Source organism: Pirellulales bacterium (genome assembly GCA_036499395.1).
In the GTDB taxonomy this organism is placed as follows: Bacteria; Planctomycetota; Planctomycetia; order Pirellulales; family JACPPG01; genus JACPPG01.
Genome location: DASYDW010000021.1, coordinates 1 through 57,032, shown reverse-complemented (window position 1 = coordinate 57,032; position 57,032 = coordinate 1). Strand labels below are relative to the sequence as shown.

Here is a 57,032-nt window from a genome sequence, read left to right as displayed (position 1 = left end):
GGCTTGATTTTCTCCCACTGCTCATCGCTGACTTCGACATCGTGTCGCTTGGCCATCGAAAGTCTCCTTTCGATCACCGTCTTAACCGAAGTCCCTACAGGGCGCAAGTTTACTTCAACACAGTTTTGAAACCGGCTCTAGCACGCGGCATCCCGTGTTAGCCCAATACTGGCAACCACTTCGTGGCGAACAAAGCCCGAAGATGGCCATGCGGGATACCCATTGATGCGATGCGGCAGAGACGGTAGTCGCGTAGCAAATTGGTCCGAGTGCCTGTCCAATAAAAAACCCACTCAATGCGAGCGGGTTTTTTAGCTCGGTCAGCATGGACCCCCAGACCGATTACTCTCGAAACGGGGGGGGTGGGTGTCAGACCCACGCTGTGGTGTTTCTGATGATTCATTTTGGGTATCTACCAGATGACGCCGCCGCTCAGTCTTTGCCCATCGCGGACTAAACTGAGATTTCTTTGAACTTTTCTGGGTGCGCGGTACGGCCCGGCGGCGTCTATACCTGTGTGGCCGAGAATGCTCAGGCACAGCAAGGAGAGGTTTTGGACGACGGCCCGGAACGAGCGCGTGAGTTGCTTGCGAGCAGCGGGGTGAGGCTCCATACCTTGCTCGCCAGGATCACGTTGCGTGCCGACGCTGCTGACGACTTGCTGCAGGAATTGTTTCTCAAGCTGAGTCGGTCACCGGGATTCATGAGCGCAACGCAGCCCGAAGCTTATGCACATCGGGTAGCGGTGCGGCTGGCATTCGACTGGCGACGAGCTCAGCGGCGCGAACGAGTCGTAACGTTGGACGGGTCCGACGTTGCCGCCGGAGGCAGGGCACCGCTGGCCTCGCTTGCCGCGCGGGAAGAATTGGACTCCGTACTTGCTGGCATGGAAGCCCTACCGACCCAAGCTCAACAGGTGCTCTCCATGCGTTTTCTGGAGGGCCAAAGTTACCAGGCGATCGCCGACGAGCTGGGTTGCACCGCACATCGAGCCCGTTCGATTTGTCATAAGGCACTAACTCGGCTGCGGCAGGTCGTGGCACGAACGACTGCCGACGCGCCGGACGGGGAACCTCACGATGCCTGACCCGCTTGATTACCAGATCGTCGGAGCTTTGCGTCGTGCGGGGCATTTCACCCCGGACGCCGACGGCGCGCAGCGCGCGATCGAGCGTGTCCGCCAGCAACTAGAAGAGCAAATGAGCACCGCGACGCGCGGCTGGGACTTGTCGCGATCACCCGCCGTGCCGGGCAGGCTGTGGACGCGGCGGTTGCGCTGGCCGGCGCTGTCGGCCCTGACGGTGGCGTCCTCGCTTCTTCTCGTTTGGCTTGTTGCCGATTTCAGCCGAACCTCGATCGCGTTGGCCGATGTGACGCGCGTACTGCAAAGCTTGCGCTCCGTCCGCTATACGACTTCCATTGATAAGGGGCAGGGGTTGGCAATATTGTCGCGGACGGTGATCAGTGGTCGGAACCTGCGTCGCAGTGAGTATGTCGACGGACACGTGTTCGCCCTCGATCGGGTGAGTGGCCATTCGTTGCAATTGTTCCCTGACAAAAAGCGGGCAATCGTACGATTTGATGGCGTGCCACATGAAGACCTATTCGACGTGGTCGATTCGCTGGAACGTGAGCGGCAGGTCTCGCGCACTCTGCCCGAGCAACTCGTCAACGGCAAGCCGGCCATCGGCTTGGTCTTAGAGCACGAGAATGTGGAGCACGTCATATGGGTTGAGCCGCGCTCGCGCTTGCTGGTCCGCTGGGAATCGACGATCCGCGGGCAGGATAGAAAAGTTACGCGGTACGTCCATGCCGACTTTTCTTACAACGAACCGGTCACCGCAGCACTATTCGATCTGACGCCGCCGAGTGATTATCGCGTCGAGCAAGAGGGAGCGCTGGAGCTTGCGCCGCTGACCAACGAGGCACTGCAATCCCCAACGTTGTTCGTGACCAAAGGCATCGGGCCGGCCACCTTCGGCATGCCACGCGAGGAAGTGCTGCGCGTGTTCGGCCCCCCCGATGAAATCGACGAGCGTCTGCAAGTGTATCACTATCCGTCGCGCGGCATCGACCTCATGATCGCGCCCGGGCGCGGGTTATGGGGCATTATCTGCCGAACACAAGACGTACCGGCCGTGAAAACGCGCGATTACTCAGGCCGCACCGATGCCGGCATCGGCATGTGCGCGACCGCCGAGGAAATCATCGCGGCCTACGGCGCGCCCGATGAGCGCGTAGGTTCGGCTACGGGTGAAACGTTGTCGTACAAGGGGCAGCATCTGCATTTCTCGTTGCACAAGGGCGCGCTCGTATTCATTCAGCACGAATGGTTTATCAAAAGCGCCGCAAAACGTGAGTGACCGCGCATCGCGCGTTTAGGGTTCGAGGTTTGCCGCAGAAGCACTGATGCTCCTGCGCGCCGATCATCGTGTGGTAGCGACCATTTTCGGAAAAGAAAGGAGACGCACGTATGTTTCGCAATGTCTTAGTGTCGATCGTATTGGCTCTTCCGCCCGCTAGTGCCTGGGGCGGAATCATCAACGGCGATTTTGCCAGCGGTGATTTCACGGGTTGGACCACGCTGGCGCAGACAAATCTGGGCGCAAACGCCGCGATCGCGTCGATCGGTGGCAGCTATCGCGCCGTCTTGACGTCCAACCCGACGGGAACCAAACCTGCCACGGCTGCCATTCAACAAGGCTTTTCTATTCCTGCTGCGGAACAGCTGACCGTCAATTTCGGAGCGGAACTATCTCTGGCTGGGCTTTCAACCGGCATGGCCGGCCTCGCCAACATCTCGATCGTCCTGTCAGAGATAGGTGGACCGTTCGAACAGGACTGGACCTACAATCTGTACAACGATCCGGTTCATAGTTCCGGCAGTCTATCGGTCCCCTTCCAGTCAGTCGTCTCCAATCTGCCGCATGCCGGCACCTATTTGTGGTACGCGCAGGTGCAGGCCTTCGACGGCCCATCGGGCAACGACGCCTTCGCGCAACTGACCATGGGGGGCATGCAATTGGCCTCCGTGCCCGAGCCCGCCACGGCCGCACTTTCTGTCATGGGACTGGGCTGCGCGGTCACCTGCTGGGCCGCGCGACGGCGCGGGAAGCGCTGCGAGCGCCGCAAATCGAGGGCGAGCGGGTGAGAGATCAGCACATTTCGACTCGGGTCCACCCGACATTTCGCCGCCTTTCTCCACGACCAAGCTGATCGAAGGGGCGTTCTTCGAGATATAGATAACTCACGGCACATCACCTCTAAGCGTACCAAGCGCGGCCATTGTCTCGGTGCGGAGTTCGCGCCCTTGTCGTTCGCTATGGCCTTCGTTCGCGATGAAGTGGGTCACCGCTGGCGATGACTGTACCCTTTCACGCGCGCATTTTTTCTCGTCCGCGCCGCTGAACTTCGCGAATGACCTCCGCCAGCGGCAGGTCGGGGGCGATGTCCGGTGGTCGTCTCCCGACACCGTCAAGGATGTTGCGCACGTTCCATTTCGAATACAAGTGCGGCGGCAGCGTCGGGTCTTGTTTCGTGTACAGCCTGGGCGGAATCTCCGACCATTCGGCGGTGCGCTGGTCCCCTCGCTGTGCGAAGTAAGCCTGCAACGTGCGGCGCTGCGTGCTGTGGGCCTTGAGCCGGGCATTGTGGATGGCCCGAGCGTGAAAGATGACGGCGGTTCCGGCTGGTCCGATCACATCAACGCCCGCATCGGCTGCCACGTCGACCGGATCGAGATCCAACAGCCGGTCGTGGCTTTCGGGAACGATCGTGAAGCAGTGGTCCGTGGATTTGACGTCGGTGAGAAACATGAGGATCGATACAGCCTCGATTTCGTGACGCCGATGGTACTCCCGGATCAGATCGCGATGCCACCCTTTTACCTCCTGCAAGTTCTCTGTGGGATTGCGGATCATGATCGCGAATTCTTCGAACGTAATACCCTCTCCGAGGATCGCGCGGAGGACGTCGAGCGTTTTAGGATTCTCGATTGCTTCGTCAAAATCTGCCGTGCGCGGAAGAATGTTCGTTCCTTCACAAAAGGAATCGCTAAGCTCGATCCAATCCTCGGGATACTCTCGGCGGTGGCGCGCCACGGCCTCTTCAAATCGGGCGACCTGCTCAGCGCTTAGCGCCTCCTCGATACGTAGATAGCCTTGGACCTGGAACTCTTCGGCCATGGCGCGAAGCTGTGCCTCGGTGAAGTAATGGCTCATCGGCGAGTGGTCCTTTCATGGGCACGGGAGCGTTAAGAGCCGCAAAATCGCCGGCTGTCGGCGACGTGACCGACTTTAACGAATAATATAATGTCGGTAGCCAGCCGCGATTGGCGTAAGCGACGCTAATACAATTTGGTCGACCGCCCGTCGCACCGACCAACCTTCCCTGTTACGATAACGTTTTTCTTATAAATAACGTCATCGATCTGTATCGCATGGCGCCATCGGGCAGGCTCCTGGACGTGGCGGCGCGTGCATTCGATACGATGCGATTTCAGGCGCGGTCCAGTGCGATGGGGCGACAATGAGGCGACGTAACTGGTGGGTCGTGTATCTGGCCATCGTTTTGGCGATTAGCGCGGCAGGCGGGCAACTGTCAAACGCGGCAGAAGACGTCGCACCAGCAGCATCGACGTCTGGCTCGAATCGGCAGGCGCTCGTTGACAAGGAAAAGGAGCTGATGGCTTCGCTATCGGCCCTGATCGCTCAAAAAAAGCCCGAAGAAGCGCTGCCAATCGCCCAAGAGGCCGTCAAAGTCTGCCGCGAATTGTTCGGTAATGACGATGCGGAGACGGCGCTGGCGATCCATCAACTGGCGTATTGCTACAGCTGCCTGAGGAAATACGAGCAGGCCTGCCAGTTCAACCGCGAGGCGCTTGCGATTCGCCGGAAGGTGCTCGGCGATAAACACGCCTATACGGCGCTGTCGCTGCAGAATTTGGGAAATACTCTGGGCAGGCAGCAAAAATTCCCCGAGGCCCTGGAATGCCATAAAGAATCGCTAGCCATCTACGAAGAAGTCGCCGGGCAGAAATCGATCGAAGTGGCGAACGAAGCGCAGTACATCGGGAACTTGCTGGCGAAGTCAGAAAACTACGCGGAGGCTCGGCGATATCTGGAGCGTGCCGTCGCGATTCGCACGGAAGTGCAGGGAGAGAATCACTCCGATACGATCGCGGCGATAAAGCGTCTGGATTATACGCGGATTCACTTGGATGATTCCCAGGCTGCCGTCGATCGACTGAAAACCGCGAACCCCAAGGTCACTGTCGGAGAGGATGCAAGGAATCCGGTCGAAGTCGCGTCTTTGATCGAGCGCGGCGATTTGATGTTTCAGTCGCGCTCCTACGCGGCCGCGCGGGAGAAATACGAAGCGGCGCTCGCCCTCTGCAACGTGAAACACCCGAAGCCCGTCACAACGGCTCTGCTGCAATCGAATCTATCGATTGTACTGAGTTTGCTCGGAGATTATGGCAAGGCCCGGGCTTACGTCGAGCAGGGCTTGGCAAGCACCATCAAGGCATACGGTGCGACCAGCGCTGAAGCAGCAAAAGCATGGTCGGATCAGGGAACCCTCCAACTCAATCTTCGCGAATTTGCGGCCGCCCGCTTGAGTTTTGAACGCGGCCTGGCGGCGACCATATCTCTTTACGGACCGCGAAATGCGAAGACGATCTATTTACGTACATCGTTGGCATCGGTTTATAGTGCGATTGGCGATCAGAAATCGGCAGGTCGCGAGTTTGAAGAGGCCCTGCAAATTCAAAAAGAGATGGGCAACCCTGAAGATTCCGACGCGGCGTTTTTGCACTATGAATATGGCGGCTTCCTTCTCGATGAGCGAGAGTTCGAACGCGCGAGAGAACAATTGGAATTATCCCTGGCATTGCGTCGTAAACTGCTGGGTAATCGGCACCGTAAAACTGCAAATGCGCTCGATTCCTTAGGCCGCGCCCATTCTTTGATGCATGATTATGCCAAAGCCCAAGCGTGTTTCGAAGAAGAATTGGCAATTCGTCGCGAGACCGCCTCGAAGGATCATCCAGAATTGATCAACGGCTTGAAAAACCTGGGGTACGCACTGGGCTGTCAGTCGAAGTATGCCGAGGCGATCGATAGCTTTCAGCAAGCGCTCTCCTTGGGAAAGAAGCAGTTTGGCGAGAACGATCCGGATGCAGTGACAACCTATTTGTCTTTGGCGAGATTCAGCGCAGCTAATGAGGATTGGCGTGGCGCAGTGCAGTATGCGGAACGCGGCCGTCGCGCTGCCCGGCGACGTACCAGCGCGACCCTCGCGACGCTATCAGAGCGTGACCAGCTTTTCTACCTCAAGCAGCATGAATTCCCTGCGTACTACACGTCTCTCGCGTTGGCCCTGCAGTTGCGACAAAACCCCTCGATCGCCGCACTATCCGCCAATTGGGTGCTTAATGGCAAAGCGCTCGGGCAGGAAGTTCTGGCCGAGCGGACCGTGCGTGCGCGCGAGGGCAGCGATCCGACGCTTAAAGAAATCACAAAATCACTCGTGCAGTTGCGCGGCGAGCGAGCCCGGCTGACGTTCACGGGTGGGGCCGACAAGGCACGTGAAGAAAAACTGGCAAAGGCTGAAGAGGATCTCTCGCGGCGACTGGCCCGCGCAGGGAGCCAGTCGCTACAGGCATCGCAATGGGTCGATGTCAACCGAGTGCGCGGCGCTTTGGCTGCTGATGAGATTCTGGTCGATATTGCGTGGATTCGATCGGAAAACTTCAAGGATCCTGCCGATGGTGTTCGCGCCGTCCGCTATGCCGCGTGGATTATCCCTGCATCCGGTAAGGGAGAAGTCAAGCTACTCGACCTGGGAGATGCCGACGCGATCGACAAGGCCGTCGTCGCATGGCGAGTTGCGATCAAGTCCGTGTTCGTGGTCGACGAGCAAACGGGCAAGCTGAAACCGATCGACAAACGCGCGATTGCACTTTCTGATCTCGCGCTGCGCCGCTTGTCTCAGCTCGTTCTGCAACCCATTGAACGAGAACTGGGCGTGGCGAAACATCTGCTAATCAGCCCGGATCGGGGCTTATGGCTTGTCCCGTGGGCCTCGTTGCTGGCGTCGGACGGAGGTTTTCTAGTCGAGAATTACGATATCACGTACCTGGTGAGTGGTCGCGATTTGATTGTGCCAAAGGCGAAGCGACCGTCAAACCAGCCTTTGATCGTGGCAAACCCGAATTTTGATTTGCCGCCGGAAGATGCTCGCAAAATCGAGCAACTTGTACGTGCCGGTTCGAAGGTTCCCGGGCCCGCCAAAACGGAGAATGTGCGACTCAAGCCTCCTACGGCGCGTTTGGGGCAACCTCTTGAAGAATTCGCGAAGCAGGTTCAAGCGGTCTCTCCTAAGCTGGCCGCTTATACGGGAAAAAAAGTCGCAGTCCTGGAACGCGACCGCGCACTCGAACCGCTAGTGAAGTCGGTTCACGGACCGCAGGTCTTACTATTGGCGACACATGGTTTCTTCGAGGCACCGATCCGTCCCGAGTCCATTGCCACTACGACGGCGCTCGGCGGCCTGGACCAGGCGTCGCAGGCGCCACCGGACAACCCGCTCCTGCGTTGCGGTGTCCTATTGGCCGGTTGTAATTGGCGCAATTCCATCAAAGGGGACGACGGCATTCTGACCGGCATGGAGATCTTGGGCCTTGACCTTCGTGGTACGGAACTGGTCGTGCTTAGTGCCTGTGACACAGGGGTAGGCGATGTGCGCACTGGCGAAGGCGTGGCTGGCACCAGGCAGGCGTTTCAATTAGCGGGGGCCCAAGCAGTCGTCGCAACGTTATGGCCCGTGCTAGTGGATGAAGCAAATTTGCAGATGAGTGACTTCTTCGCGCAATTAGCTGCCGGGCGAACGAAGCCTGCGGCATTGCGTAACGCGCAATTGGCCGCAATCAAACGGCTGCGGGAGAAGTACCAGGCAGCGCCCCCGCTGATTTGGGCTGCCTTCACAATCACTGGCAAATGCGGCTAGAGATCCGCGCAATTGCTGGACCAAGTGCTGCGGCGTTGTCTCTGGGCGACAACTCCACGTCCTTCCCTCACGCCCGCGAGCCAGGTCAAACCCGACTCGTTGGGACAGCGCTTTCTTAATCGAACGAGACATTCTGCTTCTCCTCTTTGAATTGCAGTGGCATATTCGCGCCAGGTTCAGAACATCTCTGTAGCCAGCGATTCCGATTCCCCCGCTGATCTCCTTGGCGGCGGCCATCAGCGCGTCTTGCTCCGGCCTTGAGACCGCGACTCTCGCTCCAGCCTGGCGCAATAACTTGGCCGTTGCCGAGCCAATACCTCAATTGCCGTCGGCCACAACAGCGATTGTTCCTTCTCACTTCTTCATTGGCGGGCTCATCTTTCGTGGATTTGAGCGGTGCCTTACTTTTCGGCGGCGAAGGCGGCATCGACGGGCGTCGGGGCGATATGGTCCAGGTAATTGCTGATGGTCTTCAACGCCACTCCAAGCAACACCTCGATCACCTGCTCCTGACGGTAACCAGCCCCGAGAAATTTCCCGATGGTCTCTTGGCTTACATGACCACGCTCGCGCACGACCTCACGCGTCAGAGCGATCAGGGCATCGTGCTTGAGATTACCGGTGGATCGCCCGGCCCGGATGGCGGCAACCACATCGGCCGGAACCTTCAGTACGCCCTTAAGGATTGTGGAGTGCGCGGCGGTGCAGTAGCCACATGAGTTCTCCACGCTAGCCGTCAGAAGGATCGCCTGGCGCTCGACGGGCGTGAAGGTCTTCTGGTACTCAGCCTCTAGCGCCAGATAGCCCTTCAGTACAGCAGGTGAATTCGCGAACGTCGCCATTAAGTTCGGAATGAAGCCAAATCTCTTCTGGATATCTTCCAGTACTGGCTTAGAGGCCTCGGGAGCCGTCTGCAAGGTCAGCGGCTGAAGTTGTAGTGATTCGGTAGCGGGTGTCATATCGTCTCTCTTCTTCGTTTCGGTTTGATTGTGGTCAGTTGACGCTTAGTTTCCCTGGCCATCTTTGCTTCAATCTTCATGTCCACTTCTTTGCCGTTGCCAGGCCGATGCCGCTTCTTCTGCCAGTGATGACCGCGACCTTTCCAGTAAGTTTTGCCACGAGATCCTCCATGTAAATCGTTGAGTGCTGCAAAATCGAAACGCCGACTGTTGATCAGCGACACTCCTATTGATGAACCGTCAGCATTCCCGGTTCGCTGCAGACCAGAGGTTCTAAGAGCGCACGCAGCGCTTGGCGGGCGCGATGAAGTCGTACTTTCACAGCCCCGGGGGAAATATCAAGGATCTCCGCAGTGTGTTCCGTATCGATCTCCTCGATATCGCGGAGCCAGAGGACGCTGCGATGCGAGTCCGGCAGCCCCTCGATGATCGCTCGCACCTGCGAGCACAATTCGGAACGAGCAAGCAACTCGTCGGGCGAGGCAGTCCATTTCGAAACGCGCCGCACATGATGGCCCGTCGCGTCGAACGCCGGCAATAGATCCTCGATCGAGACATAAGACCGGCCGTTGCGCGACCGTAGTTTCATCAGACAAGCGTTGACAACGATTCGGTGCAACCAGGTTCCAATCGACGAATCACCGGTGAAGGTCTTAATGCTCTTGAAGGCGGACAAGAAGGCGTCTTGAACGGCGTCGTGGGCGTCTGATTCACACATCAGCATCCGGCGAGCAACCGCCAACATGCGACCGCTCTGCTGCCGTACCAGGATTTCGTAGGCAGCGGCGTTGCCCTCACGAAGCTGACCGAGCAGTCTTTTTTCCTCGTTCCACGGTTCAGCCACCGTATCAGCCGCTGCAGCGGAAGTGCGAGCGTCCGCCTTTTTTGACTCACCGTTCATGACGCCTCCTTCACGGGCGCCTTGAGCAGCTCGATGACGAAGGAAGAGCAATTCGTAATCTGCACGCCTTGCCCCACCAGGCTTCGAAGGTACTTGGCGCCGGCCTCGTCGACAAACCTCATGCCTGAAAGGTCAAGGCTCAGGATCGAAAGTAAGTCGGGATTTGTGCCGCATGCCTGGCGCAGCTCTTCGAGCCAGGGGCCGACGAGTTTTCCCTCAAGCCTGAAGGCACGGGCCGGAGCGGAGACAGGGAGCTGCGTAATTCGTAGCATGGCAAATCTCGCTAGTGTTTGCCGGGCCCATAACGCACAGGTCGTGCCGCTCCCAAAGCGAAAATGAAACTCAATTCCCAAACCAAACGAAGGCCGACACTTAGCGAGGTGCCGAGCGATAGAACGGCACACTGCCGCCAAAGGCCTTCGCGAACGGCCGCCACGAAATATCGTGGCGCTCACGATAGAGCGTGAGTTGCACGCCGTGAGAACTGGCCGAGGTTACGGGCAGTAACCAGCAGCCCAAGGGGGCGCGTGGAACCATCTCGTTGCAGGGAGGACCGCCTAATCACCTCGGCTGATTCCCATTTTCTTCATGCGGCTGCGGAGCGTATTGGGATGGAGATTGAGAATTAGCGCGGCGCCGCGAGGCCCATCAATGACCCAGTCAGAGCGCTTGAGCACCGAGAGGATATGTTGCCGCTCGAAATCTTCGAGGCTGAGCAGTTGACCATCGGCGACCGGACCGGATGTCGGCGGCGCCAGCATATCCGCAGTGATGTCCAACATGGAGCCAGGGGCGACGATCACAGCCCGTTCGATAATGTTTTCTAATTCGCGAATATTGCCCGGCCAATCGTAAGACTGAAGTCGCTCGATCGCCTGGCGACTAACGGTTTCGATCTTTCTGCCGATGCGCGTCGAAAACTTGCCCACAAGAAAATGGACCAACAGCGGAATATCGTCCTTGCGCTCTCGCAATGGTGGCAATACGAGCGGAAAGACGTTGAGCCGGTAATAAAGATCCTCGCGAAAGGTCTTTTCGCGAACGCTCTTGAGCAAGTCGCGATTTGTTGCGGCGATGATCCGCACGTCAACTTTGAGCGACGTGTTCCCACCTACCCGTTCGAACTCCCGTTCCTGGAGCACACGCAGCAATTTGGACTGAGCGTCGGGCGGCAACTCGCCGATCTCGTCGAGAAAGATCGTTCCGCCGTCGGCGAGCTCAAATCGTCCGACGCGCCTGGCGATCGCGCCCGTAAACGCTCCCTTTTCGTGACCGAAGAGCTCACTTTCGACCAGGCCGGTTGGCAACGCCGCGCAATTGACTTTGATCAACGGCTTGTCACTACGCCGGCTCACGGAGTGAATCGCTCGGGCAATGAGTTCCTTGCCAGTGCCGGTCTCTCCACAGATCAGCACGGACGCGTCCGTTGGCGCTACCAAGCGCACATTATCGAGCACGGCAGCAACGCTGGGACTTTGGCCGACGATTTCGTCGAAGTTGTGTACTGACTTGATTTCTTCCTGCAGGTAATCATTCTCAGCAGTCAGCCGAGCCTTTTCCTGCTCCATCAAAACGCGCTCAGTGATGTCCACAAACATCGTGCGAGTATAGGTTCCGCTGGGGTCAGGTTTGGACCACCACTGGATCCAGATCGGCTGGCCGTTATCCCTGCGGCGAAGTTCCAGCACTACTCCGCTGGTGTCTGTTCCCTTGCCTACAGAGGCAAACGCTTCCTGGAACCGGCGTAGCGCGTGAGGCGTGTCCGGAATAAACGACCGACCGACGGCGCCCGCCACCTCATCCGGTTGGATACCCAAGATACGCATGGCTGCCCGGTTGGCGCTGATAAAGCGAGATTCAAGATCCTCGTTGACGTACGCGATAGGAGCTTCTTCAAAAAGATCGCGGAAACGCTCTTCGTTGTCGCGCAGCATTTGCTCGATGCGCAATCGCGCGAGTTCCGCCGCGGCTCGCGCGGCGAAAATCTGAAAGATCGAGAAACGTCTCGGCTCGTTGTCCATTGGGCGTGGGTCAAACACCGCTAAATGGCCGAGCACAGCGCCATCGGAGTCGAGCAGTGGCACGCCCAGGTAGCTTTCAATCCCCAGTTCCTTCAGTGGCAGATCGCGCGGGAACTGGTCCTTTACGCCTATCTGGTGGTGACAAAGGCCCCCGCGCACCACTTCCTCGCACGGCGTCCCATCCAAGTCGTATTCGACGTTGGCGCAGATCCGGCCATCGAACCAATAGGCCAATGTGCGGACGCGGGTGTTGACGGCGGCAAATTCCGCGACAAAGGCGTATTTGACATTGAGCGCAACGGCCAGATTCCGAACCAGCGACTGAAAGAACGCCTCGCCCGTCGACTGAACAGTCCCTTCGACAATCGCGCGCAAAACCGCAACGTCCGATGGATCGACCGCGAGGTCCTGCAGCGCAGCAGAGACGCCGGGTTTGGAATCTTCTGCGGATGCTCGCAAATCGTTAGACATTCTAGGGAAGCCCGGTTGATGCCCGTCCGGCAAATGTCTTGCCAGCCTTTCCTCCGCTCTGCGTTCACTACTCCCCGATTCTAGCAGAAGCCGGAGTAGAGAGCGCCAGCCCGAGGCGCTGTCGCGAGCAAACACCCAAGCACCGATGGCATCACTTCTTAGCTTCAAGCGCTTGCAGGATGTCTTCCGGCTTTGAGCGATCACCGTGCGACTTGCTGACCTTGGCAAACTGCACGATCCCCTTCTGATCGATCACAAATGTCGATGGAAAGGCCGTTTCGCGCGCAGCGTCCCATCGCAGACCGTAGGCCTCGGTGAATTTGTAATCGGGGTCGGTTACGAAAATAAAGTTCTCAGGCAGCGCCTTGCCCTTAACAAATTCTTTGGCGCGTTCGGTCAATTGGTCCGCCGGGCCTGGGTAGACGAGGATGACTTTGGCGTTGGCCTTTTGAAACTCTTTCGCGCGAGCAATCAGGCCCCCCACCTGAATCGTGCAAAGTGGACATTGATAGCCCGGAAAACCGCGCAGCACTACCAGCACCGTCGGCGAATCGGCCGTCAGTTTCGACAAGGTTTGTGGATGGCCCGCCAAATCCTGAAGCGTGAAATCCGGAACCTTGTCCCCCACCGCAGGCATCTTGGCTGTTGCCTTCTCGTCAGCTCGTCCTGCGCTCGCGGAGCCGAAGGCCATCAGTATGAGGGCAACAATGCACAAGTTGAAGCTTCGAGCGGTAACTGCGTACATAACATTCATGATTCAGAATCCTTTGTGAAAGTGGCTCTGATCGATTCGCTGGACAAGGTCGTTGATTTCCAAATCAGCAAAGTGGGCAGTTCCCTGGCGGGCGACTAGCAGAACGTTCGAGAGATCCTGCCGCAATTCTGAATGAATACTTGCTACCTGCACGCCATTAACTTGGACGATCCAACCATCCTGGTGACGTTCTAGTTGGACGTCCTGATAGACAGGAAGGTCGTCCGATTGAGGGTGCGCTGGCAAAGGCCGCGACCCAATGAGCGGCACAAAAGGCGCGTCAACGCCGGATCGCTGTCCAACATGCAAGAGGCCCTTGGCTAGTCGAATCACAAACCGTAGCTCCGCTCCTTTTCGATCGGCGGCGCGCCCGAAGTGCAATTCCGCCTCTGCGTCTTGCAACGCGTTGATTCCGAGCCGCAATCGAAAGTTCTTCGGCGGCCCTGCGGAGGATCGCGACGGCAATGCCAGGTCGAGCCAGCCATTGGCCCCGGCTAGCACTCGTCCTCCATCTTTTGCCTTAGTCGCTTGCCAACTACCGCGCTGGGACCCGATGGGCACACTCTGACCGTTAAATAACGCTTGCCGCGCCCCGGAAGGGACGAGCATGGTCCGCTGCATTGCTGGCGGTTTGGTCGCTAGCGGTCGGGCGACAAGGAGCGGCGTGACAACCACAATCATTGTGCCCAAGAAAAATAACGCGGTCCAAGCGGCCTTCGATCTGAAATGCGGAGGCGTCCGTTTGGCCGTCGGCGGGCGACGATCGGCCGCGCCGACGCTCGGTAAATCAAGCGTTTTCGAAAGCAACGACTGGCGAACGCCTCGCAGGCGTGGCTCGTTAGCAACACAAGGGAGTGGCGCAATTGCCGATTGCAGTATGGCGTCAATGCGTTGAATCAACTGACGATAGTCCGTCGGACGATCTGCAGTATTGTGAGCGGTCATGTCGCGTAGCAATTCAATGGTCGTCGCTGACAATTCGGGAAGCTGGTCTCGCCACGCCTCGCCGCCGGTTTGCTTGCTGACAATCAAACTCGAAAAGCTGGTAGCCGTTGAATAGGGACGCTCCCCAGTCAGCATATGAAACAGCGAGGCCCCGAGCGCGTATATGTCCGCGCGATGATCTACATCGGACTTATCCAGTTGCTCTGGAGCGGCGTAGGCCAGCGTGCCAAGCAGAGTTCCGCTGAGAGTGATTCGCGTCAGTTCAAGGCCATCGACCTGCAGCGCGAGGCCAAAGTCGGTGATCTTTGCCAACGGAACGTCGGGAAGCGATTCCATTCCTGCTTGCGATCTTACGAGAACAATGTTCGCAGGCTTGATATCGCGATGGACAATTCCATGTTCGGCCGCGTGCGCAAGGCCGGCTGCGACTTGGCGAACGATTCCCCAGGCCAGTCGCTCCTGCAGCGGGCCATCGCGATCGATGCGATCTTCGAGCGTCTCTCCTTCGAGCAGTTCCATCGCCAGATAAACGCGGCCATCGTGCAGGCCGTAATCGTACGCCGTCACAATGTTGGGGTGGCTTAACTTGCCGACAACCTTTGCTTCGAATTGGCTTCGACCGGCGCATGTGCGGTCAAAGCGGCACAGGTTGACGGTTTTCAGGGCGACGACGCGGTCGAGGCGTAATTGCCGGGCGCGGTAGACGACGCCAACCGCGCCGGCGCCTAGGAAGTCGAGGATCTCGTAGCCGGGTATGAATCGATCGGGACGAGCGAGCGCCTGCAGCAGTTCGATCTGGGTTGGATGCAGCAGACACTCTTCGAGGGCTATGTCCGTACTATCGACGTGGCGTCGTTCCGCTTCGCGGGCGATCCGCTCGCAGTCAGAGACATTCAGTATCCCTCGCTTGACTGCCAGCGCTAGAATCGGATCGGGCGCTCCCAGCGTGCTGCTTGTCATGGTAACCAGCCGAGTCACTTGGCATGCTCGTGATTGCGATGACGCCCCGGTGTTGGGCATGAGCCGGCCCACAGCGTCCCGTCGCACGACGGCATTATTTGTTGACGGCGTCGATCTGCGTGAAAATGGCTTTGATCGATGGACGATCCGCTGACATATCCTTGCCGACGTATGCCAACCCGATGTTTCCCTTCTTGTCGATGATGTACGTCGACGGATGCGCGAGGTTTGAGCGAATTTTGAAGAAATCAACAGCGATCATGTCTTCGTCAAGCACGATCGGGAAAGGCACCTCATCGACTTGCTGCTTCTCGGTCCGTTTTGCCGCATCGATGAACTCATCGACGTGCTCCCGAGCGCCGGGATAGACGACCAGGACCTCGGTATCCATTGCCTGAAGTTTGTCGTAGTTCTCAATCAGCCGCGAGGTCTGCGTTTTGCAGAAGGGACACAGGGCGCCAGAAAAGCCTTCGGTAAAGACCAGGACAACATTCTTCTTGCCAAAGTAGCTTTTCAAAGCAACTCGGCGACCATTGGTGTCCAGGAAGACCAGGCCGTCCAACCCGGGTGGAACCTCGGCATTGGTTTGCACAACATCCTTGAACGAAATCGCTTTAGCGGCGGCGGCCGGCGGATTACCGTTCTTCACTGCCACTGGATTGGCTGGGTCGGTGGCCAATCCGGCCGGGATCGCAGCCGATACGGCATCGCCTGGTTGTTTCGTACAGCCATTTGCAAAAAGCGCCAATCCTAGCAAGCACATTGACGAGCTCAACTTGCGAATCCAGTGGGCGATCATGATTCACTTCTCCTTACACAGCTTTGATTCATTCTCGTCGATAGCGGCCAACGCGGGCACGCGAACGCACCGAGGTTACTTCTCTGCCAATAAAGCTGCGATTCTCTTACGCATGAACTCCTCGCCCCGGGCGCCATCCCAATTCAATTCTCCATACCACCAATTGCGCACCCGCCCTTGTTTGTCGATGAGATACACGCTGGGCCACATGTGATTTCCCCATGCCTTCCAGTTCTCGGCTGCGGCATCGAAGACCACTGGGTACTCAATACCCCGCTCGCTAACATTCTGGCGAAGGTTGTCCACATTCTTTTCGCGATCGGTCTCGGGCGTATGAATCCCGACAATGACGAGCTCAGATTTGGGAAACGTTTGATACCAACTTTGATAATGCGGTAAATTGCGGACGCAATTGATGCAGCCAAACGCCCAGAAATGCACCACCACGACTTTGCCGCGCAGGCCGGCAATGGTTTGCGGCTGACTATTGATCCAAGTGTTGGCCCCCTGCAATTCAGGGGCGACAGCGCCGATTCGAGCAACGCGACTCAGATCAAAGGACTTGCCGATCAACGCAGACAGTTCGGCTTGTTGTTCCGATGAAAGAATGGCATGAACCGCCTCGGCATCTACGGTTTCAGCCCCTTTCGCTCGCGCTACCACGCTCCGGATCTCACCGACCTGCTGATTGGATAGCTTCAGTCGCTGAGCGATTTCGGACGAGGTCAGCGCCTTATACCCGCGGGCCTGCAATATGATTTGATTCAGTCGATCCAATTGAGTCGACGTCAGAACCGCGCGCAATCGGCGCTCGAACTTCGACTGCAACTCGTCGAGTTGCTTCGCGCTCTTGGCAACCGGCACGTCTCGCAACAGCCAAAACGGCTGGTCGACTTCCGCCACTGCGGCGGCAACGTCGTCTATCTGCTTCTGTTGCAGTCGCAATTCTGACTGAACGGCTGGATCTCGCGCAATCATCAGCATTATGAACGCTGGCGCGGGAATCTCGGCGATTTGCTCTCCCTCGTCTGCCGTCGGCGACGAAGCACGAGCGGGCTTTGGCGAACGCGGGTAAGCAAATAACGTGGTGACCACTAGCAGACAAACTCCACTGCAGCAGACGAGCGTTGTCATTAGGCGAATTCGCATGGTCGGTTCCAATCTTGCAAGCCTTGTGATTTCGAGGGCGTCCATAGCCGCCGAGCTTTTTGCAGGCGCATTAACCAGCGCCGATCGAACCGTCGCCGGCAGTGCGCTCTCGCGCAAGCGTGGCGAGGATTGCCTCGATCAACTCCGGGGGTGGAATAACCGTGTGCTCTTGGTTATGCGGCGGATCGATCCGAAACGATTGCGCTAGCCGCACCGTCTTCGAATAGGAGTCGAGGTATCGCCGGCAGTCTCGACAAAGCGATAAGTGCCAGAAAAACACCACTCGCTGCCGCATGGAGAGCAAGTGGTCGAAATAGTCGTCGAGAAACCCAGTTAATTCCTCGCATGTCATGGTCACGCCTATGGATTGCTTCAGCCCCTTGGCAGGTGATTCCGGGGCCCGCCTGTCGAACCGCCCGATTTCTGCCGCGTTGAAAAGACCCTTTCGAGTGGCACCGCACCATCGCCGCTTCTTGGATGCGACGGGCCTTGTCTCGGTTACGCCCCTGTAACTTATTTTTCAGGAGAAATAACTGGCCCTTGCCGGCAAAAACCGTGTGGATCGTCCGGCATTCGTCACCCCGGCAGGCTTGAGGGGCGATCCTTGGCTGCCAACCGCGGCATTTCGCCCTGGTTGGCCAACGCGTCGTTTACTTTCCTTTCGTAACCATTCTCAACGGCACGCATCGAATGAAGTGTGCGGCATGCTTGAACGCGACTTGATCGTTTTGAGTCGCGTCGTCTTCAACCCAGCAGCGAAAACAAACCGATGCTGGGCGAAGCGGCCGCGTTGGTTGCTTAAAAACCGCGATTGAGGAGTTCTCGTCATGAAGTCGATTTTCTCGGTGGTTGCGTTGGGGTCCGTCATCGCTCTCGGGGCCTGCGCCATGACTGGTTGTGGGAAGGGCAGCGCCAACCAGGACAAAATGACCGGCAGCAAAATGGGCATGGAGGACAAAATGAGGAACGACAAAATGGGTGACAAGATGGGCACCGACAAGATGGGCACCGACAAGATGGATGGCGGCAAAATGGACGAAGGCAAGATGAAGTAGCCTTCGTTCCGTTTCGAAACGATAGGCAAGGTAGTCGCTCGGAGGTCCGTATCGTGGTTCGCTTGGAACACAAACATCCACGGGCGATACGTTGGATGCATTGGCTCAATGTCCCGCTGTTGTTCGGGATGATCTGGAGCGGTTTGCTCATCTATTGGGCGAATGACATCTATCGCCTCGGAATTGGCGATTGGACGTTATTGCATTTGTTTCCGGAATGGCTTTATTCCACCCTCCGACTGGATCACCGGCTGGCCCAAGGTATGTCATGGCACTTTGCCATCATGTGGCTATTGGCGATCAACGGCCTGTGCTATGTCGCCTATACGTTTATCTCCGGCGAGTGGCGCCACCTGCTGCCGAATCGGAACAGCTCGCGCGAGGCGTGGATGGTCGTGCTACACGATCTGCGCCTCAGCAAGCTGGAACCGCCAAAGCGCAAGTTCAACGGCGCTCAGCAATTTGCGTACACCAGTGTGATCATGATGGGCGCTGGATCCCTTCTTACTGGACTCGCGATCTACAAACCTACTCAATTGGCATGGCTGACCAGCCTGCTGGGCGGCTATGAGTGGGCGCGTTGGGAGCACTTCTGGCTCACCGTCGGCTATGTGGCGTTTTTTGTCATCCACATTTCGCAAGTGGTGCGCGCGGGCTGGAACAACTTCCGGGCAATGGTCACAGGCTACGAAGTGACGACTGCGGACGCGGAGGAATCACATGTCTGACAACTTGTCACAACGGAATGCGCTGTTGTCGCCCGAGGCGGTCGAGCAGGAGATCCGTCGTCTCTCGCGCCGTAGTTTCACGACCGCCGCGGTCGCGGCTCTGGCCGGCGCGTCGGGCGTCGGATGGTTGGCAACGCGCCCGGTCGACGACGGGGTCCCATGGCCCCTACGACGGATCCTAGAATTCAATGAACAGGTCGCTCAAGCGGCGTTCGACGCGCGACGACTTGCGCCCGAGTTCGCAGCCTCCGAGGCAGTTGAACCGCGCGTGAACGGCCGCGTCGGCCTGATGAGCCCGGCCGCCGTCAACGATTGGACGGTGACCGTAACCGGGAAGGTGGATCGAAAGATCCCGCTAGCCGCTATCAAGCAACTTCCGTCCTACGAAATGACAACCGAGTTCAAATGCGTCGAAGGCTGGAGTCGGATTGTGAGCTGGAAAGGGGTGCGAGTGGCAGACTTTCTGGCTAAATACGGCGCCCCCAGCACTTACGTAGGGCTTTCCACACCGCCTGACGCCGTCGCGCCGGACGGCCAGCCTGATCGCTACGTCGTTGGGCTCGATCGGCCAAGCGCGATGCATCCCCAAACGCTGCTCTGCTACGAAATGAACGGCGCTCCGCTAACCCACGGTCACGGCGCCCCGTTGCGACTAGTGAGCAGCGTCAAGTACGGCTACAAGTCCATCAAGCGAATCAGCGTCATCGAAATCGCCGAGCAGCGACCCGCCGACTACTGGGCTCAGCGGGGTTACGACTGGTACGCCGGACATTAATCATCTTTTCTCCGTGCGCGACTGCAGCTTCTTACTGCGACTCGCGCTCATCCGGCAGATTACAGACGATCGAACAGGAATCGAATTCCGTCAGCTCACTGGGCTACAGGCCCCCTGCATCCGACGCGACTCGGCCGCGGTCTTCCGCTTCCGCTGCGCTCCAACTCCAGACCACGGCCGAAGAACAAAAGCACCAAACTCTAACTTAAACATCGGTATCTTTGGTGGGGGCAGGTCACCATCACTATATCGGCTAGTCTCAAGGTTTTCGTCCAGAGCGACGCGCCCCGACGGTTCCGTGAGTCTCCCAAGTGACCCGGGACGGTTCGTCATTGGGCACCCGCGGCCCTTCTCGCCGGTTGGTCAACAATGATGTCCATGCGTGGATGGGTCCCCAGTTGGACCGTTGCGGTTGTTCTCCGATTCTCCTATCTTGAGCGCTAGCCCCGCGTCGCGCGACTTGTCGCGGCATGGATGCCGCATCGCGACGTCATGGACACGTCCGATTGCTATGAGGTAGCGATATGGCATGTCGCAATTCAATTATCTCGCTCGTCCATGTCTTGCTCACAATCGTATTCGCTGGGCGCGTTGCTATCGCCTCGACCATCTCGTACGAACCTTTCAATCTCGGTGCTGGCGCGTATGCGCTGGGTGGGATCGGTGGTCAGCAGCCGCCGGTCACAGGCTACACCGGCGCATGGAGTTTCGCTAACACCCAAGGCAGCGCAACCGGAGCGATCGATACCGGTCAGTTGTCGTATGCCGACGGATTCGGCAATGATCTTCCCGTCGCGGGCGGAATGGTTAAGATTTCCACACTGAAGACGTCGGTGGGACACGACGGCGTCGGTATCGCCACCCGAGGACTCGATGTGCCCGCATTTGGACCAACCTTTACCAGCACCGGCACACAGATCGATCAGGGCGTGTTGTATATGAGCTTTTTGTCGTCTGCGGGTTCGCCGGTGAGTTTAGGTAACAACTCTGCGATCGTGAACCTGCTTAACGGCGGCGCTCCCGTGCTGCAGGTCGTCAATCAGGTTAACGCCAACTGCACCATCAACGGTGTGCCCATTGCGCCGCCCAGCAATTCATCGCAAGCACAACTATTTGTGCTCAAGCTGGAGATGGGGCCCGGCAATGACACCGCCACGGTATGGGTCGATCCCCAGCTCGGGCTGTCGACCGAGCCGACATTTCTCGCCGGCGTCAACGGCGGAACGCTATCGGGCCTCAATATCGCGTTCAACACTCTCAGCCTGGTAGGGGACCGATTTGTGCCGTTTGATCTGATCACGAAAACCGGCGGCGGCTTGTTCGATGAAATCCGATTCGGCTCCGACTGGGCGAGCGTTACGCCCGTCCCCGAACCGTCCGGCATCCTCCTTGCCGCGCTCGGCGCATTGCTGGCGTGGCAACGCCAACGTCCTTAACGCTACGGGCTCGCGGGGGCGACGCCGGCGGCTCGTCGGTAAGCGACGTGTCGCGCCTGCACTCTGACTCACCCCGACATGACAAATCGCGTGGGAGTCAGTGGTTTAGTCTCCTTTACTCACGTGTGCGTGACATCTTCAGAAATTGACCGCTTTTCCGGACGGCGCCCAACGCAGACTTCTGCGGCGTTGAGCGCGTCGGCCGAATCACGGAAACGGCCGCATCCAGGCCCGCTCAGGTGGGCGTGACCTGATCGCGTGCGCGCTTGGTTAAACGCTGCTCCGATCCGAATCTACGGCGCTGTAGGGAACAGACTCCAGCATGGCGATTTCGTTCCACCAAGCGGCTCGCGACCGCTTGACACTGATTCAACCACCCAGGGTTTTTGGCCGTCAGCCGCGTCGAGAAAACGCGTTCAACATTAACCTCTAAGTCGTCAAACGCGAAGGGCTTCGGACTTGCTGAAAGTCGCGACGCGACATGCACGCCCTCGCGCGATGCAGAGCCCCTTAAGAAGAAATCACCGGCAAAAATGAGAAGTTAGTGCAACTACCAACCTAGGGCAATCGTCGTAAGTCTAGTCGGGGCGACAGGATTTGAACCTGAGCTTGATTTTTCGGCAAGTGAAGTCGCGTCTTGCAGTTACGTCGATTGCAACATGTGCCGCGCTGCAAATGCGCTGCATGCTGGGATCCTCAATTGGCTCGAAACGGCATCGAATGACATTGGTTTGCAGCGAGTGATTGCTAGCTGGGATGGGCTGCCGGCGGCAATTCGTAAAGCGATTGTCGCGCTGATTGACTCAAGGGAACCGTGATCTCGAACATACGCTATGGTCGCGCGTCACCATTGGCCCTGCGTTCGATACGGACGGCGCAGGCTTTATAGGCCGGTTGGAACGAATAGGGATCAAACACCGCGTCCGTTAACAGGTTGGTCGTCGCGTAATGCATTGGCACGAAGACTTGCCGCGGCGGCATAGTATGCACGATCACGGCCTTGGCCTGTAGGCTCCCCCGCTGTGACGCAACGCTGATCCAATCGCCAGGCTTTATCTTTAGCTCACTGGCGTCGCGCGGATTCACTTCGACATAGATCTCGGCCGGGTAGAGCTTTCTGAGCACCGCCGACTTGGAGGTGCGCGTTTGCGTGTGCCACTGCGCGGCGGAGCCACGGCCGGTGAGCAGCAGAAACGGATACGCCGAGTCCGGCGTCTCGGGCATCGGTCGAGGCTCGCTCCAGACAAACCTCGCTTTGCCATCCGAGTGGAAGAATTGTCCATTCTCAAAAAGTCGGCGTTCCAGATCGGCGCTAGCAGTATCGACGGGATAAGGCCACTGAATGCCGCGGCCTTCGTCGAGCATTGCGTAATCGTGAATGCCAGAGAAGTCGCAGGGCTGCCCGGCCGATAGCCGTTTAAGAATCTGGAAGACCGCTTCGGGGGATTTCCACTCTTCAAACATTTTGCCGCAACCCCAGTACTCGGCGATCAGTTTGAATATTGAAAAGTCAGTTAGCGCTTCCCCCGGCGCGCGAGCCACTTTCTTGACGATGCCAATGCGACGTTCCGAGTTGATGAACGTGCCGTCTTTCTCACCCCAGGCTGCGGCGGGCAACACCAGGTCCGCCAGTTGCGCGGTCTCGGTCGAGGCATACATATCCTGCACGACAAGGAAATCGAGGCGATCGAGGATGTCGTGGAGTTGGCCTTGATTGATCCAAGAGTGGGCCGGGTTCGTGCCAATTACCCACAACCCGCGGATCTTGCCGTTGAGGATTCCATCCAGAATCTTGTGGTATGGCAACCCCTTTTCCTGTGGAATTGCCGTTTCATTGATCTGCAACGTCTTGGCGATCTTGCGGCGATGCGCCGGATTGGCGAAATCGTACCCGCCGAGCAAGTTCGTCGTATTGCTGAAGAGGCGCGAGCCCATCGCGTTGCATTGGCCGGTGATGGAATTAGCGCCGGTTCCGGGTCGACCGATGTTGCCAGTCAATAGCGCGAGATTGATGATCGCTTGGGCCGTGCGCACGCCCTGGTGACTTTGGTTGACGCCCATGGTCCACCAAAACGAGACGCGGGCGCCGTCGTGGATCGTCTGCGCAAGTTTCTCGATCGCCGCGGCCGACTCGCCTGTCTCCGCGCAGACTCGCTCCAGGGTGAACGGTTGCAGGAAATCCGCCAGGCCGTCAAAGCCAGACGTGTGCGCGTCAATAAATTCGCGATCGATCCAGTCGCGCTCAATCAACAATCTTGCCAACCCGTAGAAGAGCGTTAGGTCCGATTTCGGCAGCACGCTGAGATGTTGCGTGGCTTGCATGGCGGTTTCGGTCGCCCGTGGATCAATGACAAGGATTTCCGGCGAGTGCGGATTGTTGACGATCCGCTGCCACATGATCGGATGAGCGATCGAGAGATTGCTCCCCACCAGCACGATCACGTCTGACTGTTCGAAGTCAGCATAGGTATAAGGAGGCGCGTCGAAGCCAAACGCCTCTTGATACGCCACCACGGCTGTCGCCATGCATTGCCGCGTGTTGCCGTCGCCATGGACCATGCCCATGCCGAATTTGGCCAGTGCGCCTAGCAGCGCCATCTCTTCGGTGACAATCTGGCCCGTGCTCAAGAAGGCGATTGACTCCGGACCGTAGGCTTTTTGAATCGCCTTCATGCGCTCGGTGAAGGTGCGCAATCCTTGGTCCCAACTGACGGGAGCCAATCGGCCGTGAGCGTCGCGGAGCAACGGCGTGGTGGCGCGGTTGGGCGAATCGAGCACCGCCAGCGCTTCCCAACCTTTCGGGCAGGCCATGCCCTGGTTGACGGGATACCGTAAGTTCGGCGTCAGACCAACGGCCACGCCTTGTTGTAAGTGGATGTCCAGCCCACAGCCGGTCGAACAGAAGCCGCAAACCATGGTAGTTGTTGCATCGGGGCGCAAGCGCTCCGGCACAAACCCCAACTCGCCTCCGCCTAGGGCGAGCTGGAGTTCGCACGTCAGCGGTCCTGCGCGATCGACGAGCAAGGGCAGTCCGCGATTAGTAGATGGTGGAGGAGAAGTCATCAGCGAATTCCTCCCGGCATCCGCGGCGCGGCGACGGCGGCAAAGAATAGGTACCGCTCGAGCAACTCACCGGCGAGTGAAGCGCCGAACAACAGCAGGGTAGCGACTCCGAGCTGAAGCTGCGCATTATCGAGTGTCAGAGTAGAGAATTGACTCAGTAGCAAAGCCGGCGCGACAAGGCCTCCCAAGGCGCCCACTGCAAATCTCGCCAGGGCTGGATTCGCCAGATCGCGAATCATCAATAGCGCCGATCGCTTCAGGGGAGTCATTACTCGCGACAACAAATGCCGCAGCAGCATCGCTTCCCAGCCAAGCTTGACTGTAGTAACGATCATTAGGCTGTAACAGATCGTCGGTCCAACAGAGGCGACGAGCGCGAGGTGCGATTCGGTAGGCTGAATCAAAGCCAACGCCGCTAGACTTAGCCACAGCGTCGCTAAGCCAAGGAGCGCCGAGGTCAGCGCAAAGCGAGTGATCGTGCGTGAAAAGTCCCAGAAATCGCGTCGCACCGACGCGTAGATCATCACTGAGCAAAACACCGCCAGGGCGCCAACGCTAACGACGCTCCCGGCCAGGTAGCTGATCCATTGCTGCGGCAACGGCCAATCGGCCTGCCGATTGACTGGCACGACAACTGCGGCCGAATAGACGCAGGCGAGCGCCGCGAAGAGTCCGAACACCACGATCTCGCGACTGAGCCAAGAGTGGCGAAGCCCCAGCACGGCTCGAAACGCGTATTGCGGTCGACCCAAATGGAACACGCTCGAGCCAAGCGCGAGCAGCCCGAAGATTAGGGCCATCACCGCCTGCACGGGCCGAATCATCGCGATCGATTGGCTGCTGACAAACCACTGCAAACCAATCCCGCAAGCAAAAGCGCCTACAGAAAGTTGGGTTAACACCAACATCACTACAAGCGGCCAATGGGGATGTTGCCGACTGACTTGAAAATAGTCGACTGGCAGCATGTTGCGCGGCAGCACGCGACGACTTTTGTACGTCGTCGTGGGATACGCAATCTGAGAATCAGGCGCCGCCGGTAAGAAAAGCGATGCTTCGGCGTCCTCAATCACCTGGTGGACATTGACCACGCGGATGGCGATCGCCTGACTAGGGCAGGCCTGCACGCAGGCCGGCGCTTCGCCAGCCGCCAGTCGCGTCGAACACATATCGCATTTGCGAACGATGCCTTTGCCTGGGTGATATTTCGGCACGTCGTAAGGACAAGCCAGTGTGCAGTATTGGCAACCAAAGCATTGGTCGTCCAAATGCTTGACGATGCCGGTAAGCGGGTCCTTTTCGTACGCATTCACCGGACAAGCTGTCAGACAGGCCGGCTCAAGGCAATGATGACAGGCCGTGGTGACGTGTTGAATAACGGGAAGTGAGCTTGTCCCGCCGACCAGCAAACCGACGTCGCGCCAGGCCTCCTGCGTATCGAGACCGTTGAGGTTGTGGCACGCCGTGACACAGGCCTTGCAACCAGAGCAGCGGTCGAGGTCCACTTCGAACGCGTACTGCTGACCCGGCCCTGGCGGTGACGCGGGCAGAAGCTGCTGATAGCGCTTGGTCCTGTGCGATGTATCGACAGCGTCGTGCGACTTCGCAAACCGCTCGACGGCCGTCAGGTCTTGCTGTTCGCTCAGAAGCCGTTCGAGCAATGCCACTGGATTGTTGTCGACCTTCTGCCGAGGCGCGATCGTCTCTGCAGTCGCGAGCACGTCAAGCATCAGACCTCCTCCGCTGGTCCCACCAGTGAAAGAACCGGTTCGGCGGTCGCGGCCGACTGGTTATTTGCGGCGTGCGATTCGCAGGAGGTCGCTAGTCGGCAGCCAATTTCGGTCGCAAGTTCCTTATCGAGCACATCGGTCGGCGGCAGATCTAGGTATACGTCGCCCCCGTCGATACGGACCGGGAACGTGTGGATGCGATATTCTTCTTTCTGGAGCGATTCACCCGAGACCAAGGAAAACGTCTTCTTGTGGAGTGGACAGGCAACCTTCGGCACGCCGCTGGCGTCTCCCACAATGCCCCGTGAAAGGACGAAGGCCTTTTTGTGCGGACACATGTTCTGACTGGCGTACCACTCGCCGCGGCTCGTAAAATTGAAGACAGCGATTTGCACGCGACCGTACTTGATCGCAGCGCCACCATCCTTGGGAAAATCCGAGATAGCGCCAACGCGAACCCACGAGGTTGCTTGCTCGATCGGCGGGAGATTGCTGAGCGAGCGGAATTGTTCCAGCGAGACAAAGTCGGCAGGCCACGAACCAGGGCGTTGCTGGCCGCGCTCTGAAACCATCTCGATGCACGATTCCGTTTCTTCGATGTTGGCGAACTGCTGAAACCGCTTACGCTTTTCCGGATCGCGCACGACGGCGGACCATTCGCATTGATAGGTGTCCATTAGCCGTGCGATCATCGCTTCCAACTCGGCTGCCAGTCCCAGCTTGTCGTGGACGACAACGTCGCGAATGTGCTCGATGCCCCCTTCGAGCTTTTCTCGCCACACGCTGGTGCGAGTTAACTTGTCGGCCGTGCTGATGTAGTACATCAGAAAGCGATCGACGTAACGGATGGCGGTCTCTTCGTCGAGATCGGTAGCCAGCAGCTCAGCGTGACGCGGTTTCGAACCGCCATTGCCACAAACGTAGAGGTTATAGCCGTTCTCGGTGGCAATCAGTCCGACGTCTTTGGACTGCGCTTCGGCACATTCGCGGACGCAGCCTGACACTGCCATTTTGATTTTGTGAGGCGAACGAATTCCCTTGTAACGATTCTCAACGCGGATCGCGAACCCGACTGAATCTTGCACGCCGTAGCGGCACCAGGACGTGCCAACACAGCTCTTGACGGTCCGCAGCGATTTGCCGTAAGCGTGCCCGCTCTCGAACCCGGCATCGACGAGCCGCTCCCAGATATCGGGCAGATCCTGGACCTGTGCGCCGAAAAGATCGACCCGCTGGCCGCCGGTGATCTTTGTGTAGAGCGCATACTCCTTCGCCACTTCGCCCAGCACGATCAACTTGTCCGGCGTGATCTCTCCGCCGGGCACGCGGGGCACAACACTGTACGATCCGCCACGCTGCAGATTCGCCAGAAAACGATCGTTCGTGTCCTGCAGCGTCTGGTGGGGAGTGTCGAGAATGTCTTCGTTCCAAAGACTAGCCAGAATCGAAGCCACGACAGGCTTGCAAGTTTCGCAGCCGTGACCTTGACCACAATCCGCCAGCACGGCGTCAAACGTTTTGAGTTGCTTGATCTTAATCGTGCCAAAGAGCTCCGTGCGAGAGAGCGAAAAATGTTCGCAAAGTCGAGTCGAGATTGCTTTGCCGGCTTTCTTGAGCTCAGCGTGAAACAAATCGGTCACCATCGGCAGGCAGCCGCCGCAGCCTGTACCGGCGCGGGTGCATTGCTTCACGTCGCTAACCGTTTCAAGATTCTGCTCGCGAATCGCCGAGCAAATCTGCCCCTTGCTGACATTATTGCATGAGCAGATTTGAGCCTCGTCCGGCATCGCGTCGGGCGAACCCAGCGCCGAGGCGCCACTGGAAGTACCGACTAGCAGTTCGTGCGGTTGGCAAGGCAGTGGGCCCGCTGCTTTGGCCAAGACAGAGCAGACGCCGTACGACGACGCGTCACCCACTAAAATACCGCCCAGCAGTCGCGTGCCATCCAGACTGAACAGCAGCTTCTTATAGACGCCGGCAAAGGGATCTTCGAAGACCAGTGGCGTCGCCCGCTCCGGCGGTGCTTCGTAATCGCCAAAGGAGGCGACATCGCAGCCCATCAGCTTCAGCTTGGTCGAGAGATCGGTCCCGGCGAAGTGTCGCTCGGCGCCTGTGAGGTTTGCCGCCACAACTTCGGCCATCTCATAACCGGGGGCGACTAACCCGTAGACCATGCCCCGGTGCGAGGCGCATTCGCCGATCGCAAAGATGTTGGGATCCGACGTCTGCAGATGATCGTTGACGAGGATGCCGCCGCGCTCGCCGAGCGCCAGTCCGCAACCTTTCGCGAGGTCATCCCGCGGCCGAATTCCGGCCGAGACGATAATCATCTCCAGATCGAGCGATTTGCCGTCGGTAAACTCCAAACGCTCGACGGATCCATTTCCATGCACAGCCTTTGACGACATCCCGAGGTGCACGCGCACGCCCATCGCCTCGATCCGCTTGATCAGCGTCTTCGATCCGGCTTCGTCGATTTGCCGTGGCATCAACCGTGGGCTGAACTCGATGACGTGCGTTTCGAGTCCCAACTCATGCGCAGCGCGGGCGGCCTCAAGTCCCAGCAGTCCCCCGCCCAGCACGGCGCAGCGGCGTGCCCCTTCAGCGAATTCGATAATCCGCTGGAGATCTTCAATCGTGCGATAGACGAAAACGCCTCGTTTGTCGATTCCCGGAATCGGCGGCACGAAAGGAAACGAGCCGGTCGCCAGCACCACGATGTCGTAGTGGATCTCGACGCCCTTTTCCGATCGCACAAGTTGACGCTTGCGGTCGATCGCATTGGCTCGGTCCCCCAAGTGCAGTTCAATGCCTTGCTCGTGGTACCACTCCCGCCGCGCGAGCATCAGCTTTTCAGCATCGCGATGCGCGAAGAACGTAGTCAATCCGACGCGGTCGTAGGCGGCCCGCGGCTCCTCGCAGAACGTCACGATCCGAAATTCGCCAGCGGTATCGAACTCGACCAGTTTCTCGCAGAAGCGGAGCCCGACCATACCGTTGCCAATCACGACGACGGTTTTACGCGGGCGTTCTGCCTCGGACTGCAGGGCGTCGCCGTCACGGTCGCTGACAGGGTTATTCTTCACGGCGTCAATCATGTAATTCATCCAGAGATGATTGCGTTGGCCAACTCGGTGTCGCGCCGGCGTGCACCGGTGGCGCCGGCGTGGCTTTGTTCTGAAGCGTATTCGCGGGCTCGGTCCGTAATCAGCAAGCTGGAAAACGACCCGAGGGTCACCACGGTTCCCACCAGAAAGAAAGCCGACGGCCAACTCAGGGCGTCGCTCTTGAACAGCAATCCAGACAACACGGCGCCCGCGTTGCCACCGGCGCCCACGATGCCTGCGATGGATCCCAGCGCGGTTCGATTCACAAATGGCACGACGGCGAACGTCGCCCCGGCGGCCATGTGGACGAAGAGACCACACAACATCAAGGCCGGTATGGCCGTATAGAGTCCGCGCATCTGCGAGAAGAGCATTAGCAACAGCCCTTCGCAAAAGAGCACGAAAAACAGCCATTTGACGCGGGCAGAAAAGCCCCACTTATTCCCGCAACGGTCAGCGGCGTAGCCCCCCAGCGTGCGGGCGAAGACGCTCATGCCTCCAAAAACGCTCGCGCAGAGCCCGGCGATCGAAAGCGCCCGCACCGGAACCATATTGTCACTGCCGAGTTCGGGAAAATGATCCACAAAGTACATCGCCGCAACATTGTCGATAGTGAGTTCGACGCCGAAGCAGAGGCCATAGGCCGCGAAGAGTCCCCAAGCGCGAGGGTCGCGACACGCGCGCCAGAAGGCGCCACGAATTGACCGTTTGGCGGCTGCGTCAGCGCGAAGGTCACGAAAGTTTCCGGCGGGAGTGTCTTGTGTAAAGAAGCAATAGGCCACGCCCATCGCCAGACAGGTTGCGCCCGCTACAAGCATCGAGGCCCGCCAACCCGTCGCGGGCGAAAACCCCAGCGTCGAGACAAAGCAGGCAAATACCAGCGGCATGACCACATGAGTGACACCGCCTCCAAAGTTTCCCCAACCGGCCGTTGTGGCATTGGCCGTGCCGACGCAGCGATCTGAGAACATTTGCGACGTGTGGTACTGAGTAATGACAAACGCAGCGCCGATCACGCCGATCAGAACGCGGAAGCACAAGAACGTGGCGAAATCGTGCGCCAGGCCAATTCCCATCACCGGGAGAGATCCAAACAACAGCAGTCCGGTGTACGTTAGCCGTGGCCCGAATCGGTCACAAAGCCAGCCCACGAATAGTCGGGCAACGGTCGTCAGCGCTACGGACCCGATTATGCACCATCCCACCTGATCTTTCGTGAAACCGAACTCTGCTCGGACCACGGGCATCAACGGCGCGATACCAAACCAGGAGAAAAAGCAAAGAAAGAAAGCCATCCACGTCATGTGAAAGGCCCGCATCGCCGGCGAAGAGAACGTGAGTAACTCGATCCGATCCGCTTTGACTTGAACTTGCATCGAAACTCCACAACTTCACAGCAGTTTTCGCAATTCGCGACGGCCGCATGAGCACGACTTCGTGCTCGCAATCGCGGGGCTGCTAATGCAACGAAGGCGCCCGAAACTTGATTGCGAGACGCTTCTTCGGAAATCCGAAGCAATCCGACGACTCTTGCCGGGCGGGTATACAACGGTTGCCTTGCGAACGGGCAAATCCTGCCGGAAGGCTGCGCAGTGCAAGGAAATTAAACTTTTCTCTAGACGGCGCAACCCATTGCCTCGGTTGCACCTCGGTCGGGCAACTCAATGCGGTCTTGAGCGAATGCAACAGCTTGGAACGCGGTTTTCATGTAGGCGAAGGAGGAATCGGTGCGCGCATGCGTCAATCCCTCGGACAACGACCAAAAAGCTGTTCGATGCCCAAGACAACGAAACCAAATCCAACTGACTTTCATGCCTGAGCCCCCGCTAAATCCGACGACTGATTCGAAGGCCTGGGCAACGTCGCTGGTTCGTCCTTTGTCGCGACGCTACCTGCTGGTGCTCGCCTCGGTTGCGGGGCTATTGCTGGTTGATCAAGCGATTTTGCAGCCGCTACTCGTGCAGCTCAATTTCTACGCGCCGGTCATTAACATGGCCGGGCGCCAGCGGATGCTCAGTCAGAAAGTGACGAAAGACGTCTTGTCGATCGTCGCAATTGGCGAAGTTGAATCGAGCAATGCCCGCCGTGACGACTTAGTCCGCACGCTGGCACAATGGACGGAAGCACATCAGACCCTGCTGGAGGGAAATCCGGCCGCTGGCTTGCATCCCGTGACCCCGTCGATTCGGACGGCAATCAGCCGCGTCGACCCTGCACTCGCAGCAATGCACCAAGCGGCGAGCGTAATTGCCAACAGGGGTTCGCAAATTAAATCCGCCGAGATTCAGCGAGCCGTATCGGTGATCCTTGAGCAAGAACCGATTTACTTAAGCGGCATGGAGCAAGCGGTCGCGCAGCTAGAACAGTCGGCCCAGGCGCGCGTGGCCTGGCTTCGTGCATGCGGGCTGGCCGCCATGCTGACGGTCTTGGTGCTACTCGTGGCGGTCTACTTTCTGGTCCTGCAGCCGGCCGCGACGTTGATCCGCCGGCAAGTCGAGCAACTAGTGATCAGCGACAGCCGGCATCGGCAATTGGCCCAGATGCTGGGCGAAGCTCGCGACGAGCTGGAAGTGCGCGTGGCCGAGCGGACATATGACCTAAGCCAGGCGAACCTGGCGCTGGAGCGAGAAATGGCCGAACGCCAGGCCGCGGAACTCCGTATGCGCGAACTCTCCAATGAATTGGCCCACGTGTCGCGGGTCACCGCGCTCGGGCAACTTGCCACGGGGCTGGCCCACGAAATCAACCAGCCGTTGGCGACCGTCGCCAACTATGCGGGCACATTAGAGCTAACCTTGGAAAAGGCGTCGCCACGCGATCCGGGGACTGCGGAATTGATCTCGCAGATCAAGCTCGCGGCTTTACGCGCGGGGGCGATCGTCCGCCGCATGCGCAACTTCGTGCGCGGCGACGCCGTGCAAAAGGCGGAGGTCGATCTTAACGACCTGGTGCGCGAAGTTACTGAATTGTGCCGACCCCAGTTGCGAGATGCGCAAGTTGAGCTGACCCTCGACTTGGCGCCGCAGCCGGCTCTGGCGTTGGCGGACGCCCTGCAGATTCAGCAGGTGTTGGTGAATCTGATTCAAAACGCAACTCAGGCCATGGTGGCACCTTCGGCTGCCGAGCGGACTCTCTGCATTCGCACCGAGGCCGGGCCCATCGAAATTGCGATTACAGTTGCCGACTCAGGTCCTGGTTTCGCCCCAGGAGACAGCGAAAAATGTTTTGATTCGTTCTATTCCACCAAGCCAGATGGTTTGGGTATGGGCCTGGCAATCAGCCATTCGATTATTCAACAGCATCAAGGGGAGATCTGGAGCAAAAACCTCGCTGGTGGCGGCGCGGTTGTCGGTTTCAGCCTACCCGTTCTTCATGTGAATGACAGTAGCACAGAGCAACACGCCGACCGTGTATGTGGTTGACGACGATCAACCGCTACGCAACTCACTCGTCGGGCTGATCAAAGCCATGGACTTCTGCGCGCAGGGGTTCGCCTCGGCCGCAGGCTTTCATCGCTTTTATCGGCGCAATCTGCCAGGCTGCCTTGTGCTCGATGTGCGAATGCCGGGACAGGGCGGCTTGGAACTGTACGAACAGTTACTCCATGAGGGCAAGCGGCTCCCCGTCATCTTTATCACCGCCCATGCCGACGTGCCGACCGCCGTAGCCGCGATGAAGACGGGGGCCGTCGAGTTTCTGGAAAAACCATTCGAGCGCGATACGCTACGGGCCCATCTTCAAAAAGGGCTAGCGCTCGACGCCGAGTGGCGGCGGCACGAAGCCGAGTTCAACGCAATCGACGAACGCATCGCGCGGTTAAATGAGCGTGACCTGGAAACGCTGCAACTAATCATCGCAGGAACCTCGAACAAAGTGATGGCCGCGCGGCTTTTTATCTCAGAACGCGCTGTCGAAATGCGTCGAGCAGCCATCATGCGTAAAGTAGAAGTCCGCTCCTTGGCCGAGTTGCTTGAACTCGCCATCACTCATCGACTAGCGGTCGAAGTCGCCGCGGCACGGTCCCATTCACACTTGGAATGATGTTCCAAGTGTCAGCTTTTCGGAGTTGATCTAGTACGCGCGCCGATCGAATCCTTCAGGTCGAGCAGGGCATGTTGCCTGATTCCAATTGCGCTTCCGCATGGTGATTAAGATCGGTATGTCGGCGCTGCAAATGCGCTGCATTTTCTGCGGAGAAAAGCGACTCAGAACGGCGCCCGACGAGCCTACTTCGACGACAATCTCCAAGTGCGGATTGCAATGCCACTTAATACAGGCGCGTCGTGAGTGTAACAGCCAATGCAAAGCGAGAGCGACAGGAAACCGACCTGCCGCTCGCTCGCATCTAAGTCATTTTCATTCAATGATTTACGAAGTGATAAATCGGGGCGACAGGATTTGAATCCGACGCCGATTCTGCGTCAAGCAATTGCGACTCTGGCAGTTGCGTCGATTGCGAAATGTGCCGCGCTGCATATGCGCTGCGTTCTAGGCGCATTGATTGGCTTCGAATGGCGTTGAATGGCAACGAGCGTCAGCTTGGCCAGTTGCCTCCCGTGGTGGCCCGCATCGCAGAATCATGGGCTGCATTGCCACCGCACATTCGGGAAGCTGTCGTTACGCTAGTGGATGCCGGGCTGGCGTTGTCAGATTCTCGGCACCGGACGATTACATCGGCCGAGGTTAGTTCGGACGACGCGTTGGCTTGGCAGCTTGCCCGCCAATGCCGGGAAATCGTGCAATCGTGTCTGCGGGAGGAGGAATGGACTGATGCTGACCGGGAGTTTTTCGCCGTCATTTCCGCGGGGAAGGCCGTACTGAACGGTGATGAATAACGGCATCGCTTTCTGGGATCGACGCACCTTGAAAGTAGCCAATTGTGACGCAGCAGACGCCCTGCTTACGCGTTCGGGGGCCCCGGCCGTGGCTACTTGAGTTGCACAGCGACTCGATCGGTTTCCAAAAATGAAGGGCAAGTCATAGGCGAACCGACGATGCGGGCATCGGGGGGATCGCACAGTGCTGCGATCGTATGTTGACTCCTCGGTATTGGCCTATCTGTCTTGGCTGGATTTCGAATTGGAGCCGGATGGCCAGCAACCCTACCCAATGCGTGGCGAAAAAAGTGACGTCGCGGTGATTAATTCGCCTCCCCCACTAGCTAGTCGACCGAACCGGCATGCAAACCGTTTTATCCGAGTTGCAGGGCTCGCCGTAATGTGCAGCAGGTGGTTGTCGAATTCTATAGGCCACCCAATAGCTTTGCGTGCGGCGCGGAGAATGGTTGAATGCATGAGCCGCTTCACAACGTTATCTCGTTTTCCGAGCAACCGAACGCGAGAAATGCCGGAGCAGCCTGTTGGAACGTGATTTGCTTCATCACTTTCCGATTCGCTTGAACTGGACAAGCCTCTGGAATCGTGCCTCGACAGAAAGAGTTTGATGTCGATCTCTGCAGTGCTACTGTTACTTTGGGCAAACATTCGGGCGAACCCTTTGCGCTTTATGGCGGCATCCACCGCGATTTCGCTAGCTGCCGCGGTCTTGTTGGCAGCGCTGGTCGGACAACAATTCATTCGAACGCAAGCTCCCAGGGCGGCGGAAATGCTGATCGCGCCCTTGGAGTTGCACCTAGCCGCGACCGATAGAAACTACCCCTACATCGCTGAAGATCTGCTAGAAGCGATGCGCGACGATCCGCGCGTCACTAGCCTGGCGACGGCCGTCTCGGTTCGCGCCGTTGACATGCCGGGGCTTGCATCAGGCGCACTGGATCGAGAGACCTTCTATTCACACAAGCCTGGCGGCATGGGTGGATGGATCACGGGGCGTCGTGACAGCTTTCTTGCCTGGGACGATGAGAATCCCCGCGGCACACTCGTCGAGGGACGATGGCCATCGTTAGCGTCCGAAGGGCCGATCGAGATCGTCGTACCGCAAGTGGTGAGGGACCAACCGCTCGAATCCTGGCGGCATTTGGAAAGTGACACCGGCGTGTATCCGGCGCAGGTCGTGGGGGTCACGCGGGCCAATAACGGACAAGTCGCAACGCAGCAGGGAATCCAACTCGTGTCGCGACAGGTCAGTCGCGCGGCCGCGGAGAAGCTGGCCGGTCATCCTTTGCGCCCGTCGCATGCTCGGTTCGAATTAAATCGCGAAGCGGCCAAGGGGGCATTTATTGACGACTGGCGCGGCCGTTTGACCTCGCTGCCCGGTCGGTTGGAATTGTGGGACAGTGAATCGCTCAACAAGGCCGGGCTCAATAGTCCCGCAGTCGAGTCCGCAAGATTGGCGGTTCAAACCGCTGTGTTACTCGCATCGGCATGCGTGATGTGTATCGCGCTGAGTGCACAGGGAAATGCGGTGCGCGAGCGAATTAGACATATCGGCCTGCTCCGCTCCCTCGGCGCCGACCGTTCCACGCCCGTCGTCGTGCTGTTGTGCGAAGCGATCGTGATGGCCATTGTCGGATCGGCGGGCGCGGTCGCGATTGTATGGGTAGCGATGAGCAGCGCCGCTCGATTCGTTCCAGCTTTCGTGCCACCAGCGGCGCCCGATAGCGGAAGTGTGTTCATTATGGGAACCATTATTCTCGTCGGCAGTGTCGCCGGATGCATATGGCCCGCGATTGTTGTGGCGCGGGTGCTTCCGGGCGAAACCGCCGCCCAGGTCGACTCGGCCCGTGCTACGCGGATCGCCCGACGGGCGGCGGTCGCGGGGGGACTGATTTTGATGGTCACTACCGTAATCGTTTTCATCACTCCCGCGGGATCTATGTTGAGAGCGCAAACCTTGAGCTGGTGCGGAACCGTCGGATTGTCGCTCGCGGCCGTGTGTATAACTCCGGCAGCGATGGGCTTGGTGTGCCGCGCCTGTACGCGGCCAGTAGCTTGGTTGACGCGTACCAATTCGCTGATATTGCGCGACCAGATCACGGCCGACGGCGCCCGCAGCGCCGGTTCAGTGATTGCGGTCGCGGTAGGGCTAGGTGGCTTTATATGGATGCTTTGTTGGGGAGCATCCATGCTTAACGCGTTTGTCATCGACTCCGAGATCCCAAGGTGGCTAGTCTCCATACATCCGTATGGACTCGACCAAGAGGAAACGGAACGCTTGTTGGCGACGCCAACTTTTTCCGGCTTTTTCCCTCTTACACTGGTCGATACCCGGCTCGCAGTCGGCAACGATTCTGCTGAGGTGGTGCCGACGCTGGTGATGGGATTGGACGTCGACCGTGCCGTAAATGATGGGCCATCTGCGCTACCATTTCGATTTGTCGCGGGGCAACGTGGCCAAGCCGCGAAGGAATTGGTCAACGGTGACGCGTGCTTAATAAGCGCGTGGTACGCGGCGAGCCATCGCACAAAACTCGGTGATCGTATCTCCGTCGCAGTTCCCCGTTCCGAGGGACTTACCGAACGCGTCTACAAAGTGGTGGGTATCGTCGAACTGACGGGCTGGCGCATGGCCACGAAACAGAACAAGGTTCGACTAAATGGCGACAAGCATGAAGTGATGGTGGTGCTCGATGCGAATTCCGTGCGGCGCGACTTTCACGTAGGCTGCTACGCCAATTTCTTGCTTGGTAACCCTCTTCTGGATGGCAACGGAAACATTCCAGGGTACCGCCAAGATCTGCCCGAAGTCGAAGCTGATGCGGCATCGGAAGTCGAACGCGAATCGCTGGAAGCGAAACTCGCCGCAACAATTGATCTTACAATTCCTGTCGATTATGAACTTGAGCCGAACGTGAAAGTTCAAGCGAACTCGCGCGTGGTACAGGTCGACGATCTCGATCGAACGCGCGCGGCGCTCTGGGGCGAATGGGGAGGAAAAGCTGTAAAGCGCTTGGGGCAGTTGCCGCTTATCATTCTCACGCTCAGCCTGTTTTCCGTGAGCGGCACTCTCATGATCTCGATGAGATCGCGTGCGCACGAACTCGGAGTGCTGCGTAGCTGCGGATTGACACGAGTTGCGATGGTTAGGCTTTGCATTGCTGAAGGTGTTCTGCTTGGGCTCTCGGCGATCCCAGTCGCAGCGCTGCTGGGCGGTGGCAGCGCTTGGATTGCGCTTGAGATTGCCAGCATCATCGGCTACCGCCTCGACTTTTCCGGCATCGACCCCACATTCGTCGTTCCCTGGTCATGGTTGTGGCCCGGTGCAGTGATCACGGCCGCGGTTTGCTGCCTAGCCGCCGTGTGGGCCGGCTGGCGAATCAGCCGCGTCGCACCGGCGGCACTGATTACTGGCTGACTCGGCTAGACATTAACTTCCTGTAGAGATGACGTATGTCGGACGATACTCGATACCCAGTTTTGTGTGCCGCAGGACTACAAAAATCGTACGGTCGCGGCATAACTGTCGTTAAGGCGGTTGATGGGATCGATCTCGACATTGCCGCCGGCGAGTTGGTAGCAATCATGGGCGCCTCGGGCTCAGGCAAGACCACCCTGCTGCACCTACTCGCGGGTCTTATCCGCGCCGATGGTGGAATCGTCCGTGTCGGCGATCAGGAGCTCACGGCGCTCTCCGATCGGCGACTCACGGCATTTCGGGCCAAGCATCTCGGCGTTGTGTTTCAGGCTTATAACCTGATGCCGACATTGAATGCATTGGATAATGTGGCGCTGCCACTGATGCTATCCGGGATCGGCCGTCGGCAGGCCAGGGCCATTGCGCGCGATCGCCTGGAAGTCGTTGGAATGGGAAATCGCGAGAGCTATCGTCCGCCTCAGTTGTCCGGAGGGGAACAGCAGCGCGTCGCCATTGCCCGCGCCCTGGTCAATGATCCGCAAGTTGTGATGGCGGATGAACCGACCGGCAATCTCGATCGCACCAATGTTCGTGCCGTGTGCGCGTTGATGCGAGAGGTGGTTGCATCGAATAGCCGCGCCGTCGTGATCGTCACCCACGATCCATTGGTGGCCGCCTACGCAGATCGAGTGGTCATTCTGGCAGACGGACGGGTTGCCGACGCCTTCTTGCGTGAAGATGTGGGTTCTGCAGAGGACCTCGCGTTGCGAAGTCTTCGGGCGGAAGAGGCCTTTTGGCAATCTCCCGATAGCTGCCACGATAGAGTCCGATAGCTCATTTCCACGCGCGCGGCCGGAAGAAGCCACTCGGCATGTAGCGGATTCGACTACCAGGCGCTTGATGCCTGGCCGTCGTCGTACGAGAAAAGACAGCCCAATATGAACACGTCGATATTTTCTTGGATAAAACGGACGCTCCCATCGGCGACCATTACCTGTGCGCCGCCGGGATGAAAGCTATAGGGCGGACCATCGTACTGGTTGAGGCAATTGATCGAACAAGGGCCGGGCAAACCCAAAGTAGCCCCCGTGCTTGTGGGCGATAATACACCTGCCAAGGATCGACCGGCCCAGCTGCCATCGCTGTGCCACCATATCTGGCCCCGCTCGCTGTATTTGGGGCCGTAGAGATTCACTCCGCCGACAGATTCAACCAGAGTGACGGTTTGGGACATCCCGTCGGTGACCTGTCGCAAGTAAACCCACGAACGCCCGATGACTCCTGGGATCCAAACTTTGCGGTTCCAAGAGGCAAACAATGGATCATCTCCGCTGACACCTTCTACCCCTTTATAGTCCGTCGTGCCGTAGGTCAGTAGCGAACCATTGTATGTGTATTCGTAGGTGGGTTCGCTGGGGGATGTCGGGCATTTCAGAATGGGAATTGGCTTTGCCACTACGTTCAGGTTGCTACCCGCGAATAGATCGACCGTAGGATTCAGCTGCTGCTCCAAAGTGCCTTGTTCCAAGTAGGGAAGCAGACTGCGCGCCCAAATGACTTCGTAGTCGCCATTGGGCCAACTACAAGGAAAGCATCCGTAGGCATCGAAGTAGAGTTGGACCGCCACGCCAAGTTGATGCAAGTTGTTGGCGCAAGCGCTGCGGCGACCTGCCTCGCGCGCCATTTGAACCGCCGGGAGCAACAGCGCAATCAAGATGCCGATGACGACAATCACGACCAACAATTCGACCAACGTAAAAGCACGCCGAAGTTGTTTCGGCGTGCTTTTACTGGCAAGTGACCGCTTCTGAGGGACGGCATTCATCCGGATCGTTTCCGAGTGCGAAGTCGACGCAGGCCTACCAGGGCAATCCCGGCCAGCCCTGCCATAGTAAAGGTTCCCGGCTCAGGCACCACCGTCGTCAGGGTGCCAGCAAAGTCATAGGTGCTTGAGCCACCGAAAACAGTAGGGCCTGAGAAATTTCCATCAAAACGGTTTCCGGTGATGCTGAACGTTCCAGGAATGGAATAATTGGCAAGGCCCGACACGGTGAAACTGTAGGTATCAGTCGTCGTGAGACTGACATTCGTGACCGCGCCATTCAGTAGCGTGACTGTTCCACTGAAGGAGTTGACGGTGGTTGTGCCGAGCCAGCGAGAGTAGTTGTAGTAGGTGGGATCAAGCGGGTCTGCCTCGATTCCCAACGCCACTCCCGTAATGGGAGCGGTCCCCGTCCCTCCGATCAATCCCGAATCGTCGTAGGTCAAGCTTCCTAACTGCCAATTGGCGTCGTGTGGGAAACCATCATACGCCTTATTCCCGTACTCAACACTCGGGTCGGAGATCGAGTGAAAGCGCTGTTGCGTCGTCCCCGGATCGTAGAGGTCAACACGAATAAAACCATCGGACCCCGACTCAATGTAAGTCGAATCGCCGTCCGCAGTCCCATTCATGAGGAGCGTACCGGCAACGGCAACATTGGCTGAGAAGATAACGCACAAGCAAGCGACACCCAGCCCAAAAATACGCTTCATAGTCGGAACACTCCCTGGAGTAGAAAAACTTTATAGAACACAACAGTGCGAACAAGGTCTCATCCCGCGCCAACAAGTCGCCTCAAACCAAGTACTGCCACCGCCACCGCGACTAGAGCCCAAGTCGCGGGCTCAGGAACCGGGGCAGTGGCGACTAAAATGCCGCTGTACGTCGAAGCAACGTCCAGGACGACAATGCCAAAAGACGTGGTGAACGAAATGGGGAGTGTCAAAACGTATTGACCACCCACAATGTCGATAGTGCCAAATCCGGCGACGCCTTGAGTTGGCGTTACGCCGATCCCCGGGCCGGCTAAATTGGTGATAGGCGGTGAACCGCCTTGGTTATAGAAGACCGTACCCGACAGAATACTCACCGCACTTCCCGCTTCATCAAACGATCCACCAACTAGCGGCTTCGCAGCCGCATCCGACAGCGCGAAGGCCAGGCTGCGAGTCGCCGTATCCGATGGATAGCCACCACCTAAACCCTGTGGCAGGATCGTAGTCACGCCATAATTCGCAGGAGCCGATGCGAGGACATAGGGTGAGGTTGGATCATTGTAGATGTAGTTATCACCGGAGTAGTCCGTGCCCGGGCTCCATTCGCCGGAGTTGCCCGCCGTAATTTGTGAGCCGACACTCAGCAACTGAATCGAGTTCGCCGTGAGATCGACAGAAATTGTCCCACTGTACGATGCGACCAAACTGTTCGCGCCCTGGGCCGACCAAGGTAAAGGCGAGCCGCCGATCGAGGTGCTTGGGCTTAACGTAAGTGAACTTTGTGATGGATCGATGGTGAAGACGATTGGGCTCGCCGCCGCCTGGGAACATAGACTGGCAAGAAACAGAAGAAAAAAAGAGAGTCGCATGTAGTCGTTCCGTCTCGGGAGTGATGCTCAAGTTATTTGGTATTCAAATCGAGATATTTGATGACGACGTCGCGCATGCGCTCAGCCGGACTGGTTCCGTCCTTGTTGTTGGAAAGGTTGGTGAGCGTCACGAGAGAGATGTCCTTTGCCGGGAAGTAACCCATGAAGGACGAATATCCAGGCACGTCGCCATAATGGCCTTGCCAGCCATGAGAAGTTCCGATGCAGAACCCGTATTCGAGTTCTGCACGCGTCGATTTGACCCAAGAGTGCAACTCGCCTCGCGATTTTTCGCTGAGCAACGCGCCGGTGGCGATCGGCTTCGCGGCCTTAAGCAAATCGTCAACCGTCGAGTACATATTGCCGGCAGCTCCGCTCCAAGCAGCGCTATACTCGGTGACGTCGTAGAAAGTCTGGCCATAGCCAAGCCACTTGTGTTCGTAACCGTTGCGGTAGCTACTGGGGGCCGGCGGAGGGACCGTCGCATCCGGCACAAAGCCGGTCTGCGCAAGACCGAGGGGCTTGAGCACACGCTCATTGATGAATTTGGCGTGCGGCGTACCGGCGACCTTGTCGATCACTTCGCCGAGAAGAACCGCGTTCGTGTTCGAATAGCGCCACGCTTTGCCGGGCTCGTGGTAAGAAGGTTTGGCAAACGCGGCCGCGAGAATATCCTTGGCCGGCCAAGGACGCTTTGGATCAGTGACGATGGCTGCCTGGAATTCCTTGTTCTCAATCGAATTAAAAAGTCCGCTCGTGTTGTTCGCCAGCTGCCGCAGCGTGATTGTTTCGCCACCCGGGACGTCCGACACGTACTTCGACATTGGGTCGTCGACCGACAGTTTCCCTTCGTCAGCCAGCAATAAAACGGCCGTTCCAAGGATGGGCTTCGTGACGCTGGCGATCCGCATATGGAAATCACGTTGCATCGGCGCCTTGGTCTTTACGTCTGCGACACCGACGCAGAAAACCTGAGGCGGTTCCTTTCCCACCAAGACGCCGACGAGTGCGCCCGGACACTCCATGGCATTAAGCTCGGCTACCAGTGCGTCGCGGAGCTTGTCATTGGCGCGGCCGACTTGAGTGACGCTTCCACAAAATAGGACCAGCGCGATCCAACAGATGTGTGCGTGCTGCATGATCGAATAAATGCGCGGACGAAAACCGACGGCCTGAACCACGAGAGTGCGTCAAAGAATGACGGAGCCCTGAGAAGAGGGGCGAAGATTTCCGTCAGCGCACTAGCTTGTTCCGTCGGTGATTGAAGAGGCCATATTGGCTGTCGAGTCGCCGCAGTTAAAGCAAATGACGTGCCAGTATCGGAGTCATTCGAGAAAACGGAAGGAAAACCTCGCCAAAATGGAGTAATCGAGGCTTGGCTCCGAAGAGTTCCCCACGAACCGTCGACTCGCGCGGCGAACATTTCGCCACATGTGGCGATTGTTTCGCCAGGGTCGAGCAGGAGCCATGCGAGCGCAGAAGCCCATTTTAGGAGCCGTCACCACAATCCTCGTTTGTCAATTGAAGACGTGGTGATCACCCACGGCATAATGCGTAACATGACGAGCTTTGATTTTCCGGTCGGATTGATGACTACTCCCCTGCGTACATGACGAACCGCCCTCAAGTAGGGCTTGTCGGCAGGACTGCCAGATTTGTCGAGAACTAGATGACGGGTGCCTTCGTGAGGAAGAGTGGCCGGACGCCGGCGATAAGCGCCGGCAGTCGGCAGATATCGAACGGGCTAATGGCTATTGGAAGGACTACAAAAAGAGGACGGGTAAGGCGCCAAATGTTGCGTACGGGAGTTGCACCGCAATACTATTTTCCGGACCCGAGACGTTTCGCCGAAATCCTAAATCGCCCAGCGTCTTCACGGAGTCTTCGTCAATCTCGTGGACGCGAACCAGGTGTCTGTTGGAACCTTGCACCGAGACCTTGAGTGCCTTTGCGCGGACCTACACCTCGCCTCAGTTCATCTGCGCGGCGAAGTGGTCACAATTAGTGGTTGGCCAGGAACACTCATTTCTTCAAGATCAATTTTCCGTTGCGCGTCTCCTGGAGCCGATAAAGCTCGCCTTTATGGTGAATGTAGATTTCCCGCCCGCCTTTCATCAGGTCTCGCGAGTCAAACGTCGGAACCGGGACGGACTTGCTTGGGGGCGACGCCTGTTCAGGCGGACGATCGAAGGATTCGTTCATGATGACGGCGAAGATAAGTTAGTAGATGAGATTCGAGGTTTTCCGGAAATCTGCGGGCATTGCGGGGCTATTCTAGCCACTATCGAGCGCATTTTAGATCACAGTTGTATTCACGAGACTTTGCCGCTTCTCTTCCGTCGATCTCAACACCCAAGGGGGATTCACGCGAATAGGTTGGCGGTATGAGGCGGCGCTTAGTGGACGGTCTCGCTTTATTGCCGCTCGTTTCTCTTGCTGGCGAACTCAGCGGCGGATTATCGGCGATCTCGACTCGGTACTTACCCGGCAACAACCCATCTTCCGCCTTCAACTCGTAACTTCCCTTCACGATACTGGCGCCCGTCTTCTTGCGACCCGGATCAAGCGGCACAAACAAGATGGCAGCCTCGTCGAGTGATTGCCCGTCGAGCGTAACCCGGCCGTGCATCGGCGTGCGCGCCGGCCCACAGCCCGGCAATACGGTTACCGCCGCGACAAAAGCGATCAATGCACATGGAAGGCTAATAGGGTTCAACGGGAAGCCCATCATTTCTTTGCGCCAATAGGTTGAGAATGTCAGGGGACGTTGTCTCCGGGATGAAATGCACCGATCCATCCACCATGACCATGTTGACCCCACGCGGATGATCGCTGCGGAAGGTATTCAGCTCATAGAACGTTCCCGTAATCACGATTCGAGTGCTGTTGAAGACTCCGCACGTCGTCGCAGTGCTACAAAACGGATAGCCGCTGGCCCACGCCGTTGCGCCACCGTTGTCAAAATTGGTGAGTCCATAGTTCAAGTCTCCCGCCAAAAACGTGTTCGATGAACCATCTTGCGTCGAAATGACGCCGATATCAGTCGTGCCCTTGTTGGAGTCAATGATGGCCCCGTTGTCGTATCCCGCGGCCGCTTGATTGACAAAATGGCCATACACGCTACCTGTGCACACTGCGTAGCTTCCCCAGCCCGGATACTCTTGCTCCGCCGCGTCGGAGATCACCATCGAGGGACAACGAAATACCGCGAGTGGTGTATTCGTGATGCTGGTGTTTTGCGCGGTTTGGCCGGGAGTCGATGGGACGCTGCGATTGTAGAGTTGGTAAAGCGAACCTTGTTCGAGGTATGGCAAGACATTGAAGAAGGCGCTCAAGCCCTGTGCATCGGAGGTGCTGGGGAGTGCCCGATGTGAAAGATCGAATTGATGAAAGGCTAATGCGATCTCTTTGAGGTTGTTGGCGCACTGGGTACGGCGGGCGGTTTCGCGCGCAGCTTGAACCGCGGGCAATAGCAACGCGATCAATATCCCCACGACGGCAATCACAACCAAAAGTTCCACTAGGGTAAAGCCGTGTCGGATTCGATCCGGTCGGTTTCCCAACACAGAATCTCCTGCGATTTGCCTGATCGAGCGTGCGGCGACCGGAATTCGCAGTGACGCGTCTTGCCCGTACCTCGACCCCTGGGCCAGGTGCGTAGCCGCAACGGTAGGCTTTTCGTCCACGTTAGGTGAACGAGCTGCGCACCACAGAGTTCGAGGGCAGGGCGCTCGGGAGGAACCGAAAGGGAGTGAAAATGCGCGCAGGAGCCTCGTCATCGCTAGAATCACCAGAAACTGAGTTCTAGCGGGCTGGCGAGAGCGAGCTGGCTGAAGTATTGAGATTATGTCTCAATTGCCTTGGCGTCATCTTATCCACCTACTCATGTTCGTCAAGTGGCCGAAGTATTTGACGCAAAACCGGCGAGATAAGCCCTCACTCACAGCGAAAATCTTTGTATTTGGTCGATTGTGGACCATTGACAGCGAAGCATCGCTGATTAGAATCATCCGTTGTTGAGACGCAGTATCATTAGCTGCGTCGACCGAAAGCCGCTCGCTCGCCTTTTGCCAGCTCGCCCCTCGTCGCCGTCAGCGAATCGCTGGTGGGTGAGCTGAATCTTTTTGTCATCGACCGTTTAGTTTGTGTCTCGGTCGATCAAAGGGCCAGCACCTGAGCTTTAGCGGCCTGCTCTTGCGGGCCCGCAAAATGCTTCGCACCTTTCCAGCGCGCGACGGCCCCCATAGGTCGTCAAAGAGTCGCCCGCCCGCTGTTGCCAGCACGCCACTCCGCCGGTCGGAAATCCGCGCCGACGATTTGAGCCTGACAACAGTGGCCCCGGAGAAGCAACGATGAAAAGCTCCTAATGCGCGCTTCCGTACTTTCGTTTTTCTTTGAATCAAATGCTTTTCGTTGGAGATTTCGCAAATGCGTTCTTCCCTGATTTCAAAAACATCCGCTTCGCGGATTGTCCTCTCCGGTTGCTTCGGCGCGGCTTTGCTTCTGTTAGCGAGTAGCGCGCAAGCGGCGACACTGGTTGCCCCCGCCTTTTTCGGACAGCCGAATACGACCTACCAGGAATGGGATGGATTCAGTACCACAACTGGCCCAAACCCGGCAACAAACGTCAACAATCCGTATGGCACGCCAAATTGGTTCGATACGACCGCGGCCACCGACGGCGCGTTCGTCATTGGGACACCGCCGGCCGCTCACATCTATTCGTTCAGTGGCGTCCTGAATCTCGAAGTCGACGTGCCGACACCAACGTTGGGTCCGGGAGCCATGACTACGATCGTGCTTCAGGCCGAAGCGCTCGGAGATCCGCTTAGCCAGTCGCTCTTTGGCGTCAGCTACGCTGGCCTCGTCGGAGGCCCGTTGCAACCGACGCACATCACGGAAGTCAATGAAGGCGCTGCCAGCGGCGGTTTTGGCGGTGGTGATTTTTACTACCTGGTGGAGTGGGACAATGTCCCCGCTGCGTCCAGTTATGCCATCACCTACTCACCGGGAGACGTTTCTTCGAGCCAACTGTCGGCGCGCGTAGACACGTCGACCGCGGTGCCTGAACCCGGCTCATTATTGCTGGCCGGTTTGGGAGGCCTGGCGCTCGCGGCCGTGCAGTATCGGCGGAACCGCCGGCAGGTCACGAAGCGTTAATCGGCCTCACGTAATAGGGGCGTCCCTCGCGGAATCGAGGGATTGACTCAGTGAAACCTGCATTGATGCGGGCATCGCGCAGCCGGGCTGGTGCATCAGCCAGTCCGGCTGCCGAGGCACTGTGCTGAAATCATGTCACGCATGTTTGAAGGAATGCTTTCTCAACACTCACAATTTCACGATTTTTTGTTTGCGTGGCGCGGGCCGTTTACTTGCCGACGGGCTCTCCACTTGGTCCCACCGCGAAACAAATAAATGGCCCCCTAAAGACCGTGTCTTGATAATGGAGTCCCCTATGCCTCGCCTTTTCGAGCAGCTGCACGACGCCTATGCGAGTGGAGAGATCTCGCGAGCGTTTTCGTTGGTCAAGTATGAACTCCGTAGCAGTCCATCGGACGGACGCGCCTGGGAATGGCTGGGCGTCGTCCAATACAGCCGAGGGCGTCATGCCGTCGCTGTCTCAGCCCTGGAGCGGGCATCGCTTCTGGTGCCGCTGCAAACGGCAAGTCGGATTTGTCTGGCCCTCGGCTACGGTAAGGTCGGGCGGCGTGAGCTGTCGCGGCAACTATTATTCGACTTCGTTGGCGATGAATCCGTGCCTATTCGGCTGTTGCTACAGGTGGCAAGCGGCCTTGATGCGATCGACCGCCCGGACCAGGCGATGGAGGCGTGCCGCGCTGCATGCCGGTGTGATCCGGACTTCGCACAGACGTATTACGATCTGGCCTACTATGCCGCGCGGTGCGGCAATTCACCGCGCATCATCGAATCTTTGATCCGGCGTGCGATCGCTTTCGATGTGGACAACGTGTGCTACCGAGTCGGGCTTGCAACGCTGTTCGTCAGGCAGGATCGAATTGCGAGTGCCCATCAGGTTATCGCGAGTTTCTCTTCGGCAGAAATTAGTCGCATCGGCTGTCGTCGCTGCCTGGAGCGCATGGCCGAAATCTTCTGGTGGTTTAATGACGAGGAGCGCGCCGCGATTTGCCACTGTCATTCCCGGCGGCTTGCCTCGGAACAATCTTCGCAGGACTGCCACTGACGGGTCGACCCTATGAGCTTAACCGGCTTAATTTGGCTGCATCTCAAGATATTCCTCGGCACTGGTGTCACGCTGTGGGCCATCTCGATCATACGGGAGAAGTTCGGCGAGTGGCGAAGTCGGTCGGTGACATATAAACGCGCTACTTTCCTATCAACGCATCACATCATTTCCTGCGCGGCGCACCTGCCACCGACGGAGAACGCCCTTCACGGTATTCCCACCCAAAGCCGATCCGTTCCAAAACTTGTTCGAGTCGAGGCGAAGTCATGTCCATGAATGATCGTCACCCGTGCGCGAGCAGTCGTCAGTAAGTCCTCACTGGGACAAGTGTCGCTTCCCGTAGAGGCGTGCCGCACCCACCTCGATATGATCCATCACCCCTCAAAAACTGGCACACCAATGGTGGAATTGCAGGGTGTGCCGCGCCGCAAGAAGCGCCTTCGGCAGTCGGCCCCGGAGCCGCTGCCAGAAACGCTCCATCGGGTAATTTGGCGGTGGCACTTCTATGCGGGACTAATCATCGCGCCTGTTCTGCTTGTGATCGCGGCCACAGGCGCCACCTATATTTTCAAGGACGAATTGGAGCCGCTCATTTATCCGCAACTGATGACAGTCATTCCTCTCGATAGGCGAATCCCCTACGACGATCAATTGGCTTCGGTGCGGGCAAGCTTCGGCGATGAATTTCGAGTAATGCAAGTCGAAGTGCCCGCTAACCCGAAATGCTCTGTAGCCATTTTGGGCGTTGCCGGAAAAGAATTCCGTCGCCTGCATTTCAATCCCTACAGCGGCGAGCTGTTGGGAGAGTTAGGGAAGAATAATCTCTTTAGTGTGGTGCTGCGACTTCATCGGTCGCTCTTTGCCGGCACGACTGGCCGTATCATTACCGAACTGACGACTTGCTGGACGATTATTTTACTTGTCAGCGGCTTATACTTGTGGTGGCCGCGCAAGCGTTGGAGGTTGTGGGGCGTTTTCCTGCCGCGACTGTGGCGACATCCTTATGTGATCCTGCGAGATCTGCACGCCGTATGCGGCTTCTTTGTGCTCGCCGTTGCTCCCCTGATTGCCGGGACAGGGCTGCTCTATACCTATATCTGGGGCTCCGGCTACGGCTATGCGGCCGTGAAGAGCGGGGCCTACGATATCTTTCTTCATCCGCCTCAGTCGCGCTCGGCCGCCGAGGCTCCGCGCTTGTCAGTGGATGCGGTCGTGACGATCGCCGCGGGCGTCATGCCCGGCAGGACGCTCACCGTACGAATGCCCTCAACACCCGAGGGCGCATATGTCGTGTTCGGCAACAGCCCCCGAGGACCTTCGAGTGACGGTGTTGTCGTGATCGATCACGCAACGGGCGAAGTCTTGATGCATCGCGCGAACCGCGATTACCCCACCCTAAGTTGGTGGGCGACTTGGAACTATCCATTACACGTCGGCTCAATTCTCGGCCTACCCACCAAAATTCTTTGGTTGGTGGCCTGCCTGATACTCATGCTGCTTCCCATTACCGGCGTGTGGATGTGGTGGAAACGGCGACCAAGTGGCCGGACCGGTTTCCCGCGCCGGCCGGAAATTCCCGTCCCAAGGTTTTTGGTGTTTGGGATCATCGCGTTGGGCGTGGTGCTGCCGGCTTTGGGCCTCTCGATCGTGGCAATTCTGGCTGGCGAAAAAGCTGTGTCATGGATGCGTTGGACCCGGCGGTCCCCTACATCAGTTGCATGAAAGCCACCCATGACTCACTTCGAGTGGACCTTCCTAGCCGAGTTCACGGCACTGATGGTGCTGCGATTCTGGTTTGCCCGGCCGATGCGTGCCAAACGCGTCGTGAGGCGCCAACTTGACGTCACAGAGCGGACGCTCTTATCGGCCACTTTCGCGGGCATGATGTTCATGCCGCTCATTTACTTCTGCACTTCCTGGCTGGATTTTGCCGACTACCGACCACTCGTGTGGCTAGGATGGGCTGGTGTCCCTTGCGCGGTGCTCGCAGTTCTCATGTTTTGGCGATCGCACGCCGACCTGGGAGCGAATTGGTCTCCCACCTTGGAGATCCGTGAGCAACACTCGCTCGTTGACTCAGAAGTCTATCGCTATGTGCGTCACCCAATGTATGTCTCGATTTGGCTATGGGTGATCAGTCAGCTCTTGTAATTGCCGAATTGGCTCGCGGGCCTGGGGGGCGTAATTTCCTTTACACCTATGTATTTGCTGCGGATCCCTCGCGAAGAACGAATGATGGCTGAACAATTCGGTGAAGGCTATGCTCGATACACGAGTCGAACTGGGCGACTGTTGCCCCGCCTGCGGCAAGGTCGAACATTCTATCGCCATCAATAAATTCCGTACCGACACTGAGCCTCGAAATCCAAAGCGAAATAATAACGCATCGCGCGTTAAGGAGAACTCACATGCCGTTCGCTGTCCATACTCTATTTCCCTGGTGCTTTTTGCTGTTCTTCGTTACCATGAGCGCGGCGCAGGAATCAGCGCCAAAGCCACAGGCCGAGCAGCCTGTGACAACACCCGTGGCTGTTGAGCCGGCGATCATACCTCGCTCACACCAGTTCAGCCTCCGGTCTCGCGATGGAACCCGCGAGTACCGGATTCAAGTAGCCGAGCCAAAGTCCGGACCACCGAAGTCGGGATATCCGGTCGTTTATGCGCTCGACGGCAATGCGGTCTTTGGCACGTTTGCGGAAACGGCCCGCGTCCAGCGTCGTGGAGTCCTGATCGTAGGCATCGGTTATCCCTCGGACGCCCCTTTCGATGCGGCCCGTGAATATGATTTCACTCCTCTGCGAACGACCAAGGATGACGACAGCGATTCTGCACCGAAGACGGGAGGGCAGGAAGAGTTCCTGAGTTTCATCCAGGAGGTGCTCAAGCCGGCAATCGAGCAGCGTTTTAAGGTCAACCGGTCACGGCAGACGTTGTTCGGCCATTCCTTGGGCGGACTGTTCGTGCTGCATGTTCTCTACACTCGTCCCGATACATTCCATACTTATGCGGCCGGCAGCCCTTCAATGTGGTGGAACGATCAGGCCATTTTGGCCGAGGAACGCGCTTTCTTCGAGAAAAAGGGGGCCAAGGCCGACCTCTTTTTGTTCATCGGCGATCGGGACGCTCGGCACATGGTTCACGACGCAACCCGATTGTCGGAGCGATTGACGCCGCTCACGGCGTATGGAACCCGCGTTTATTTTCAAGTATTCGAGAGCGAAGATCATGTGTCGGTCCTGCCGGCAGCCATCAGCCGGGCTTTCCGGCTCGCTGCAGATAACTAGGTCGAGGCAGCGCGTTCAATAATCGGTGTTAAACACTGCACGATCTTTATGGATTAAGTATTGTCACAATCCAAACTGGACAATCGTCGTGGATCCATCGTTGATTCTTGATCCGCAAGCCGCCCGCGTTGTCGAGCGTCTTCATGTGCTAAGCAATCGCCAGGTCCGATTGCGCGCCGTGACCTACGACGTCTTGTCACTACTAAACCGCCTGCGGGGAGGCGGCGCAGAGTTCAGTGGCACGAGCCTGGGAAAAAGACTCTTGAGTGACAAGCTGGTGGCGCTCGAACCGGAGAAGGCGGCGCTGTGCTATCTTCTCTGTCGATCGCTCAAGGCGCGTCGCATTGTCGAAGCAGGCACGTCCTTTGGCGTTTCCACGATCTACCTCGCATGCGCCGCTCGCGATAATACCCGGGTAGACGGCGGCGCATCTGTCGTGATCGGTTCGGAACACGAGCCCGTGAAAGCCGCGACCGCGCGCCGCAACTTTGCGGAAGCAGGTGTGAGTCACCTCGTTGATCTGCGCGAAGGAGATCTGCGCGAAACCCTGAAAGACGTCGAGGAACCAGTAGATTTCATGCTGGTCGATATCTGGATTCCGATGGCGCTTCCAGCTTTGGAATTGATCGCCCCGAAGTTGCGTCCAGGGGCCGTCGTTCTGTGCGACAATACGGTGCAATATGCCCGTCGCTATGCGGACTATCTTGGCTTCGTGCGCGATCCAGTGAACGGTTTTCGGTCTATGACGCTTCCCATGAAAGGCGGCTTGGAAATGTCCGTACGCGTGGCCTGATCGGTTTTGAGCGTTTGACGATCCTTTTGGAGCAGCTCTGACATGCATGAACGACCGTCACAACGGATTCGCGGCTTGGTAATAGGACTCCTCTTCGTGACTGCCGCAATTCCGGCCTTGGCCGGCGAGCGCACTACTGTGCCTGCCGCGAAGATCGATGCCATCTTTGCGCAGTGGGATACAACCCACTCGCCGGGCGTCGTCTTGGCTATCATTCAGGACGGCGCCATCGTGTACCAACGCGGTTATGGGATGGCCAATCTTGAACAAGACGTGCCGCTATCGCCAGACTCGGTGTTCTACATCGCCTCGACGTCTAAGCAGTTTACTGCGACCAGCATGGCGCTCCTTGCGCGACAAGGAAAAGTGTCGCTGGATGACGACGTGCGAAAGTACATCACGGAGCTTCCCGATTACGGCGCGACGATCACGATTCGCCATCTCATTCATCACACCAGCGGGCTGCGCGACTATCTGACACTGAATTCAATCGGGGGGCGCACAACGAGCGGCCTTACGAATGACGACGCCGTGCGGTTGATCGCCAGGCAAAAGGAACTTAATGCGCGGCCGGGCGAGGAGTATTCCTACTCAAATTCCGGCTACGTTCTGATGTCCACCATTATCAAGCGCGCCAGCGGCAAGTCGCTGCGCGAGTTTTCCGACGAGTTCATCTTTCGGCCGCTGGGGATGACGCATTCGCTCTTTCGCGACGACCGCTCGATGATCATCAAGCGTCGCGTAACGGGATATGCCCCAGCGCCCGGTGGTTTCCGAACCGACGATTCCGACATCGAGACCACCGGGGGCGGAAACGTGTGGACCACGGTCGGCGACCTTTTGCTATGGGATCGCAGCTTTTATGACAATCGATTGGGAGATGGGTTGACCAAACAGTTACTCTCGCCTGGAAAACTCGCCGACGGGCGGGTGCTAGACTATGCTTATGGTCTGCACGTCGATAAGTACAAAGGATTCACTCGCGTGGAACACGGCGGTGCCTTTGCCGGTTTTCGTTCCGAGATGATCCGGTTTCCCGAACAACGGCTGACCGTCATCTGCTTGGCCAATCTGGGAAGTATCGAACCCGAGGCCCTATCTCTGCAAGTTGCCGACCTCTATTTGGCCGACAGTATCCCAGCGCAACCCGCAGTGGCGGCTGATCTGTCACCAGTCAAGCTTACCGCCGATGACCTGGCCGCATTTGCCGGTTCCTACCGCGATCCGCGGGATGGTAGCTTGTGGACCTTCATCGTCGATGATGATGTTCTGCAGTTAGAACGCTTTGGCCCATTTCGCATTGCCATGCTGCCGACGGGCGAAGCAGGCTTCCGCGACAAAGACGGGAGGCGAAATCTGGTATGCACTTTTATTCCACCGCAGGACGCTAAGCCGGGCCAGGTTCGTGTTCAGATCGACGGGGGAACCGCGCGCACTTTTGAAGCAGTAAAGCTGGCATCGCCCACGCCTGACGAACTGCAAGCCTATGCCGGATCCTATTTCAGCCCCGAGGCGGAGGCGACATTAACTTTAATATTTGACGAGGGGCGGCTGAAACTCGACGCCCCTGCTCGCCCACGGGAACCCTTAAAAGCAGGCGCTTCAGACGAGTTTCTCGGAAGCATTGGGACGCTGCAGTTTGAGCGCAACTCCTCGAATCAAGTGACGGGATTTCGGTACAACCTTCCACGTGTTCGAAAACTACAGTTTAACCGCCGATAGTCCGCGTCTGCTAACCGTTGAACATAGAAGCAATCATCGGCGACCATCGTTCCGACCATAACGGCCGATCACGAAGACCGCCAACCGCCTATTGAGACACTGGCGAGCCGGCGAGCCTGTATGTCATATATCGCGCCGGCGAGGTGCCCAATGCTTTGCGGAACATGACTACGAAACTGCTCGCGCTTTCATAACCCAGATCGGTGGCAACCGATTGAACCGAGGCTCCCTGCGAGAGCCATTGCAAGGCCAAGATGATATGAAGCTGCTGCCGCCAACGACCGAAACTCATGCCAGTCTCCTCAAGCACGAGTCGGCGGAGGGTCCGCTCGCTGACCCCGATGCGCTTTGCCCACTCATGCACGGTCGCCCGGTCGGACGGGTCGGCTGTCATCCCGTCTGCAATCCTCCGCAGACCGCCATCCGCGGGCATCGGGAGATGCAACTTTTCCACGGGCGCGGCGGCGAGTTCATCGAGCAACACCGTTACGAGACGCGATTCCGCTCCTTTGACGGGGTACAGAGTGGGAAGCCTGGCACATCGAAGGAGGAGTTCGCGCATCAGGGGCGAGACGGAAACGGTGCAGCAGGCATCCGGCAAGGTCGGGGCTAAGGCTGGTTCCACAAACAGGAAGTAGAATTCGAGGATCCCGACACCTTTGACGCTGTGCCGCGTGCCGCCGGGGATCCAGAGGGCGCACTGAGGCGGCACGATCCACAAACCGTGCGACACCTCGCACTTCAACACGCCGCGCGCCATGTAGATCAGCTGTGCCTTGCGGTGGCGGTGGGCGTCTACCTCCATCCCTGCGGTACCGGTGACAATAGTTGCGCCCACTGTCATCACCGGCCGAGGCGCCAAGTCAGGATCGACGAGGTCGTCATCTTGCTTGTACATCGGCATAACATCATCCCGAAAAAGCCGTGAGTATTGCCTGACCCGATTTCGATAAACATTGGCAGAATCGCCTAATGCGGTCAAGGAGGAGCCAATGTACTCTCCAGCCTATTCACCACGGCCCAGCATTGGCCGTGGCTAATAGAGGGCGCTTTCTTGAAGGAGTTCGTGCCATGGATTCACTGACAACCGCCCCGATCGCTGATCTGCTCAAGCGACTGTTCCAGCAGGCCGAAGCGGCGGATCGGCCGCTCATTGAGGCGTTCAGCGAGGAGTTTTCCCAGGAACAATTCAAGACGGTTCTCGAAAACGAGGCGAAGGACTACAAGGCGGTGTACCGGACCTATGCGGGTAACTATCTGAACGTCTCGCCCGAGTTCGGGAGATTCCTCTATATGTGCGCCCGCACGCGCAAGGCCAAGCGGATCGTCGAATTCGGCTCGTCATTCGGCATCTCTACCATGCACCTCGCGTGTGCGCTCCGCGACGGCGGCGGCGGCGAGTTGATCGGGACCGAGTTGGAAGCTACGAAGGCCGCTGCTGCGAAAGAAAGCCTGGCCGCCGCTGGCCTCGCTGACCTCGTGGACATCCGCGTTGGCGATGCACTCGAAACGCTAAAGGATGGCATCGGTGGGGATGTGGACTTGGTCCACCTCGACGGGGCGTTCAATCTTTACCTGCCTGTCCTCAAGTTGTTGGAACCTCACCTGAAGGCAGGCGCCCTCGTGATCGGCGAGAACGCAGTTGAGCCGGGATATCTCGACTATGTGCGCAACCCTCAGAACGGCTACCTCTCCGTGACCATGCCATTCGAGGCGGGGCGCGGCAACGAGTTCACGGTAGTAACACGGTGATCGTCATACAGAACGCCACACCACGGCGTTCTGGCGCGCCTGCGGCCGCTGGTGGACGCACTCTCCAAGGCAGGAATTATCCATGATGAAGAATGATAGTAACCTACTCGTTTCCGGCGCCAGCATCGCTGGGCTCAGCACCGCTTATTGGCTCGCCCGCTACGGCTTCAAGGTCACGGTGGTCGAGCGTGCGCCGCATCTGCGCCCCGGCGGTCAGGCGCTCGATGTGCGCGGTCCGGGCCTGGAGGTCGCGGAGCGGATGGGTATCCTCGCCACAATTCGCGATCGATGCACGAAACTGACGGGAATCTCGCAGGTCGATTCAACCGGTAAGGAAACCTTCCGGAGCACGGAACGCACTCTTACGGGCGGGCGCTTCGACAGCCCCGATGTCGAGATCATGCGCGATGACCTTTGCAAGGTGCTGTACGAAGCCGTGGACAATATTGTGGAGTATATCTTCGATGATTCTGTCGCGTCGCTCACCCACGACGAGTCGGGTGTTGACGTCACGTTTGAGACAGCCGCGCCTCGCCGCTTCGACCTTGTTATCGGCGCCGACGGATTGCATTCGCGGGTACGGAAGCTTGCTTTCGGCCCCGAAGAGCAGTTCATACGCCGTCTCGGCAACTCTTACGTCGCGGTATTCGGCATGCCGAATTTCCTCGGTCTCGATCGTTGGGAAGTAATGTACCAACACGAAGATGCCTCTGTCGGCGTCGGTGCCATGGTCATGGGCTTGCGAAAGGACGCCGACGCGAGGACGTATGTCGGCTTCAAGTCTATGGAGCCGGTCGACTACGATTACCGCGACATCGAGGCACAGAAACGATTGGTGGCCGACCGCGTCGCTGGCGGAGGATGGGTGCTTCCGCAGATCGTAGAACACATGCTGCGCGCTACCGACTTTCACTTTGATTCGATCAGCCAAATCCGCATGGACCGCTGGTCGCGCGGGCGGATCGTGTTGGTCGGCGATGCCGGCTACAGCGTCGCGCTGGCTACGGGTCAGAGCACGACTGTCGCGATGGTCGGCGCTTACGTCCTGGCCGGTGAGCTAGCCACGCATAAAGATGATTTGGTTGCGGCCACAGTCGCCTATGAGAACGAACTGCGGGACTATGTGCTCCGCAACCAGGACGCCGCATTAGAGCAGAATGCTAATCAGGAAACTATGACATCTGGCGAACCGATGGAAGCGGAAGATGGCGCCTCCTCAGACGATCTTCCGGACTTCGGGCAAATGGTGCAGCCCTTCGCTCTTAAAAGCTACAAAGAACCAATTGGCAAAGATTGTCTGGTCCGAGACTCGATTTATGAATGATCGTCGTTTTCCGGTATCCCCCGAAAGCATGCCACCCGCCGGGAAGGGCCCCGGCCTGATCGAGTCCGCGTTTCAGAAATTGTTCACACGCCAATCGCGCGTGGAGTCGATTGAAGAATTGAACGCGAAATTCCGGCTCATCACACTGAGCGGAGATGCGCTGAAGAAGGTAACCTGGACGCCGGGAGACAAGTTACAGGTCCAGTTGGGCGGCTGGGTCCAGCGTACTTACACTCCGCTAGACTGGATCTCGGAGGAAGGGCGCACGCGGATTCTCATTTACCTCCATGCGGATGGCCCCGGTACAGGTTGGGCACGTTCCCTTCGCGTCGGTGATGCCTGCACCCTCTTCGGACCGCGCAGGTCGATCAATCTGACACAACTCCGCCGGCCCGCCATCTTCTTCGGGGACGAGACGACCTTCGGTCTGGCACGGGCGCTCCGATCGATGACGAGAGAGACAGAGGGCGTCGAATTTCTTTTCGAAGTCTCCACGCCATCCGAATCCCTTCCGGCTCTGGAGCACCTGGGCTTAACCAAAGCCCAGCATTGCGTTCGCGCCGACGGCGAAGCGCACTTACCCGAGCTTGAGACGCGAATGTTAGAACTACTGGATTCGCATCATCCTGCGCAATTCGTGCTCGCCGGGAGATCCACCGCGATTCAAAGACTCCGCCAAGTACTCAGGCAACGGGGTTGTTATGCCTCGCAGTTCCATACCCGGGCTTACTGGGCACCGGGCAAGAAAGGTTTAGATTGACGCTTGCCAAACTGAATGATGTTCGGCTCGGGCAAGAGGTTCTCACGGAGCCCCTCCCGCAGTTCTGACTAATCGGAAAGTGCCGATTCTGCTACGATGGGATCGCCTTAAAGTGCCTAGGCATTCGATTCATCTTCCTTTCGCCTCGAAACACTTGCCGTTTGGGTAGCTGGCATCCTGGGCCAAGCGCGTCGCCATGAGCGAGCGATCACTTGCTCGTCTCATCGTGGCCGAAACAGGCATGAGCTTTGGCCGCTGGCGACAGCAACTCAATATCATTCTCGCACTTCAGTGGATGGCGAAGAGCACGTCCGTCCAGCAGGTTGCCAGTGATCTCGGGTATGAGAGTGTCGGTAGCTTCGTTACGATGTTCCGAAAGGCCTTGGGCACCTCGCCTGGCCGCTATATGTCAGGACGGTTGATCTGAGACCGATTGACGAGCTGAGCGCAAAAACGATCTTCCATGGGTGAAACACATTGACAGTTGGGCGCACATGACGAACCGTCATTGGCGGTGTGCTGTAAAGAGACGCGGGAATCGAACCCGCAAACCGATTTCTGCAATCAATGTGATGGCTTGCAGTTAGAGCGTAGCGACCCGTCGCGCGCAGCGCCTGCGCAGCACTTGGCTGTCAACAATGGTCATCCAGCGGCATCCAATGGCACCCTCGC

General features: G+C 58.0%; 46 protein-coding genes. 24 read left to right on the top strand and 22 right to left on the bottom strand.

Going from position 1 to position 57,032, the window contains the following annotated elements; genetic code table 11:
- The first annotated feature begins 601 nt into the window (after positions 1-601).
- The 3 genes from VGN12_05040 to VGN12_05030 all read left to right on the top strand — a co-directional run bounded on the left by VGN12_05040 (position 602) and on the right by VGN12_05030 (position 3,151).
- Positions 602-1,087: a sigma-70 family RNA polymerase sigma factor gene (locus VGN12_05040; protein HEY4308800.1), complete on the top strand. Its 486-nt coding sequence runs from the start codon at positions 602-604 to the stop codon at positions 1,085-1,087.
- Entirely contained in the window at positions 1,080-2,363 is a 1,284-nt protein-coding gene (locus VGN12_05035) for a hypothetical protein (GenBank protein ID HEY4308799.1), read from the top strand. The genes VGN12_05040 and VGN12_05035 overlap by 8 nt, the downstream gene beginning before the upstream one ends.
- 110 nt (positions 2,364-2,473) lie before the next feature.
- Positions 2,474-3,151, top strand: coding sequence for a PEP-CTERM sorting domain-containing protein (locus VGN12_05030; GenBank protein HEY4308798.1), 678 nt, complete (start codon positions 2,474-2,476; stop codon positions 3,149-3,151).
- 223 nt (positions 3,152-3,374) lie between these two features.
- Here the strand turns inward: VGN12_05030 and VGN12_05025 are convergent, their stop codons facing one another.
- The gene (locus VGN12_05025) at positions 3,375-4,220 is read right to left on the bottom strand and encodes a phytanoyl-CoA dioxygenase family protein (protein ID HEY4308797.1); all 846 of its coding nucleotides are present in this window, start codon (positions 4,218-4,220) and stop codon (positions 3,375-3,377) included.
- Between the two features lie 307 nt (positions 4,221-4,527).
- Here VGN12_05025 and VGN12_05020 point away from each other — a divergent pair, with 307 nt between their 5' ends.
- The gene (locus VGN12_05020) at positions 4,528-8,007 is read left to right on the top strand and encodes a CHAT domain-containing tetratricopeptide repeat protein (protein HEY4308796.1); all 3,480 of its coding nucleotides are present in this window, start codon (positions 4,528-4,530) and stop codon (positions 8,005-8,007) included.
- A gap of 401 nt (positions 8,008-8,408) precedes the next feature.
- Here the strand turns inward: VGN12_05020 and VGN12_05015 are convergent, their stop codons facing one another.
- The 10 genes from VGN12_05015 to VGN12_04970 all read right to left on the bottom strand — a co-directional run bounded on the left by VGN12_05015 (position 8,409) and on the right by VGN12_04970 (position 17,324).
- Positions 8,409-8,966, bottom strand: a complete 558-nt coding sequence (locus tag VGN12_05015) for a carboxymuconolactone decarboxylase family protein (GenBank protein HEY4308795.1) — start codon at positions 8,964-8,966, stop codon at positions 8,409-8,411.
- Positions 8,963-9,190 (bottom strand): hypothetical protein, encoded by a 228-nt coding sequence (locus tag VGN12_05010; protein ID HEY4308794.1) that lies wholly within the window; start codon positions 9,188-9,190, stop codon positions 8,963-8,965. Before VGN12_05010 ends, VGN12_05015 begins: the two co-directional genes overlap by 4 nt.
- Before the next feature lie 2 nt (positions 9,191-9,192).
- Positions 9,193-9,867: a sigma-70 family RNA polymerase sigma factor gene (locus VGN12_05005; GenBank protein HEY4308793.1), complete on the bottom strand. Its 675-nt coding sequence runs from the start codon at positions 9,865-9,867 to the stop codon at positions 9,193-9,195.
- Positions 9,864-10,139 (bottom strand): hypothetical protein, encoded by a 276-nt coding sequence (locus tag VGN12_05000; GenBank protein HEY4308792.1) that lies wholly within the window; start codon positions 10,137-10,139, stop codon positions 9,864-9,866. Before VGN12_05000 ends, VGN12_05005 begins: the two co-directional genes overlap by 4 nt.
- 285 nt (positions 10,140-10,424) lie before the next feature.
- Positions 10,425-12,359 carry a sigma 54-interacting transcriptional regulator gene (locus VGN12_04995; GenBank protein ID HEY4308791.1) on the bottom strand — a complete coding sequence of 645 codons (1,935 nt, stop codon included), beginning with the start codon at positions 12,357-12,359 and terminating at the stop codon, positions 10,425-10,427.
- 151 nt (positions 12,360-12,510) lie between these two features.
- A complete protein-coding gene (locus VGN12_04990; GenBank protein HEY4308790.1) occupies positions 12,511-13,113 on the bottom strand; it encodes a peroxiredoxin family protein in 603 nt (200 codons plus the stop codon).
- A gap of 3 nt (positions 13,114-13,116) precedes the next feature.
- On the bottom strand, positions 13,117-15,036 hold the full coding sequence (locus tag VGN12_04985) for a serine/threonine-protein kinase (GenBank protein HEY4308789.1): 1,920 nt from the start codon (positions 15,034-15,036) through the stop codon (positions 13,117-13,119).
- Between the two features lie 76 nt (positions 15,037-15,112).
- Positions 15,113-15,817, bottom strand: a complete 705-nt coding sequence (locus VGN12_04980; protein ID HEY4308788.1) for a redoxin domain-containing protein — start codon at positions 15,815-15,817, stop codon at positions 15,113-15,115.
- Between the two features lie 75 nt (positions 15,818-15,892).
- Positions 15,893-16,966 carry a redoxin domain-containing protein gene (locus VGN12_04975; GenBank protein HEY4308787.1) on the bottom strand — a complete coding sequence of 358 codons (1,074 nt, stop codon included), beginning with the start codon at positions 16,964-16,966 and terminating at the stop codon, positions 15,893-15,895.
- Positions 16,967-17,036: 70 nt separating this feature from the next.
- Positions 17,037-17,324 (bottom strand): zf-HC2 domain-containing protein, encoded by a 288-nt coding sequence (locus VGN12_04970; protein ID HEY4308786.1) that lies wholly within the window; start codon positions 17,322-17,324, stop codon positions 17,037-17,039.
- Between the two features lie 469 nt (positions 17,325-17,793).
- Between VGN12_04970 and VGN12_04965 the strand changes: the two genes are divergently transcribed.
- From VGN12_04965 to VGN12_04950, 4 genes are all read left to right on the top strand, one after another.
- Positions 17,794-18,021 carry a hypothetical protein gene (locus VGN12_04965; protein ID HEY4308785.1) on the top strand — a complete coding sequence of 76 codons (228 nt, stop codon included), beginning with the start codon at positions 17,794-17,796 and terminating at the stop codon, positions 18,019-18,021.
- Between the two features lie 53 nt (positions 18,022-18,074).
- Entirely contained in the window at positions 18,075-18,749 is a 675-nt protein-coding gene (locus VGN12_04960; GenBank protein ID HEY4308784.1) for a cytochrome b/b6 domain-containing protein, read from the top strand.
- Positions 18,742-19,524: a molybdopterin-dependent oxidoreductase gene (locus tag VGN12_04955; GenBank protein HEY4308783.1), complete on the top strand. Its 783-nt coding sequence runs from the start codon at positions 18,742-18,744 to the stop codon at positions 19,522-19,524. The genes VGN12_04960 and VGN12_04955 overlap by 8 nt, the downstream gene beginning before the upstream one ends.
- Before the next feature lie 524 nt (positions 19,525-20,048).
- Complete coding sequence (locus VGN12_04950; GenBank protein ID HEY4308782.1) at positions 20,049-20,960, top strand: hypothetical protein; 912 nt, start codon at positions 20,049-20,051, stop codon at positions 20,958-20,960.
- 831 nt (positions 20,961-21,791) lie between these two features.
- Here VGN12_04950 and VGN12_04945 read toward each other — a convergent pair.
- Genes VGN12_04945 through VGN12_04930 form a run of 4 tightly spaced genes read right to left on the bottom strand, consistent with a single transcriptional unit; the run spans position 21,792 to position 30,236 of the window.
- On the bottom strand, positions 21,792-24,023 hold the full coding sequence (locus tag VGN12_04945; GenBank protein HEY4308781.1) for a nitrate reductase: 2,232 nt from the start codon (positions 24,021-24,023) through the stop codon (positions 21,792-21,794).
- The gene (locus tag VGN12_04940) at positions 24,023-25,753 is read right to left on the bottom strand and encodes a DmsC/YnfH family molybdoenzyme membrane anchor subunit (protein ID HEY4308780.1); all 1,731 of its coding nucleotides are present in this window, start codon (positions 25,751-25,753) and stop codon (positions 24,023-24,025) included. The genes VGN12_04945 and VGN12_04940 overlap by 1 nt, the downstream gene beginning before the upstream one ends.
- Positions 25,753-28,851, bottom strand: coding sequence for a nitrite reductase large subunit NirB (gene nirB, locus VGN12_04935; protein ID HEY4308779.1), 3,099 nt, complete (start codon positions 28,849-28,851; stop codon positions 25,753-25,755). Before nirB ends, VGN12_04940 begins: the two co-directional genes overlap by 1 nt.
- A 5-nt stretch (positions 28,852-28,856) precedes the next feature.
- Entirely contained in the window at positions 28,857-30,236 is a 1,380-nt protein-coding gene (locus VGN12_04930; protein HEY4308778.1) for an MFS transporter, read from the bottom strand.
- A gap of 435 nt (positions 30,237-30,671) precedes the next feature.
- Between VGN12_04930 and VGN12_04925 the strand changes: the two genes are divergently transcribed.
- The 5 genes from VGN12_04925 to VGN12_04905 all read left to right on the top strand — a co-directional run bounded on the left by VGN12_04925 (position 30,672) and on the right by VGN12_04905 (position 37,946).
- Positions 30,672-32,282: an ATP-binding protein gene (locus VGN12_04925; GenBank protein ID HEY4308777.1), complete on the top strand. Its 1,611-nt coding sequence runs from the start codon at positions 30,672-30,674 to the stop codon at positions 32,280-32,282.
- Positions 32,239-32,901 carry a response regulator gene (locus VGN12_04920; protein ID HEY4308776.1) on the top strand — a complete coding sequence of 221 codons (663 nt, stop codon included), beginning with the start codon at positions 32,239-32,241 and terminating at the stop codon, positions 32,899-32,901. The genes VGN12_04925 and VGN12_04920 overlap by 44 nt, the downstream gene beginning before the upstream one ends.
- 476 nt (positions 32,902-33,377) lie before the next feature.
- Positions 33,378-33,695 carry a hypothetical protein gene (locus tag VGN12_04915; GenBank protein HEY4308775.1) on the top strand — a complete coding sequence of 106 codons (318 nt, stop codon included), beginning with the start codon at positions 33,378-33,380 and terminating at the stop codon, positions 33,693-33,695.
- Positions 33,696-34,302: 607 nt separating this feature from the next.
- On the top strand, positions 34,303-37,113 hold the full coding sequence (locus VGN12_04910) for an FtsX-like permease family protein (GenBank protein ID HEY4308774.1): 2,811 nt from the start codon (positions 34,303-34,305) through the stop codon (positions 37,111-37,113).
- 35 nt (positions 37,114-37,148) lie between these two features.
- Complete coding sequence (locus VGN12_04905; GenBank protein HEY4308773.1) at positions 37,149-37,946, top strand: ABC transporter ATP-binding protein; 798 nt, start codon at positions 37,149-37,151, stop codon at positions 37,944-37,946.
- Positions 37,947-37,999: 53 nt separating this feature from the next.
- On the opposite strand, the gene VGN12_04900 is transcribed toward VGN12_04905, so the two are convergent.
- The 6 genes from VGN12_04900 to VGN12_04875 form a co-directional block, all read right to left on the bottom strand.
- Complete coding sequence (locus VGN12_04900; GenBank protein ID HEY4308772.1) at positions 38,000-38,938, bottom strand: DUF1559 domain-containing protein; 939 nt, start codon at positions 38,936-38,938, stop codon at positions 38,000-38,002.
- On the bottom strand, positions 38,935-39,648 hold the full coding sequence (locus VGN12_04895) for a PEP-CTERM sorting domain-containing protein (protein ID HEY4308771.1): 714 nt from the start codon (positions 39,646-39,648) through the stop codon (positions 38,935-38,937). Before VGN12_04895 ends, VGN12_04900 begins: the two co-directional genes overlap by 4 nt.
- Before the next feature lie 59 nt (positions 39,649-39,707).
- On the bottom strand, positions 39,708-40,520 hold the full coding sequence (locus tag VGN12_04890) for a PEP-CTERM sorting domain-containing protein (GenBank protein ID HEY4308770.1): 813 nt from the start codon (positions 40,518-40,520) through the stop codon (positions 39,708-39,710).
- 32 nt (positions 40,521-40,552) lie between these two features.
- On the bottom strand, positions 40,553-41,701 hold the full coding sequence (locus tag VGN12_04885) for a serine hydrolase domain-containing protein (protein HEY4308769.1): 1,149 nt from the start codon (positions 41,699-41,701) through the stop codon (positions 40,553-40,555).
- Positions 41,702-42,801: 1,100 nt separating this feature from the next.
- The gene (locus tag VGN12_04880) at positions 42,802-43,236 is read right to left on the bottom strand and encodes a hypothetical protein (protein ID HEY4308768.1); all 435 of its coding nucleotides are present in this window, start codon (positions 43,234-43,236) and stop codon (positions 42,802-42,804) included.
- Complete coding sequence (locus VGN12_04875; protein ID HEY4308767.1) at positions 43,223-44,299, bottom strand: DUF1559 domain-containing protein; 1,077 nt, start codon at positions 44,297-44,299, stop codon at positions 43,223-43,225. The genes VGN12_04880 and VGN12_04875 overlap by 14 nt, the downstream gene beginning before the upstream one ends.
- 649 nt (positions 44,300-44,948) lie before the next feature.
- Here VGN12_04875 and VGN12_04870 point away from each other — a divergent pair.
- From VGN12_04870 to VGN12_04840, 7 genes are all read left to right on the top strand, one after another.
- Positions 44,949-45,680, top strand: coding sequence for a PEP-CTERM sorting domain-containing protein (locus tag VGN12_04870; GenBank protein HEY4308766.1), 732 nt, complete (start codon positions 44,949-44,951; stop codon positions 45,678-45,680).
- Between the two features lie 145 nt (positions 45,681-45,825).
- Positions 45,826-46,722 (top strand): hypothetical protein, encoded by an 897-nt coding sequence (locus VGN12_04865; protein ID HEY4308765.1) that lies wholly within the window; start codon positions 45,826-45,828, stop codon positions 46,720-46,722.
- A 279-nt stretch (positions 46,723-47,001) separates the two neighbouring features.
- Positions 47,002-48,447, top strand: coding sequence for a PepSY domain-containing protein (locus VGN12_04860; protein HEY4308764.1), 1,446 nt, complete (start codon positions 47,002-47,004; stop codon positions 48,445-48,447).
- Between the two features lie 9 nt (positions 48,448-48,456).
- Positions 48,457-48,876 carry an isoprenylcysteine carboxylmethyltransferase family protein gene (locus VGN12_04855; protein ID HEY4308763.1) on the top strand — a complete coding sequence of 140 codons (420 nt, stop codon included), beginning with the start codon at positions 48,457-48,459 and terminating at the stop codon, positions 48,874-48,876.
- 257 nt (positions 48,877-49,133) lie between these two features.
- Positions 49,134-50,009 carry an alpha/beta hydrolase-fold protein gene (locus VGN12_04850; GenBank protein HEY4308762.1) on the top strand — a complete coding sequence of 292 codons (876 nt, stop codon included), beginning with the start codon at positions 49,134-49,136 and terminating at the stop codon, positions 50,007-50,009.
- Positions 50,010-50,097: 88 nt separating this feature from the next.
- Positions 50,098-50,802, top strand: a complete 705-nt coding sequence (locus tag VGN12_04845; protein ID HEY4308761.1) for a class I SAM-dependent methyltransferase — start codon at positions 50,098-50,100, stop codon at positions 50,800-50,802.
- Positions 50,803-50,898: 96 nt separating this feature from the next.
- Complete coding sequence (locus tag VGN12_04840) at positions 50,899-52,524, top strand: serine hydrolase domain-containing protein (protein ID HEY4308760.1); 1,626 nt, start codon at positions 50,899-50,901, stop codon at positions 52,522-52,524.
- A gap of 88 nt (positions 52,525-52,612) precedes the next feature.
- Here VGN12_04840 and VGN12_04835 read toward each other — a convergent pair whose 3' ends face one another.
- The gene (locus VGN12_04835; GenBank protein ID HEY4308759.1) at positions 52,613-53,428 is read right to left on the bottom strand and encodes a helix-turn-helix transcriptional regulator; all 816 of its coding nucleotides are present in this window, start codon (positions 53,426-53,428) and stop codon (positions 52,613-52,615) included.
- A gap of 167 nt (positions 53,429-53,595) precedes the next feature.
- Here VGN12_04835 and VGN12_04830 point away from each other — a divergent pair, with 167 nt between their 5' ends.
- The 4 genes from VGN12_04830 to VGN12_04815 all read left to right on the top strand — a co-directional run bounded on the left by VGN12_04830 (position 53,596) and on the right by VGN12_04815 (position 56,787).
- A complete protein-coding gene (locus VGN12_04830) occupies positions 53,596-54,276 on the top strand; it encodes a class I SAM-dependent methyltransferase (GenBank protein HEY4308758.1) in 681 nt (226 codons plus the stop codon).
- 82 nt (positions 54,277-54,358) lie between these two features.
- The gene (locus tag VGN12_04825; GenBank protein HEY4308757.1) at positions 54,359-55,600 is read left to right on the top strand and encodes an FAD-dependent monooxygenase; all 1,242 of its coding nucleotides are present in this window, start codon (positions 54,359-54,361) and stop codon (positions 55,598-55,600) included.
- Positions 55,593-56,360, top strand: a complete 768-nt coding sequence (locus VGN12_04820) for a siderophore-interacting protein (GenBank protein HEY4308756.1) — start codon at positions 55,593-55,595, stop codon at positions 56,358-56,360. Before VGN12_04825 ends, VGN12_04820 begins: the two co-directional genes overlap by 8 nt.
- Before the next feature lie 169 nt (positions 56,361-56,529).
- Positions 56,530-56,787 carry a helix-turn-helix domain-containing protein gene (locus VGN12_04815; protein ID HEY4308755.1) on the top strand — a complete coding sequence of 86 codons (258 nt, stop codon included), beginning with the start codon at positions 56,530-56,532 and terminating at the stop codon, positions 56,785-56,787.
- The last annotated feature ends 245 nt before the right edge of the window (positions 56,788-57,032 follow it).

What these genes read in the sequence shown, in the direction of transcription:
- VGN12_04940 (HEY4308780.1), bottom strand. Translation starts at nt 25,753, where the DNA reads ATGCTTGACGTGCTCGCGACTGCAGAGACGATCGCGCCTCGGCAGAAG.
- VGN12_05025 (HEY4308797.1), bottom strand. Translation starts at nt 4,220, where the DNA reads ATGAGCCATTACTTCACCGAGGCACAGCTTCGCGCCATGGCCGAAGAG.
- VGN12_04860 (HEY4308764.1), top strand. Translation starts at nt 47,002, where the DNA reads ATGATCGTCACCCGTGCGCGAGCAGTCGTCAGTAAGTCCTCACTGGGA.
- VGN12_04975 (HEY4308787.1), bottom strand. Translation starts at nt 16,966, where the DNA reads ATGCGAATTCGCCTAATGACAACGCTCGTCTGCTGCAGTGGAGTTTGT.
- VGN12_04870 (HEY4308766.1), top strand. Translation starts at nt 44,949, where the DNA reads ATGCGTTCTTCCCTGATTTCAAAAACATCCGCTTCGCGGATTGTCCTC.
- VGN12_05030 (HEY4308798.1), top strand. Translation starts at nt 2,474, where the DNA reads ATGTTTCGCAATGTCTTAGTGTCGATCGTATTGGCTCTTCCGCCCGCT.
- VGN12_04925 (HEY4308777.1), top strand. Translation starts at nt 30,672, where the DNA reads ATGCCTGAGCCCCCGCTAAATCCGACGACTGATTCGAAGGCCTGGGCA.
- VGN12_04890 (HEY4308770.1), bottom strand. Translation starts at nt 40,520, where the DNA reads ATGCGACTCTCTTTTTTTCTTCTGTTTCTTGCCAGTCTATGTTCCCAG.
- VGN12_04910 (HEY4308774.1), top strand. Translation starts at nt 34,303, where the DNA reads ATGTCGATCTCTGCAGTGCTACTGTTACTTTGGGCAAACATTCGGGCG.
- VGN12_04895 (HEY4308771.1), bottom strand. Translation starts at nt 39,648, where the DNA reads ATGAAGCGTATTTTTGGGCTGGGTGTCGCTTGCTTGTGCGTTATCTTC.
- VGN12_04875 (HEY4308767.1), bottom strand. Translation starts at nt 44,299, where the DNA reads ATGACGAGGCTCCTGCGCGCATTTTCACTCCCTTTCGGTTCCTCCCGA.
- VGN12_04855 (HEY4308763.1), top strand. Translation starts at nt 48,457, where the DNA reads ATGACTCACTTCGAGTGGACCTTCCTAGCCGAGTTCACGGCACTGATG.
- VGN12_04830 (HEY4308758.1), top strand. Translation starts at nt 53,596, where the DNA reads ATGGATTCACTGACAACCGCCCCGATCGCTGATCTGCTCAAGCGACTG.
- VGN12_05005 (HEY4308793.1), bottom strand. Translation starts at nt 9,867, where the DNA reads ATGAACGGTGAGTCAAAAAAGGCGGACGCTCGCACTTCCGCTGCAGCG.
- VGN12_04955 (HEY4308783.1), top strand. Translation starts at nt 18,742, where the DNA reads ATGTCTGACAACTTGTCACAACGGAATGCGCTGTTGTCGCCCGAGGCG.
- VGN12_05035 (HEY4308799.1), top strand. Translation starts at nt 1,080, where the DNA reads ATGCCTGACCCGCTTGATTACCAGATCGTCGGAGCTTTGCGTCGTGCG.
- VGN12_04945 (HEY4308781.1), bottom strand. Translation starts at nt 24,023, where the DNA reads ATGACTTCTCCTCCACCATCTACTAATCGCGGACTGCCCTTGCTCGTC.
- VGN12_05020 (HEY4308796.1), top strand. Translation starts at nt 4,528, where the DNA reads ATGAGGCGACGTAACTGGTGGGTCGTGTATCTGGCCATCGTTTTGGCG.
- VGN12_04950 (HEY4308782.1), top strand. Translation starts at nt 20,049, where the DNA reads ATGGCATGTCGCAATTCAATTATCTCGCTCGTCCATGTCTTGCTCACA.
- VGN12_04905 (HEY4308773.1), top strand. Translation starts at nt 37,149, where the DNA reads ATGTCGGACGATACTCGATACCCAGTTTTGTGTGCCGCAGGACTACAA.
- VGN12_04900 (HEY4308772.1), bottom strand. Translation starts at nt 38,938, where the DNA reads ATGAATGCCGTCCCTCAGAAGCGGTCACTTGCCAGTAAAAGCACGCCG.
- VGN12_04850 (HEY4308762.1), top strand. Translation starts at nt 49,134, where the DNA reads ATGCCGTTCGCTGTCCATACTCTATTTCCCTGGTGCTTTTTGCTGTTC.
- VGN12_04825 (HEY4308757.1), top strand. Translation starts at nt 54,359, where the DNA reads ATGATGAAGAATGATAGTAACCTACTCGTTTCCGGCGCCAGCATCGCT.
- VGN12_05015 (HEY4308795.1), bottom strand. Translation starts at nt 8,966, where the DNA reads ATGACACCCGCTACCGAATCACTACAACTTCAGCCGCTGACCTTGCAG.
- VGN12_04920 (HEY4308776.1), top strand. Translation starts at nt 32,239, where the DNA reads ATGACAGTAGCACAGAGCAACACGCCGACCGTGTATGTGGTTGACGAC.
- VGN12_04930 (HEY4308778.1), bottom strand. Translation starts at nt 30,236, where the DNA reads ATGCAAGTTCAAGTCAAAGCGGATCGGATCGAGTTACTCACGTTCTCT.
- VGN12_04980 (HEY4308788.1), bottom strand. Translation starts at nt 15,817, where the DNA reads ATGATCGCCCACTGGATTCGCAAGTTGAGCTCGTCAATGTGCTTGCTA.
- VGN12_04965 (HEY4308785.1), top strand. Translation starts at nt 17,794, where the DNA reads ATGAAGTCGATTTTCTCGGTGGTTGCGTTGGGGTCCGTCATCGCTCTC.
- VGN12_05000 (HEY4308792.1), bottom strand. Translation starts at nt 10,139, where the DNA reads ATGCTACGAATTACGCAGCTCCCTGTCTCCGCTCCGGCCCGTGCCTTC.
- VGN12_04835 (HEY4308759.1), bottom strand. Translation starts at nt 53,428, where the DNA reads ATGCCGATGTACAAGCAAGATGACGACCTCGTCGATCCTGACTTGGCG.
- nirB (HEY4308779.1), bottom strand. Translation starts at nt 28,851, where the DNA reads ATGATTGACGCCGTGAAGAATAACCCTGTCAGCGACCGTGACGGCGAC.
- VGN12_04995 (HEY4308791.1), bottom strand. Translation starts at nt 12,359, where the DNA reads ATGTCTAACGATTTGCGAGCATCCGCAGAAGATTCCAAACCCGGCGTC.
- VGN12_04820 (HEY4308756.1), top strand. Translation starts at nt 55,593, where the DNA reads ATGAATGATCGTCGTTTTCCGGTATCCCCCGAAAGCATGCCACCCGCC.
- VGN12_04990 (HEY4308790.1), bottom strand. Translation starts at nt 13,113, where the DNA reads ATGAATGTTATGTACGCAGTTACCGCTCGAAGCTTCAACTTGTGCATT.